We start from the raw sequence: 55,035 nt of genomic DNA, 5'->3' as shown, positions 1-55,035 counted from the left end.
ACAAGGAGGAACTCTCATGTTTGAACCCGGCCATCTGCATATCAGTCGTCTTCAGTTACTGCCAGAGGACACAGGCTACAGTCTGGACATTCACTACAGCATCGACAGCCAGCGCAGTGCGGTCGAATTCGTCGTTGAGGGTGAGATCAATCAGCAGGTGGTGCGCGAGACCTTCAGCCTGCCGCGCGATACCGCGTTCAACTTTGCCAGCAACATTGATCACATACTGCGGCGTCACGGCGTGCTGACCAGGGAGTTCATGTCGTTGTCAGCGCACCACGAGTACGACGCGATGTTTGAGGATATTCGTGAACGGCTCAATGCCTGGAACGGCGAGGCGATCGACCCGGCGCATCTTGGTTGAAACACAGCTGACAAAAGCAAAAAAGCCCTGATTCTTGCGAATCAGGGCTTTTGCAAAATGGCGCAGCGGACGGGACTCGAACCCGCGACCCCCGGCGTGACAGGCCGGTATTCTAACCAACTGAACTACCGCTGCGCATAGATCAGAGAACACCCTGTCGAAGGGGTTGGGCTGGCGCCCTGTCCGTCTGAACTGGCGCGCATTTTATCGATTCCGCCAACGGAGTCAAGCACTTGCGTTCGATTATTTAAAAATATCTGCAGGCACCTGTGTCACCTTCCCTGTGGCCTGCTGCCGCGGTCGCAGCGCCAGACGACAGACCGCCGGCACCACCAGCAACGTCAGCACAGTTGAAGCCAGCAAACCGGAGATGATTGCCCAGGCCATCGGCGGCCAGAGGGTTGAACTGGACAGCGCCAGGGGCAGCAATCCGGCAATAGTGGTCGCCGTGGTCAGCAGAATCGGCCGGGTACGCCGCAACACCGCCTCGGAGACCGCTGCATCAATATCCAGTCCGCTGGCCAGACGCTGATCCACCACGTCAATCAGCACAATGGCGTTGTTGACCACAATACCCACCAGGGCAATCACCCCAAGCAAGGATTGAAAGCCGAATGGGGCCCCCGACAGTACCAGCCCCGGCAGTACGCCTGCGCTGGCCAGCGGCACCGTCAGCAGGACAATCCCCAGCCGACTGAAGGAGTTGAACTGCAGCAGCAGAAAGAACAGCAACAACAGGATGCCGATGGGCGCCGTAGTAAACAGCGCTCGGTTGGCGTCGCCGGAGCCTTCACTGTCACCGCCAACCTCCAAACGCGTACCCGGCGGCAGCGGCCTCTGCACCAGCCGTACCTGCAGTTCACGCAGCACCTGGCTGAAGCTGTAACCCTCCTCCAGTCCTGCGCTGACGGTAAGCACGCGCACCCCATCTCGCTGGGTGATACTGGCGGGCTGCCAGTCCGGCACAATACGCGCGACAGCGCTCAGCGGAATCGCCTGTCCAGACGCATTGAACACGCTGGCCGAGAGCAGCCGATTCAGCGACTGGCGGCTGCCCTCGTGGGTGCGCAGCAGCATCGGGATCGGGTCCAGCTCCTGGCGATACTGTTCAAAGGTACTACCCAGGCTCTGACGGTAGAGTGCCTGGGCGACATCGGCCCGGGTCAGGCCAAAGCGCTGCGCCTGCGCATCGTCTACCTCTACCCGGACCGTGGGTACGCCCAGGTCAATGTCATGCCGCACGTCTACCGCTCCAGAGACCTGTTTCAGCAAAGCAAACAGCTGCTCGGCACTGGCAATGCGCTGGCGATCGTCCAGGTGATACAACCGCAACTCGATCGGCGCCTCGCGCGGCGGCCCCTGCCCCAGCGTACTGGCCACCACGTCCAGCTCCGGCCACTGCGCTGCCACATGCTCGCGTACCCAGTGAATCAGCGGGCCGGTGCTGGCCAGCGTATCGGTGTTGACGACCAGCCGGGCACGATTGGGGGCCTGCGGGGAGCGATTCAGGTTGTAGTAGAAACTCGGGCCGGTAGCCCCAACAAAGCGGTGTACCTGCTGCACACCCGAGTGTGCGCTCAGCTCACCCTCCAACGCCGCCGCCACCTCAGTGGTGCGCAGCTGATCAGTGCCTTCGGGCATGAACAGGTCGATCACTACCTGCGCCCGGTCGGCGTTGGGGAAGAACTGCAGCTTGACCAGGGGCGCCAATGCCAGGCTCAGCGCCACCACCCCCATGCCCAGCAGCAACATGCGCTTGGGCGCCGCCTCGCTGAGGCGCGCCAGCGAGGCGGCAAAGCCCTCCAGACGGGGCGCTGTACGCTCAGGCGCCGGGCGCAAAAAACGCCCGGCCAGCAGCGGCGCAACACTGATCGCCAGCAGGTAACTGACACTCAGAGTAAGCATGATCATGATGGGAATGCCGCGAGTGAAGTCGGCGGTGCCGCCCTTGGACAGCAGCATTGGCGTGAAGGCCGCCAGCGTCGTCGCGGTCGAAGCGCCCAACGGCGCCGCCAGCTCGCGTATTGCTCCCAACACGGCCTGCTGGCGCCCCGCACCACTGTTGAGCCGATCCTGGATGTTCTCCACCATGACAATCGCGTTATCGATCAGAATGCCCAGGGAAATGACCATACCGATCACCGCAATCTGGTGCAGGATGCCGCCGCCCAGGTCGTAGAGCCCCAGACTGATCAGCGCCACCAGCGGCAACATGAGCGCAACCAGCACACCCATGCGCCAGCCCATACCCACCAATACAACGGCAATGATGATCAACACACTGCTGATCAGGTTTGCCTCCAGCCCATCCAGACGCTCTTTGACCTGGTCGGGCTGAAAGAACATTTCGTCAATCTGCAACGGAGCAAAGTCCGGCGCCAATGTAGCGAGCCGCGCCCGCAGTTGCTCGCCAAAGCGAATGGCATCCACCTGACCTCGCTCCAGTACCAGCCCGATCAGCACGCTCGGGTCGCCGTCGTACCAGGCGCGCTCGCCCATCGGCTCAACCGGTCCGCGCCAGATATCCGCGATCGACGCCAGCGGCACGCTACCGCCTTGAGGCAGCGTAACCTGGGTGGTACGCAGGGCATCCAGACTAGTGAATTCGCTGTTGGGCAGTACGCCAAGGCGCTGACTGCCCACCACCACAAACCCACCGGGAATGACCTGGTTGCGCTGCGCCAGCAGCCCGGCCAGCTGCTGGGGAGCCAAGCCCAGGCGGCTCATCTGGGCATCGCGTAGCGCGATGGTAATCTGCTCGTCCGTATCGCCATAAAGCTCGACGCGCGAGAGTCCCGGCAAGTCCATCAGCTGACGCTTCAGGCGCTCGGCCTCGTCGCTCAGGCGAACCAGGGAGGGGTCGCCCCGCACCGCCAGCACCACCGCTGGAATATCGATCAGACGATCATCCAGCTCCATACTCTGCACGCCGTCAGGAAACGACAGCTCGGCGCGCGTCATCGCCTGCCTGACTCGGTCCCAGGCGGCATCAGTATCGTAGATGGAGTCGTGCAAGCGTACCGGCACCAGTGCCACGCCGGTACGGGCGGTGGCACTGATGAAGTCGACCTCCTCGACCTGCGACAGCTCATCAGACAGGGGCTCCAGAATCAGGCGTTCGACCGACTCTGCCACCGCGCCCGGATAGATGACGGTGATCATGCCCGCGCGATAGGGAAAGCTCGGATCCTCCTGACGCGCCATGGTCAGGTAGGCGGCAACGCCCAGTAAGGACAACATGACCACGACCAGCCCGAGCAGACGTGGGCGCAGCAACTGCGCGACGTTCATCGCAGCAGCTCCACAGCATCGCCATCCGCCAATCGGCTGAGGCCCGCGTACACCACTTGGTCTCCCACCGCCAACGCGTCACCTGAGAGCTGCGCCTGCTCGCCGGCAAAGCCGGCAACAGTCACCGCCACCCGCTCGGCCCGTGTATCCACCACCCGAAAGACCGACAACCCCTGAGCCGAGCGCATCACGGCCGCAAGCGGCACACTCAAGCGTTGCGCGCCCGCTGGCTGCAACCCGACTTCGACCGCATCCCCAGCGCGCCCCCCGGGCAAGCTGACGACCAACGGATAGAGGCTCGATCCAAAGCCTGAGCCACGCCCCACCTCAGCGACGCGACCTTGCCACTGCTGACCATCCAGGCTGGACCAGACCGGCAGCGTCGCGTCCACTTCCAAGCCCTGCAACAGACTCGCCGGCACCAGCACTTCCACTTCGAGGCCGCTACCGGCGGCTAACTGCAGTACCGGCTGACCTGCGGCGACAAACTCCCCCGGCTCGACCAGCAGCGCATCGATGCTGCCGTCAAAGGGGGCGCGCAAGCGTGTTTCACTGTTCATCTGCTCACGTTGCTGCAGCGCTGCCCGGGCATTGCGTACGCCGGCCTCCAGCGCCTGCAGCCGCGCGCGCTGCTGCTCCTGATCCGCCTGCGACAGCACCCCGCGCTCAAACAGTTGCTCGGTGCGCTGCACATCCCGCCGCGCCTGCGCGCTCTGTGCCTGCAACTCTGCCAGGCGCGCGCGGGCGGCATCCCGGGCGGGCTCCAGCTGCGGGTTATAGAGCGTCGCAAGCACCTGGCCAGCGACGACCTGCTGACCAATTTCCAGCGGCCGCGTGGCCAGCGTACCGCCGACCTGAAAGGTCAGGCTGGCACGCTGACGCGCACGGGCGACCCCGGCAAAACGCAGCGCCTGTGCTCGCACATCGCTGGTCACCGCGGCAACCCGCACCGGCACCGCCTGCGTCGCGGCGCCGCTCTCAGACGCGCTGGAACGACACCCCACCAGCCCCAACACCGCAACCGCCAGCGCCCCTGCCCTGCACCACGCCGGTAAACCTTGCCAAATCGCTGCGCTGACCATCATCCTGCTCCTGAAGTGAATCGCCTTATTAACACTTTGTCAGACATTGACACTTTGTCAATAAATGGCAGAATGTTTTTCATGCGCCATTAACGGGAGACCCGATGAGTTCCGCAGAACGCCGAGAGAAAGAAAAGCAGGAGCGCCGCGAGAGCATCCTGAACAGTGCCGAGCAAAGCTTCTTCGGCAAGGGCTATGACCGCACCTCCATGGACGACATTGCCAAGGGCGCTCAGCTGAGCCGCGCCTTGCTGTACGTCTATTTCAAAGACAAGGCCGCCATCATGCGCGGTGTCATGCTGCGCGCCGGGTACGCGCTGCTGAATGAATTTCGCGCCGCCAGAGAGGCCGGCGGCAGCGGCCTGCAGCAGCTGGAACGGATGGGGCAGAGCTACTACCGCTTCAGTCTGGAGCAGCCCGATTACTTCGACGTACTGACCAACGCCAGCACCTTTGCGCACCTGATGGAATCGGATGAGCTGACAGAGGACATGGATATCTGCAGCGCCCTGACCATGGGTTGCATGGTCGACTCATTGGCAGCCGGTGTGGCCGACGGCAGCCTCAGCCGCGAGCGCATCACCGACCCCATGGTCACGGCCTACTACCTGCGCGGCGCGCTGCACGGCATCATTCTGCAAACACGTGAGCAAGGCGTCTGCGTCGCCGGTCAGCCCGATCCAGCGGCATTATTCGAGTACACCATCATGATGTTCAACCAATCACTGCGTGCCTGAGCACGAGCCACCAGCCATCTGTGCGCGCTTGCCATCGCTGCGGGGGGCACGCATGATGAGGTCTCATGCTCAACAAGGAGTGACACCATGCCCTGGTACGGCTGGCTGTTCATGGCCCTGGCGCTCGGCAGCATCGTTGGCAGCCTGTTACTGCTGCGCGACAACGCCGGCAGCAACCGGGTCAGCCCGGAGACCATTGCCAAGGTCAAAGCCCGCGAGGCACAGCTGAAACGCGAAGAGTCCGAGAACGACGCACGTTAGACAGCGCTGAGAGCCTCGGCCTGCTAGACTAGGCGCCTTTGAACGCCAGCCCGCTGGCATGCTGTCAACCTGGCGCGTTACCGCGCGCCTCATCAAGATGATTGTGGCAACTCATGGTCAACTCACTGCAAGCCCAACTGCTCAAGGCCGGACTGGTCGACGAGAAGAAACTCAAGCAGGCGCAGCGCGCCAAGAAAAAGCAGGCCAAGGCTCAGCCGGCCGGCGAGAACGCGCCCAATACCGCACAACAGGCCCGCGAGCAGAAAGCCGCCCGCGACCGTGAGCTGAATCAGCAGCGCGAGGCCGAATCGGCACGCAAGGCCGCCGAAGCTCAGGCCAAACAGATGATCGAACAGGCGGTGGTCGAACGGACCGGTGGTGAAACGCCGTACCAGTTCGTCGCCAAGAACAAGATCAAGAAGATCCACGTGACCGAAGAGCAGTTCGGCCTGCTCAGCCGTGGCCGTCTGGCCATCACCCGTCTGTCGGGCGGCTTTGTGCTGATTCCGGTAGAGGTGGCGGAGAAGGTCCGCGAACGCGCGCCGCACTGGCCGGTACATGTGGCCGAGGTCAGCAAGCAGGCAGTGGATGAGGATGATCCCTACGCCGCCTATCAGATTCCCGATGACCTGATGTGGTAAGCGAGCGAAGTCAGATGAAAAGAGGGGCTGCCTGACTGGGCAGCCCCTCTTTGCTATCAGGCTTGGGAATCCGTCTCGCCGCTCGGGTCTGTCTCGTTGTCAGCACCCTCTTGCTCGCGCTGCTGCTGACGGCGACGCTCTTCATCCATCTGCTCCTGCGAGCAGTTGGGCTTGTGCATGAAGGTCTCGGAGACATCGATCAGCCCGATATGCGCGATGGTGCGTCGGCCAATCAGTACCGGGTAATTCATCTCACCGCGATCACGCAGAGAAAACTGCTCCTCGTACACCTGGTCGCCCAGGCAAATGGACATTTTTACCACCGGACGACGCTCGGAGCCACCCGCCCCACGCACCAGAATGCGACGAAATACCGGGCGCTCAAAGTGCAGGGTCACCTGTTCCCCGGTATCCACGTCCTCAACAGGCACGTCGTAACGCACCCAGTCATTGCCGCGGTGGCTGTACTCTTCCATGTTGACTGCATGCATGGAGGACGTCAGCGCGCCGGAGTCGACCTTGATCTTCACTGCCGTGTACTCCGGCAGGATCAAACCCTTTTCAATCCAGCCAACCACCCGCGGTTCATCGGCCTGCGCCATTGAGCCTGCCGTAAGCGTGCACAGCAGACCTGCGCACAGACCAACCACCTTGAACATTGACCGCATGAGAAACCCTTATCAACAAAATCAGCGAATAGGCCATCGCCTGATGGCCCGGCGCGTTTATACCAGCGCTGCTGGCAATACGCGCTGTGTTTTATAAGAAAAGATCACAGAAATGCATTGTGGGTTGCAACCCCTGCCCGCTTGGAGTCAAATCGCCATCACAGGTGACGGAAAATTACCGCTCAGGTTTTGACGTATTCAGCCGACACCCTGATAACACTGTAACGCGCTCGAAGGACCTTGCCAGCGCGGCTGCAGGCATAACAAGAAATATTTCACTCAGCGGGTGGAGGTTGTAAATGAAGCTGTTGCGCAACATTCGTATCAGCCAGCGGATCTGGCTGATCCTGATTATTGCACTGGTCAGTACCCTCACTGCCGAAGGGCTCTCTCTCTCCCACCTGCACAAGGAAATCCGCCAAGCGGAAATCACCAAGGCGACCCATCTGGTCGAGGTGGCCCACGACCTCATGGCCTTCTATCACCAGAAAGAACTGAACGGTGAGCTGACCGGCGAGCAGGCTCGACAGCAGGCGCTCGCCGCCCTGGCCGCAGTTCGCTACAGCGGCAACGAGTACTACTGGGTCAATGACATGAACAACATCATGATCATGCACCCGCTGGCCCCGCAAACCGTTGGCACTGACCTGACCACCATGCGCAACACCGAAGGCGTCAACGTCATCTCGGAAATGGTCCAGCTCGCACGCAGCAAAGGCACCGCCAGCTTCGAATACTCCTGGCCCAAGCCGGGCGAAGAAGACGGCTCTGCCAAAATCGCCGCCTTCAAGCACTTCAAACCCTGGGATTACATGATCGGCACGGGCATCTATGTTGACGCCATGCAGGCCAAGTTCCGCGCCGCCCTGATCAGCTCGGTCATACTTAGCGCGGTGGTTATTCTGGCCATGTTCCTGCTGCTGTTCATTATCGGTCGCAGCATTTCGCAACCGCTGGACAAGATCGTCAACGCCATGCGCGATGTCGCCAGTGGCGAGGCGGACCTGACCCGCCGCCTGGATGACGATGCCAAGGACGAGCTGTCGCAGATTGCGTATTACTTCAATCGCTTCAACCGCAACCTGAGGGATATCATTCAGCAGCTCGGCGACAGCGCACGTCAACTGATCAGCTCCAGCCATCAGCTCGATGAGATCAGCAATAACAGCCTGCGTGACATGAGTCGCCAGTCCGAGCGGATGGAACTGATGGCCACCGCCATCAATGAAATCACCTACGGCGTGCAGGACGTTGCGCAGAACGCCAACGCTGCCGCCGAAGAGGTTGAAAAGGCCAATCAGGGTGCAGACAACGGCCGCGCTCAGGTTGATCGCACTATCGTCGAAATCAACCAGCTCTCGAGCAGCGTCAGCACCGCTGTCGAACACATGGAAACCCTGTCCAGCGATGCGCAGGAGATCACCTCGGTACTGGATGTGATCCGCAACATCGCCGAGCAGACCAACCTGCTGGCGCTGAACGCCGCCATTGAGGCAGCGCGTGCCGGTGAGATGGGACGTGGTTTTGCAGTGGTTGCCGACGAGGTACGCAATCTGGCCCAGCGCACCCAGCAGTCGACCGAAGAAATCCACAACATGATCAGCAAGCTGCAGACCAACACCCAGACGGTGGTCAGCGTCATCAATGAGAGCAGCCGCCACTCGCAGGCCAGCGTCGAGCAGGTGAACGAAGCAGGCGCAGCGCTGGAGCAGATCGCCCAGTCCATGCAGCAACTGGTGGCTCTCAACGCGTCAATCGCCAGCGCCACCACGCAGCAGTCCACCGTGGTCGAAGACGTCAACCGCAACGTTACCGAGGCGGCTGAACTGGCCCGCGAAACCACCGACGGCGCCCGTGAAACCGCCCAGGCAGGTCAACACCTGGCCAGCCTGGGCCGGCAGATCGATGAACTGGTCAAGCGCTTCCGGGTGTAAGCAGCACAGAGAAAAGCCCCTGAACAGATTGCTCTGTTCAGGGGCTTTTTATGGCTAGCTGATAGCCGTGTTGGCTGCGTCGGGTTTAAAGCACCAGCACCGCCAACCAGCCAAAGGCAATCAGCGGCAGGTTGTAATGCAGGAACGTCGGCACCACGGTATCCCAAATGTGATTATGCTGCCCATCCACATTCAGACCAGCCGTTGGACCCAGGGTCGAGTCAGAGGCGGGTGAGCCAGCATCACCCAGTGCTGCGGCAGTGCCTACCAGGGCAACGATGGCAGCCGGACTAAAGCCCAGCTGCATGGCCAGCGGCACGTAAATCGCGGCAATAATCGGAATGGTCGAGAACGATGAGCCAATGCCCATGGTGATCAGCAGGCCGACCAGCAACATCAACAGCGCCGCCAGCGCGCGATTGTCACCAATCATCGCGGCCGAGCTGTCGACCAGCGTTTTGATGGCCCCGGTCTCACGCATGACCTCGGCAAAGCCGGCGGCGGCAATCATGATAAAGCCGATCATGGCCATCATCTTCATGCCTTCGGTGAAGACATCATCTGCTTCTCGCCAGCGTACGACGCCGGACAGCGAGAAGATAACGAACCCCGCCAGTGCGCCCATGATCATCGAGTCCAGCCACAGCTGAATGATGAAGGCGGCTGCCACTGCAACCAGCGCCACCAGTAGTGACAGACTGTTATAGCGGGTTCCGGTGCGCTCCACCTCGCTGATCAGGCTTTGATCGTAATCGCGCGGCTTGCGATAGCTGACCAACACGGCCACCAGCAGGCCCGCCAGCATGCCCAGCGCGGGCAGCGCCATGGCGTGCATGACGTTCACCCCTTCAATCGGAGCACCACTTTCAGCCACATTAGCGAGCAGGATGTCATTCAGGAAGATGCCGCCAAAGCCGACCGGCAGAAACATGTAGGGCGTAATCAGACCGAACGTCAGCACACAGGCAACCGCTCGGCGATCCAGTCGCAGGCGCGCCATGACAAACAGCAGCGGCGGTACCAGCAACGGAATAAACGCAATGTGAATCGGCAGGATGTTCTGCGAAGAAATAGCCACCGCCAGCAACACCAGCAGCATCATCAGCTTGAGCAAGCCTCCACCGCTGTCGCGTCGGCTGTCGACCAGGGACAAGCCCTTGTCAGCCAGCGCATGGGCCAGCCCGGACTTGGCAATCGCCACTGCAAAGGCACCCAGCAGCGCATAGCTCAAGGCGATATTAGCACCCTTGCCCAAACCCGCCTGAAAGGTACTCAGGGTGGTTTCCAGCCCCAGTCCGCCCAGCAAACCGCCGGTCAGCGCGCCGATGATCAGCGCGACGACAACGTGCACCCGGCACAGACTCAGAACCAGCATCACGGCTACCGCCGCCACCACAGCATTCATCGCGGACTCTCCCAGCAAACAGGCGTTGGCACCGATTCGGCGCCCCGAAGGCCGCGTACTCTGCCCCACTCGCCCGCCCCTGTCAAAAGCCGCTGACCAAAGGCCGCCAACACGTTGTACAGTATGACTCCAGCCAACCAACAGGACTCCCCATGCAGAATGTCGCCATTGTCGCCGGCAGTAGCCGCAGTGATAGCCAAACCAGCAAGGTCGCCCATTTCATCAAGCAGACACTGACCAGCCAGCATGGCCTGGATGCAAACGCCGTGTCAGTCATTGACCTTGGCAAGCAACCACTCCCCTTGTGGCCCGGTGAGAACACAGATGCCTGGCCCGCGCATGAACAGCTGCTCAGCGCAGCCGACGCGGTCATCATCCTTGCACCGGAGTGGCACGGCATGGCCTGCCCGGCCATCAAGAATTTCTTCCTCTATGCCAGCAAAGCGCAACTGGCCCACAAGCCGGCAATGCTGGGCAGCGTCTCCGCCGGTGTTGGCGGCGCCTTTCCGATCAGCGAGCTGCGGGCGTCGAGCTACAAGAACTGCCGCTTATGCTATATCCCTGAACATCTGATCGTGCGTGACGTAAACCATGTACTCAACGGTGCAGAAGCCGAATCCGAGAGTGATCAACGCCTGCGTGACCGGCTGGCCTACAACCTGGATATTCTGCTGCACTACAGCCGCGCACTGGGCGGTATCCGCGGGCAGATCGACATGAGCATTCCGGCATTTACCAACGGCATGTCCTAGGGTCTGTTGCCGTTTCGTTCTCCCGTCTGTTGCTGCCTGTAAAGCCGGCAATCAAGGAGAGAGGAGCGTAGTTTGGTCATTCCAAATAAACGACGAGCGACGCGGAGTGGCGGCTTTACAGGCGCACCCCGCAGGGCCGGGGCCATTTTTCGGCAGGCGGGTGAACGAAACGGCAACAGACCCTAGAGCAGCGCTGATCAACTCCACGCGCCCTCTGCCAGAGCTCAAGCGTGCAGCTGCAAAGCGCGGCGCGCAGCCAATAGTCTTTCTATTGGCAGAGACGCAACGCCGCAGACGCATTCTTGAGCGCCTCCCCAGCCTATTAGACTAAAGTCAGGCGCCGCCGCCACGAGGCGGCGCCACAGCTCAAGATCAAGGCTTTGCAGCCCCCTCCCCGGCAACCGCGACAAGACAGTTTGATGACAGTTCGACCATGGTCGTAAGGCCAAGGAACGAGCCGCATGTTTTATTTTATCCGCGCCACCCAAATCACATCAGGAGAATAACAATGAAGCATGTGACGCCTCTCGCGCTCGCCGTCGCGGCAGCGCTTGCCTGCGGACACACCCAGGCCGCCGGTTTTGCCGATGATGCCAGTGCCTCACTGCAGCTGCGCAACTTCTACTTCAACCGCGATTTCCGCGACCCCGGCGCCCAATCCAAAGCCGAAGAATGGGCCCAGGGCTTCATCTTCAAGGCCGAATCCGGTTACACCGAGGGCTTTATCGGCTTTGGTGTCGACGTCTACGCAGGCCTAGGCCTGAAGCTTGATTCGGACGATCAGCGCGCTGGTTCGGGCCTGCTGCCCAACAGTTTCGGCGACGAAGGCAAAGACAGCTACAGCGAGGCAACCGCTGCGGTCAAGGCGCGGATGTCCAACACCGTGCTCAAGGTGGGCGGCTTGATGCCCAAGCTGCCCGTAGTGTCTTCCGGTGACTCGCGACTACTGCCCCAGAGCTTTACCGGTGCCAGCCTCTCGGTCAGCGAGATCGAGAATCTGGACATTCAGGCCGGGCAACTGCGCGAGGTCAACTACCGCAACAGCAGCAACCGCGAAGATATCCGCTCCACCGTCGGCGGTGCCTCCGATCGCTTCAACTTCCTGGGCGGCACCTACGCCTTCAACAGCAAGAATACGACCGTCGGTCTATGGCGCGCTGAACTGCAGGACGTCTACGGCCAGAATCTGATCAACTTGATTCACAACCAACCGGTAGGCGATTGGAAGCTGGGCGCCAACCTGGCGTGGTTCGACACCAGCGACGATGGCAACCAGCCACTGGATATCGACAACGAGCTGACCTCGGTCACCCTGTCTGCGGCCACAGGCGCGCACACTTTCCGCCTTGGTTATCAGTACAGCGACGGCGATACCGCCTTCCCCTACCTGGCCGAGACCGACCCCTACGTCGTCAACTATGTGCAGATCCTCGACTTTACTCGGGCCAACGAGAAGTCCTGGCAAGCACGCTACGACATCAACTTCGCCTCGCTGGGCATCCCCGGCCTGAGCGCCTTCACCCGTTATGTCAGTGGTGACAACTTTGATGTTGGCGGCAGCGAAGGCAGCGAATGGGAACGCGATATCGACGTCAGCTACACGGTGCAAAGCGGCACCTTCAAGAACCTCGCCGTGCGTTGGCGTAACGCCATGGTGCGCTCGGACGCAACCCGCGACATCGACGAAAACCGGCTGATCCTCAGCTACAGCTTTGCCCTGAAATAGCTCCGCTCCATCCAGGCAAGCCCCCCCCAGAGACAGCCTGGATTTGAGTCGACACCGCTCCCCGATGCGGTGTCGGCTTTTTTTATGGCGCGTCACCCAGCCTGCAAACACGCCCCGACCTCCATGTCGCGCCAAACAACACCGCATGGCCCCACCGAGCACGCCAACCTGTAGAGCGGACTGAGTCAGAGGCGTGTCCGCGTTGCGCCTATTGAGCGCCCTCACAGCAAGCCTTGCTCGAACCAACAGAACGCGCGCTGACGCATTCATGTCGTCTCCCAGCTGTTTGGCCAGGCCAGCTCACCGACGAAGTGTCAGGTACACTGCGGCTTGCTCACGCATGCAAACCAGCATGCGTCAGACACAAAAAAAGGCGCCGAAGCGCCTTTTTCCGTGAACGCACTCAACGTCAGTGACGTTCAATGTCTGCCTCAGTGCGCAGTTGCTGCCGGGCAGCAGCGAAGTCCTGCTCGCCAGACTGACCGGCAACGAACAGTGCATACTGATCCGGCGAGCCAGCGGCTGATTGCACGTCCTCAGCCGTGGCGACACCACGCAGCGACACCAGCCAGTAGCCGCCGGCCGGCTTCTTGAGACTGGCATAAACCGGTTGTTCGGCGCTGGGCTTGGGCAGTGCGAACACCTGTCGCAGCAACGCCGGCTCGATATCACTTTCAGCGCGGCTTGCCGCCTCGTGTACCTGCCACTGCGCGGCCAGACGCTCTGCTACCGCATTGGCGTCAGACGCCTGCTCACGCAGCTCCTCAGCCAAGGCCTCGGCACGCTCTGCGGCAGCCTGCTCCGCCTTGTTGTAGGCCAATTGCTCGCGAATCTCGGCGCTGACATCCGCCAGCGGACGCTGGGCGGGTTCCAGATGCTCCTTGACGCGCACAACGGCAACGGTATCGGCATCCAGCTCAATCAGCTCGCTGTTGAAGCCATTTTTCAGGACATCGTCACTGAAGGCAGCGTTCATTACCTTGGGGTTGGCGGCCAGGCCGTCACCACCAAGACGCTCGACCGGCCCCAGGGTTTCCACAGTCAAGCCCAGCGCCGCAGCAGGCTCGGCCAGATCAGGCGCCTCATGGGCCAGATTGGCCAGCTCCTGGGACGCCTCAACAAAACTGCGTTCAACCTGCTCAACCTTCAGCTCCTGCACCAGCTCTTCACGCATGGACTCCAGCGTCGGCACCTCAGGCGCCTTCAGATCGGTCAGCTTGATCAGGTGGTAACCGTAGCTGCTGCGTACCGGAGCGGACACTTCACCCGGCTGCAGCGCGAACAGCGCTTCATCGAAGGCATCATCAAAGCTGCCCTTGACGATGTACCCCAAATCACCGCCATCGCGCGAGCTGCCAGTATCGTCGGAGACGTCAGCCGCAACAGTGGCAAAGTCCTCACCAGCCGCAATGCGGGCAGCAGCAGATTCGATTTTTTCCCTGGCTGCAGCATCGTCATCAGCCACTTCGACCAGAATGTGCGAGGCACGGCGTTGTTCGGCCAGGTTGCCGATTTCACGCTGATACATCTCTTCAACGGCCTGCTCGTCAACCTGGGCCTGATCAAAGAAGCTGGCCCGCTTGAGCGTCAGCGTCTCCAGAACCACCTGCTCCGGGGTCATGAACTGGCTGGCGTTCTCGTTGTAGAACGCTTCGATTTCTTCATCGGACACCTCGGCATTCACATCACCGACCGGGATATCGATCACCGCAAAATCACGGGTCTGATTTTCCAGCGCGACCAGTTGCTGACGCTCCTGCGGAGTGGCGAACGCGGTCGCTTCATAGCCGTTGCGATACTGGGTAATCATCAGCTGCTGACGCACCAGGTCGCGGAACGCCATGCGCGAAGGCATGCCCATGTTGCGGATAACCACATCAAAGCGGTTGGCATCGAACTTGCCGTCGACCTGAAAGTCCGGCGTGGACAGAATCAGCTGATCGATCATTTGATCGGAAATCTGGAAACCGGCCTCTTCGGCGCCCTGCAGCAGAACCGCGCGCTCGATCAGGCCATCCAGCACGGAGGTGCGCAGGAATGCGTCATCGATCATGCTGGGATCAAACTGGTTGCCCATCTGTTGCAGCTGCTGGATCAGCTGACGCTTCTGCAGCGCCACGGCCTGTTCCAGCTCAAGCTTGGAGATGGCCTGCCCGTTGACCTCGGCCGCCGTCTCGGCATCGCTGGTAAAACGGCTGATGGACTCCCATCCGGTCAACGCGAAAATCAGCACAATGACGCCTACGATCACCTTGGCGACCCAGCTTTGCGCATTGTCCCTCATTGTTTGCAGCATCATTCCCCCGAAATCTTGTCTGCTAGCTGCGACTTTAAGGCCCAGGATTGCCACCGACATCGGCGTCGTCTTTTTTGTTTTGCCCAACAAAAAAGGCGCATCGAGGTGATGCGCCTTTCTGCTAACTGTCGGAACCGGATTGTGATGCCGTCTCAGGCCGCCAGGTCACCGGTCCCGCATGCATGTCAACGCAAGCGCGGACATGCCATCAGATCAGGGACGCTATTAGTTAACGGCGTCCTTGAGAGCCTTGCCAGCCTTGAAGCTGGGAATCTTGGCTGCGCTGATTTCGATCGGCTGACCAGTCTGCGGGTTACGACCAGTGCGAGCAGCGCGCTCTTTCACGGCGAAAGTACCGAAACCTACCAATACCACGGAATCACCATCCTTCAGTGCACCGGTAACGGAATCGATGACGGCGTCCAGAGCACGACCGGCAGCAGCTTTAGGAATATCAGCGGATGCAGCGATGGCATCAATCAGTTCAGACTTGTTCACTCTAAGTCCCCTTATCTAGTTCAACGAGTAGTTAGTCATTATGTAAGCTTTTGGTCTTAGCAAAGCTGTGGCCAGTCAGCATACCTGCTTTAGGTCGAAGCCGCTTTATAGCAAGCGGTCAAAAACCATGTCAAGGAGTGTGCCTGCGGCGACTCAGGGCCGATTGGCGAAGCGTCCCGTGGGAAGCGAACAACCACTCGACCCGGATCAGATCAATGAGTACTGACGCGTCCCTGTTCATCAGTCTCGCGATTGTCATCCTTTGCAACCATCTCTTCAACCCCTTCTTTCAAGGGCTCCGGCTGGTATTGCAGCGCAATCTGCAACACCTCGTCAATCCATTTTACCGGCTTGATATCAATGTTTTGGCGAATCTTCTCAGGAATCTCTTTCAGATCACGCACATTGTCGTGAGGAATCACCACCGTACGGATGCCACCACGGTGCGCAGCCAGCAGTTTTTCCTTCAAACCACCGATGGGCAACACCTGCCCACGCAGGGTAATTTCACCGGTCATGGCCACATCGGCGCGCACCGGAATCCCGGTTAGGGCCGACACCAGTGCGGTGCACATGCCAATACCGGCACTGGGTCCATCCTTGGGCGTAGCACCCTCGGGCACGTGAATATGGATATCCTGCTTCTCGTGAAAATCAGCGGCGATACCCAGACTGGCAGCGCGGCTGCGTACCACGGTAAGCGCTGCGCTGATCGACTCCTGCATGACATCGCCCAGCGAGCCGGTCTTGATCTGCCGCCCCTTGCCAGGCACCACCACGGCCTCCAGGCTGAGCAGCTCGCCACCCACCTGAGTCCAGGCCAGACCGGTTACCTGGCCCACCTGATCGGCTTCCTCGGCCAGGCCGTACTTGAACTTGCGCACGCCCAGATAATGCTCCAGCAGCGCCTCGTCGAGCACCACAGGCTTGGGCTTGCGCTCCGCCGCCTGCTCTTTCACCACCTTGCGGCAGACCTTGGCAATCTGACGTTCCAGGCCACGCACACCGGCTTCGCGAGTGTAGTAACGGATCAGGTCGCGCAGCGACTCCTGCGTGAAGGTCAGCTCGTCCTTTTTCAGGCCGTTGTTCTTGATCTGCTTGGGTACCAGGTAGCGCTGGGCGATGTTGATCTTTTCATCCTCGGTGTAGCCCGGGATGCGAATGATCTCCATCCGGTCCATCAGCGGCGCCGGGATGTTCATCGAGTTCGAGGTGCAGATGAACATCACATCCGACAGGTCATAATCGACCTCCAGATAGTGATCGTTGAACGCATGGTTCTGCTCCGGGTCCAGCACCTCCAGCAGTGCCGAGGCCGGATCGCCGCGCATGTCCTGCCCCATCTTGTCGATTTCATCGAGCAGGAACAGCGGATTCTTCACTCCGGCCTTGGTCATCTTTTGAATCAGTTTGCCCGGCAAAGAGCCAATGTAGGTCCGGCGGTGACCACGGATCTCGGCCTCGTCGCGCACGCCGCCCAGCGCCATGCGGACAAATTCACGATTGGTAGCACGCGCCAGCGATTCGCCCAGCGAGGTCTTCCCCACGCCCGGAGGCCCCACCAGACAGAGCACAGGGCCTTTGAGCTTGCGTACACGCTTCTGCACTGCCAGATACTCGAGGATGCGCTCCTTGACCTCTTCCAGGCCGTAATGATCGTTCTCGAGCACCTTCTCGGCACGGGCGATGTCATGCCGTACCTTGCTGGCCTTTTTCCACGGCACCGCTGTCAGCCAATCGATATAGGACCGCACGACGGTGGCCTCTGCCGACATCGGCGACATCATCTTCAGCTTGTTCAGCTCGGCATTGGCCTTGTTCAGCGCCTCTTCCGGCATGCCGGCGTTGTCGATCTTGCGGCGCAGCTCGTCAAACTCACCCTCGCCTTCGTCCAGATTGCCCATCTCCTTCTGGATGGCCTTCATCTGCTCGTTCAGGTAGTACTCGCGCTGACTGCGTTCCATCTGCTTCTTGACGCGGCCGCGGATGCGCTTCTCGACCTGCAGCAGATCAATCTCGCCATCCAGCACGCCGAGCACATGTTCAACACGATCACGCAGGGGCAGGATTTCCAGAATTTTCTGTTTCTCGTCCAGCTTGAGCGACAGGTGCGCCACCATAGTATCGACCAGGCGGCCCGGCTCATCGATGCTGGACAGCGAGGACACTACCTCTGCGGGCACCTTCTTGCCCAGTTGCACAAACTGCTCAAACTGGCTCATCAGGCTGCGCACCAAGACTTCGGACTCACGCTCGTCCAGGGCGCCTTCTTCCAGCAGTTCGATCTCCGCGCTCTGGTAGCCTTCAACCTCTTCCAGCTCGACCAAGCGAGCGCGTCGCTCGCCCTCCACCAGCACCTTGACGGTACCGTCGGGCAGCTTCAGCAACTGCAGGATGGTCGCCAGGGTACCGACGTCGTAAAGTGCATCACGACCCGGATCATCATCACTGGCATCGCGCTGAGCCACCAGCAGGACTTGCTTGTTGCCGGCCATGGCGGCTTCAAGCGCTTGAATGGACTTGTCACGCCCGACAAACAACGGGATGACCATGTGCGGATAGACCACTACGTCGCGCAGCGGAAGAAGCGGAAATTCAGCGGGAGTCGTCATGGCAGAGGCTCGCTTGAAGAGGGGTGGCCGTAACGGCAGCACCGGAACAGGACGGGTTCATGCAATCAAGATGGGGGCAGCCCCAGGAAATTACAAGCGCGGGGCAATCGATTAGCGCAATACAATTGCCACAAAAAGCAAAACGCCGCCTGGCGGCGGCGTTCCGTTAACGCAGATCAGTCTTCCGGAACCACCTTGGGCGGTTGTTCCGGTGTCTGATAAATCAGCAGCGGTTGCGCATCGCCATTGATGACGTTCTCATCAATGACCACCTTGGTGACGTTCTCGGCAGACGGGATCTCGTACATGGTTTCCAGCAGCACGCTTTCCAGGATGGAACGCAGGCCACGGGCACCGGTCTTGCGCTCCAGTGCACGGCCAGCGATGGCCTTGAGCGCGTCGGTGCGAAACTCCAGCTCCACCTCTTCCATATCGAACAGACGAGCGTACTGCTTGGTGAGCGCGTTCTTCGGTTCGGTCAGGATCTGGATCAACGCGTCCTCATCCAGCTCGTTGAGCGTGGCGATGACCGGCAGACGACCGACAAACTCGGGAATCAGGCCAAAGCGCACCAGATCATCCGGCTCGACGTCTTTCAGGGTGTCGCCGACCTTCTTGCCGGCGTCCTTGCTGCGCACGCTGGCGTTGAAGCCGATACCGCTCTTCTCGGAGCGATCACGGATAACCTTCTCCAGACCGGCAAAGGCGCCGCCACAGATGAACAGGATGTTGCGGGTATCAACCTGCAAGAACTCCTGCTGCGGGTGCTTGCGTCCGCCCTGCGGCGGTACCGAAGCAACCGTACCCTCGATCAGCTTGAGCAGCGCCTGCTGAACGCCTTCACCGGATACATCGCGAGTAATCGACGGGTTGTCGGACTTACGCGAAATCTTGTCGATCTCGTCGATGTAGACGATACCCATCTGCGCCTTTTCGACGTCGTAGTCGCACTTCTGCAGCAGCTTCTGAATGATGTTCTCAACATCTTCACCCACGTAACCGGCTTCGGTCAGCGTGGTGGCGTCAGCAATGGTAAAGGGCACGTTCAGCAGACGAGCCAGGGTTTCGGCGAGCAGCGTCTTACCCGAACCGGTGGGGCCGATCAGCAGGATGTTGCTCTTGCCCAGCTCGACTTCTTCTTTGCCCTGGCGCTGATTGAGACGCTTGTAGTGGTTGTAAACCGCTACCGACAGCACCTTCTTGGCGCGTTGCTGACCAATCACGTACTGATCAAGGATCGAGCAGATTTCAACCGGCGTCGGCAGCTTTTGCTGGCTGCTTTCAGCCTGGCTTTCCTGTACTTCTTCGCGAATGATGTCGTTGCACAGGTCAACGCACTCATCGCAGATAAACACGGAGGGGCCGGCAATCAGCTTGCGCACTTCATGCTGGCTCTTGCCGCAGAAGGAGCAATACAGCAGCTTGCCGTTGTCGTCGCCCTTCCCAGTCATATCGGTCATCGAAAACCCCTACTCTTGAATCGCTCTTGTAACAAAGATGGGGGCAACATGCCCACATTGCAAGTGCGACCCGATCAAACTTGTACCGGCGGCATCTGGCCACGACGAGTAGCACGTCGGTGGCCAGAAAGACGCCTGCTCCGGTCTCTGCGGCCTTACTCGGCGCTGGTGCGCGATTCCAGCACCTTGTCGATCAGACCATATTCCACTGCCTCAGCGCCGCTCATGAAGCGATCACGATCGGTATCACGCGCAATCACATCCAGCGGCTGGCCGGTATGGTCAGCCAGCACCTTGTTCAGGCGCTCACGGATAAAGAGGATTTCACGGGCGTGAATCTCGATGTCCGAAGCCTGACCCTGGAAGCCACCCAGCGGCTGGTGGATCATCATCCGTGCATGCGGCAGACAGAAACGCTTGCCCTCGGCACCACCAGCCAGCAGCAAGGCACCCATGCTGCAAGCCTGCCCGATGCACAGGGTGCTGACGTTCGGCTTGATGAACTGCATGGTGTCGTAAATCGCCATACCGGCGGTCACCGAGCCACCCGGCGAGTTGATATACAGGTGGATGTCCTTGTCGGGGTTTTCCGACTCAAGGAACAAAAGCTGCGCCACGACCAGATTGGCCATGTAGTCTTCCACCTGACCCACGAGGAAGATCACGCGCTCTTTCAGCAGTCGGGAGTAGATATCGTAGGAGCGCTCCCCACGGGCAGACTGCTCGATCACCATCGGGACCAGGCCACCGGCGGCCTGCACTTCTGGGGGCAACTGCATAAAGCTGTTTTGGGTCATGGATTCCTGTTACTCCAAGTATGCGTATCGCAAAAACGCGCAAGCCAGCCCGAAGGCTGGCTTGCGTTGACGGAAAGCTGCAGCTGATTACTCGGCTGCAGTGGCTTCCTCGGCCTCGTCAGCAGCAACCTGTGCAGGTTGTGCCGGCTTCACAGCCTCTTCATAAGCAACTTTCTTATCAGTCACTTGCGCCTTCTGCAGCACAGTATCCACGACTTGTTCTTCCAGCACAACCGACTGGATCTCGCCCAGTTGCTGCTCGTTCTGGTAGTACCAGTTAACGACCTGCTCCGGCTCCTGGTAGGCAGAGGCCAGCTCTTCAACCATCGCGCGCACGCGATCGTTGTCCGGCTTGATGTCGTTCTGCTTGACCACTTCGGCAACAATCAGACCCAGGCTGACGCGGCGTTTGGCCTGCTCTTCGAACAGCTCGGCCGGCAGCTGGCTGGCATTGAAGTTGCCACCGCCAAACTGCTGTACAGCCTGCTCGCGCAGACGATCGATTTCGCTGCTGATCAGTGCTTTGGGCACTTCAACGGTATTGCTTTCCAGCAGACCGTCCATGACTTGAGCCTTGACCTTGGTCTTGATTGCCTGACGCAGCTCACGCTCCATGTTCTTGCGAACTTCGGCGCGGAAACCGTCCAGACCACCTTCGGTCACACCAAACTGAGCGAAGAACTCGTCGTCCAGTTCCGGCAGCGCGGGGGCTGCAACTTCCTGAACGGTAGTTTCGAACTCGGCAGCCTTACCAGCCAGATCCAGGTTCTGATAATCCTCAGGGAAGGTCACGTTCAACGTCAGGTTGTCGCCCGCCTTGGCGCCGACCAGACCCTCTTCAAAGCCCGGAATCATGCGACCAGAACCCAGTACCAGGTTGGTGCCGTTGGCAGTGCCGCCCTGGAAGGCTTCACCGTCGATCTTGCCAACGAAGTCGATGGTGACCTGGTCGCCGTTCTCCGCAGCGCGCTCAACCGCTTCAAAGCGGGTGTTTTGCTTACGCAGGGTTTCCAGCATGGTGTCGACGTCAGCGTCGGTCACTTCGGACTCGGGACGCTCAACGCTAATGCCTTCAAAACCGGCCAGAGTCACTTCCGGATAGACTTCAAAGGTCGCGATGTATTCGAAATCCTTGCCCTCTTCCATGGACTTGGGCTCAACGCTCGGCGCACCGGCCGGGTTCAGCTTTTCCTGCATGACAGCTTCGTAAAAGGAGGACTGGATCACTTCGCCGATAACTTCCTGATGAGCGGAAGCACCAAAGCGCTTGCGGATAACGCTCATCGGCACCTTGCCAGGACGGAAACCATCAACACGGGCGCGCTTGGCGGTCTGCTGCAGACGCTTGTTGACCTCGTTTTCAATACGATCGGCAGGAATGCCTACGGTCATGCGGCGCTCGAGGCCGGAAGTGGTTTCAACCGAAACTTGCATGGATAGTCCTCGTTCAACAGACAAAGAAAATGATATTTGGCGAATTCCAAAGGGTCGACATTCTAGTCGCTTGAATGACAGAAGTCATCACCGCCGCGATAAACAGAAAAAAACCACTGACGACAGGCGCAAGCAATCGACACGGACGCCATACGCTTTAAAAGGAAGGACTTGCAGATAGCCCGAAGGCTTGAAAGATGGTGCGGACGGAGAGACTCGAACCCACCAACTCACAGCGGCCGCCGCTGGAGGCAGCATTCTACCGTTGATTAGCGCCGACCGGAGGTGTTCGTTTGTTCCCAGAGTGTTCCCAGCGGGAACGTGTCGGCTTCCTGAGAGGCCCAGCCGGGGCGGCCTAGCTTCGATTTAGGTTGAGGCTTCAATAAAAGGTAATTTTTGTAATTCACAGATTGACCATACGTAATATCTATCAATATCAAACAGTTAAGCAACAAACCTAAAGGTGATTAAATCGCAATTTCACGTAACCAAGTTACCTTTTCAGGATGCAACCTTTTGGAAAACACAAACCCTTTAAAATCAGTAGCTTGCAAAAAAATTACATTTCACATTACGTAAAGTGACACTCATTTGTAATCCGCGCAGCCCAGCAAATACGGGAGCTACAGGCCATTTTCGACCACCGATTACAGAAATTACCTTTTTTGAAAATCCAACCCTGTCCCAACCCCTGCTCCGCTACCTCATGAATACCCCCAAAATCCCCCAGCAGTGCGGAATTCCGAAGAATCCAAGCCCCGCCACCCCCCTGCGCGCCGGCGCTGCGCTTGGGCCGATTGAGCGCGCTGCAGGGGTGCAGAAAATGCCATACGTTTAGCCCGCAGGTGAGGTGGGGAGAAGACCGCGCGCCAGCGGTGGTGGGCGTGGTGGTGGCGCTGGGCCCTGGCGCGTGCTGTGGTTCTGGGTGAGGGCATGAAAAAGCCGCCTCGGGGGCGGCTTTGGGTGATGCTTGGGTGGGTCAGCTCAGGCGGGCCGTGGGTGGGGCCTGGTCGTTGTCGAAGGTGATGACCTCTTCGCCCAGCCATTCGTTGAGTGCGGTGAAGCGGGCCTGCAGGGGCAGCAGCTCGTTGGCGGTCCAGATGTCTGACGCGTCCTTGGGTGAACCAAAGCCGCCGGCGTTCACCGGGACGATCCCCAGCAGCTGCGGCGGTACCCGCAGTGCCGCCAGCTGGTCGTCTCGGCTGACGTTTTTGATTGAGCCGAAATCATCCTTCGCTGCCACCTCGCTGATGGGGATCACTTGCAGGCCATCCTTCTTGCCACCTGGTGCGTACACCAGCAGGTTGCGGAAGTTGCCGGGGCCTTTGCTTTGCTTCATGGCGTCACTGATGGCTGCAATGTCCTGCTCATCGTGCACCGTGTCGTTGATATACAGCACAAAGCCAGCGTGCGATCCGTTCTGGTAATACTTGCGCCGGAACAGCGTGGCGGACTCATTCAGCAGCGCGCTATGCAGCGCCGCGTACCACTCGGGCACGCCGTAGATCTCCTGGTTAATGTCAGCATCACGAAGCTGAAAAACCGCGCCCTTCTTGAAAGCATGCTCATCCTGCCAGCCCCGGACGTAGTAGTAGGTGTCGAGGTCCTCCCCGCGGCGGGTGTACTTGGAGAGTGCCGGCAGCAGTTGCATGGGGTCCCGCAGCCGATTCTCTTTGCGCTCCAGGTACCCGTTACCGCTCCAGAGGAAATCAAGCGCGAACTGTTCAAAGTGTTGGCGGCTCAGCAGCGGGTGCGGCACAAACGAACGGCTCAGCATGTTGCGCTTGAACATCAGCCCGGATTGCAGGAATACCGACGCCCTGGTCGCCTTGGCCAGCCCGGCCAGGGACAGCGGCGGCTCGTACCAGCGCCCATTCATCCAACATTCAAGGTGGTCGAGCAGCTCACGGCTATCGAGCACCGGCATAGGGTCGCCAAAGGTGAACGCCTGGATGCCATCCTTCGGGCCGGTTTCGGGTGTCTCGTTGCTCATCCAATAATCTCCATGCGCGCTGTATTGGCGCCGGTGCGCCCTTCCAGCGGTTCGTTGTGTAGTGCGTGAAAAAGCGCCCACGCTAGATCCGCGTGGCCGGTCTCATCTGTGCGGCCGGCGACAAAGGTCATCTGTCGCCCGCTGGGGGTCATGGTCTTGCGGATCGCCATGAGGCTGGCGGCCAGATCGGTCCAGCCGGCATCAAACTGCAGACGGGCGTTGCGGATCACGTCCATGGCTTTCATCACCAGGCGCACCTTGACCTCGGGCGAGTAGCTGAACGTGGTCAGCCCCGGGAAGAACTGGCGCACCAGCTGGGCAATGCCGGTGCCCATGCCCGTGGTATCGAGCCCGATATAGGTCACCCGGTACCGCTGGGTAACCTTGCGGATGAACTCGGCCTGGGCCTGAAAATCCATACCTTTGAACTGGTGGCGCTCCAGCACCCGGAAGTGCCCACCGGGTACCAGCGGCGGCATAACCACAATCAACCCCGCGCTGTCGCCGCTCTCCGATGGGTCATAGCCAACCCAGACGGGCCGCTCACCTACTGGCCGTGGCGCAAACGGCTTGTAGTCGTCCCACACTTCCCAGGTATCGACCATGCAGGGCTGCAGCAGCTTGAGCGGGAATATCGAGTCGCCGTCATCGATGAACAGGCACATCAGCAGGTTGGCAAAAGCGTCGGCGTCGTATTCCTCGCGCAGCTCTTCCAGGTCGAACAGGTCACACCCGCGCGCCTCAGCATCCAGAATCGTGACGATCTGCCGCCACACCCGGTCTTCACACAGCCGCCCCTGCGCCAGGGCGTCGTGGCTCACATCGATGCGCACCCGCTTGTCAGCCGGCAGGCGCTTGTTGCGCTGCTCACCGGTCCAGATCGGGTAGGCCTCATGGGCCATGGTGGATGGGGTGCTGAAATAGGTCTTGCGCCACTTTTTGTGCAGCGCCATACCCGAAGCCACCTTGTTGATCTGCTGGAAGCCATGCACCCAGAAGAACTCATCAAAGTAGAAGTTGCCGCTGCGGCCCTGAGCCGTCCGGTAGTTGGTACCCAGAAAGTGCAGTTCTGCCCCGTTCCAGAGCACGATGGGGTCACCGGTCAGCTTGACGCCCACAACGTCGTTGAGAAACGCCTGCATGTAGGTTTTGAACTGGTGCGCCTGGGCCTTGCTGGCTGACAGGAAAATCTGGTTGCGACCGGTCGTGATAGCGTCAATCAGCGCTTCCCGCGCGAAATAGTACGTAGCACCGATCTGCCGAGACTTGAGAATCATGCGGGTGCGCATATTGCCCGCGCGGTACCAGTCCAGCTGGTAATCGAAGCACCCTTCGCGGAAGGCATCGACCAGTTGATCGATCTGCTCTTCGCTCAGCTCGTTGCGCGTTGGCGCCTTCTTCGGCCCTGCGTTGCGTGCCGCAATGTTCGGGTTTAGATCGGTCTCGGTACCGCCGCCCTGATAACGCTGGATCCGCGCCTGGCGTTCAAGCTGTCGGTGCAGCAGGTCTATCTCTTTGAAGTCGCCGCCGGTCTTCGGGTCTTTCAGAATCAGCTGGACTAAACGGGCTTCCAATGCACCGCCCACCCGCTCTACAGTATCGGCGCGGTCCCAGCTGTCCCTGTCCTTCCAGCTGTGGATGGTCTTCGCGTTCTCGCCCAGATAGTCCGCAATGTCGCAGACGCGCCACCCGGTCCAATACAGGAAGCGAGCGTGCCGGCGGTTGTCGATCTGGGGCTGTGCGATAGCGTTCATGCAGCAGATGCTGACGCCCGCGCGCGTACTGCGCTCACCCGCCACGGTGTAGCGTCCCCCGCCCCACCTGTGCTGCGTTGCTGGCAGCGCGCCCACTGCCGACCATGCCCTCAACGCAACGGCCAAGCGCCGCCACCGCATCGAGGACAAGCAGCATGAGCACCGCCGCCAAGAAATTCCGCTCCAACTGGTTCCGCGTCGCCGTAGAAGGCGCCACCAGTGACAAACGCAAAATCGAGCGCACCTGGCTGGAGCAGGCAGCCAAGAACTTCAACCGGGCCACCTATGGCGCCCGTATCTGGCTGGAGCACTTCCGCAGCCTGCTGCCCGACAGCCCCTTCAAGGCCTATGGCGACATCGTCGCGGTCAAAACCGAAGAGGTCGAAATCAACGGCCAGAAGAAGCTGGCCCTCTTCGCCCAGATCGAACCCACCGACGACCTGGTGGCCATGAACAAGGCCAAGCAGAAGATCTACACCTCCATCGAAATCGACGAGAGCTTCGCCGACACCGGCGAGGCCTACATCGTCGGCCTGGCGGTCACCGACTCGCCGGCCAGCCTCGGCACCGACGTGCTCGCCTTCTCCGCGCAAAAGCCCGACGCCAGCCCATTCAAGGATCGCCACTACTCGGCGACCTCCATGTTCACTGAGGCCCTGGAGGCCGAACTCGACTTCGAAGAAGTCGCCCCCGCCGAACCGAGCAAAGCCGACGGCATCTTCACCCGCGTGCGTGAGCTGCTCGGCAAGCAAAAGGACAAAGAGGGCAAGGACGCCACCCTTTTCAACGAACTGGGGCAAAGCGTCGAAGAGATCGCCCAGCACTTGGCGAACCAGGACAAACAGTTCACCCAGCTCAAGGCCGAGCTGGAGACGTTGCGCACCGACTTCAAGAGTGCATCCGAGCAACTCAAGAAGCTCGAAAACGAACCCGATCAGGACTACACCCAGCGCCCACCGGCGACTGGTGGAGAGGGCCAGATCCTGGCCTCTTACTGACCCTGACCTAACGCTGACATTGCCAGACCAACCCTGACGCACGGACGGAGCACCTCATGCGCAACCAAACCCGAATTGCCTTCAACGCCTACTGCGGCCAGATTGCCAAGCTCAACCGCGTGGCAGAGGCAGTGCAGAAGTTCAACGTAGAACCCACTATCCAGCAATCGCTGGAAACCGGGATTCAGGAATCCACCGACATGCTCGGCCGGATCAACATCCTCGGCGTTACCGAGCAGTCGGGCGAAGCGTTGCTGCTGGGTGTGAACGGCCCCATTGCCAGCCGCACCAACACCGCTGGCGGTACCCGCCGCAATCCCAAGGATCGCAGCGCGCTGACCAAAGACACCTACAACTGTAAGAAGACCGACTATGACTCGGCCTTCCCCTACCAGTTGCTGGATCAATGGGCCAAGTTCAAAGACTTCCAGGCACGACTGAGCAGCGCTATCGCCAAGCGCCAAGGGCTGGACCGCATCATGGTCGGCTTCAACGGCACCAGCGCCGCGGTCACCACTGACATCGATGCCAACCCGCTGGGGCAGGACATCAACATCGGCTGGCTGGAGAAAATCCGCCTTGGCGCGCCGGACCGCGTGATGGATGAAGTGGTCGACGCATCCGGCGAAGTCACTATTGGTGCCACTGGCGACTACAAGTCGCTGGATGCCCTGGTGTACGACGCCGTGCAGATGCTTGACCCCTGGCACCGCAACCACCCGGATCTGATCGTCATGGTTTCGCGCAACCTGCTGCACGGCAAGCTGCTGAAAGCCGTAGAGCGCGGAGCCGAGTCCAACGAAGAAGAGCTGGCCGCCGACGAGATCATCAGCAAGGCCCGCCTGGGTGGCCTGCGCCCGTATGACGCGCCCTACTTCCCGGACAACACCGTGCTGGTCACAACCCTGAGCAACCTGTCGATCTACTGGCAGGAAGGCGGCCGCCGTCGCCACATCAAGGACGAACCGGAATACGACCGCGTTGCGGACTACCAGTCCTCCAACGACGCCTACGTCATCGAAGACTTCGGCCTGGTCGCCCTGGTCGAGAACATCGCCGAGGTATAACCATGCCGCTGTCACCCGCCCAACGGGCACAGCAACGCAAGCGCGCCGCACTCGCGGCCGCTGCGACTGGCCCGAGCCAAACAATGGAAGGCGCCACCGCCTACGAGCTCCAGCTCGCCCAGCTGCACCAGCACCGTCTGCAGCTCAAGCAAGTCCAAAGCCAGGAGCAAAAGGCCGAGCTCAAGCGCCGCATTCTGCCCGACTACGCCCCCTACATTGAGGGCGTACTCAGCGCCGGCAAAGGCGCCCAGGATGAAGTGCTCACCACCGTCATGCTCTGGCACTTTGACGCCGGTGATTACGCCGCCGGCATGCGCATCGGTGAATACGTGCTCGAGCACAACCTCACCATGCCCGACCGCTTCAACCGCAGCGCCGCCTGCCTGATCGCCGAAGAGCCAGCCGAGCTGGCCCTGCGCGCTATCAAGGCCGGCCACAGCTTCCCGGTTGCGCCGCTGCTCGACGCCCTGCGCATTACCCAAGGGCACGACATGCCCGACCAGGCGCGCGCCAAACTGCACCTGGCCATCGGCAGCGCACAGGCCCACGGCATCGAAGGCGACAAGCTCACCGAAGACCAGGCCGAGCTGCTGGAAAGCGCAAGCGAACACCTCACCCGCGCCATCGAACTGCACGACAAATGCGGCGGCAAAAAAACACTGGAAGGCGTCACCCGCCTCCTGAAAAAACACGCCGGCAACAACGGCTAACAGAGCGTCTCCCCACGCACCGGCGGCTCGGGGCTGATCAGCGGTTTGTTCCTTTCCTGCTGTGACGCCCCGACCACCGCCGACTATAAGGGCAGCCCCATGAGCGGATTCATCGGCCAAGCGGCCACCCAACCTTTCGTACTCAGCAACGACCCTTTCTTCCCTGAGATCGACGCCAATGCGCTGCGCGCCTCCGTGCGTCTGTCTGGCGACGTATCCGACGAACGCCTCGAAACCGCCATCGTCGACGCCATGCTCACCACCAACCGCGAACTCAAAGACAAAAAGGCCGAGTGGCTCGCCGCTGGCCACACCGCCCTGGCCCAAGTTGACCCTGCAACCATCGCCAACCGCAACGCCCTTGAGCAGCTGTACACCCGCGCCGTGCGCGCCCTGGTTGCCGCCGAGTTTGCAGAGCGGTACCGCGGCTACGACGCCACCGCCAGCGGTGTGCGAGAAGACGCCGAGCAACTGCCCACTGCCGACGACTACCGCCGCGACTATCGCCACGCCCTGCGCGACCTGCTCGGCACCCGCCACGCCACTATTGAGCTCATCTGATGGCCACCGCCCGCGCCCAGCAAGGCGACACCCTAGACGCCATCGCATGGCGGCAGTTTGGCCGCACCGCCGGCGTGGTCGAGCAGCTGCTGCAACTCAACCCGGGCCTGGCCGACCAAGGCCCGATCATCGCCACCGGCACGCTCATTCAGCTGCCAGACCAACCCGCTACCAACCAAACCCAAGCGCTCAACCTCTGGGACTGAAAGGACGCATCATGGCCGAGCCCACAACCAGCACCGTCGTTGCCACCGCCGTAGCCGGCGTTGGCCTGTCTGCCTTCATCCCCCAGCTGGACGGCAACGCCCTGTTTGGCGCCATCATTGGCGCCGCACTCATCGCCGTGAACCAGCGAGACCTCAAGGCCTGGCAGCGCATGCTGGGCTTGCTCATTTCCATTGGCGCCGGGTACGTCAGCGCCGCCGAAATCGTCACCCAAACCCCCATCACCCGTACCGCGCCCGCTGCGTTCCTCGGCGCCGTGCTGGTGGTGCCTGTGGCACTCAAGGCACTTGAGGTGATCGAGAAAACCGACTTTGCCAGCTTGGTGCCCGGCTGGCTCAAAAGGGGCAAGGGAGAATGACCATGCTCAGCACCCTGTTCGCCACCCTGGTAGCCGCCACCCACATCATCACCGCCCTGCGCCTGGTGTGTTACCGCCGGCGCGGCGCGCGGATCCGCCGGGGTATCTCACTGCTGGCCGCGCTGCTGATCGGCACCCTGCTGTGCAACGCGGTGGACATCATCATCTACCGCCAGCCGGTCACCCTTTGGCAGGGCTCGCTGGCCATCCTGTTGCTCATCCTGGTGTATCGCTCACGCGGCAACCTGGCCGCCCTGCTGAGGCCCACCCCATGACCGTACTCAAACACGGCAGCACCGGTAGCACCGTCATGCAGCTGCAGCACAAGCTCAATGCTGCCGGTGCAAAACTGTTTCCTGATGGGCATTACGGCCCCCTGACCGAACGGGCCGTGCGGGCATACCAAGTGCGCGCCGGCCTGGTCGCCGATGGCATCGCCGGCCCCAGCACATTGCGCGCCCTGGGCGGGGGTGACTGCTGCCGGCTGCTGCAAAACAACGCCGTACTGGCGGCCGCCACGCGGCTGGGTGCCGATGTTGCAGCTATCTACGCCGTAACCGAGGTAGAAAGCCGGGGTGAGGGCTTTCTCAGCAACGGCAAGCCCAAGATTTTGTTTGAGCGGCACGTCATGCACCAGCGGCTTAGCCTGCAGCGCCACGAAAGCGACGACGCAGCCGCCCTCAAGGCCCACGCCGATGAGCTGGCCACCCTCTACCCCAACCTGGTCAACCCGCGTGCAGGCGGCTACGCCGGCGGTACCGCAGAACATCAGCGCCTGGCCCGGGCCTGCATGATCGATGCGCTGTGCGCGCCAGAGTCCGCCAGCTGGGGCGCCTTCCAGATCATGGGCTACCACGCCGAGCGCCTGGGCTACGCCAGCATTGACGACTTCACCCAGCGCATGGCCAAGGATGAAAACGAGCACTTTGAAGCCTTCATCCGCTTCATTGAGGCAGACCCGGCCCTGCACAAAGCGCTCAAAGCCAAACGCTGGACCGAGTTCGCCCGCCGCTACAACGGCCCCGCCTACGCCCGCAACCTGTATGACATAAAGCTGGCCCGCGCCTATCAGCGTTACCAGGAACAAACCGCAGAGGTGCCCGCATGACCGAAACTCAGTTGGACGCAATCCGCAAACTGAAGATCGAAGATGGCGACGTCCTGGTGCTCCCCCAAGACGTAAGCCCGTCCGACATCAACCAATTCATGGACACCCTGCGAGAACTGGTCTCGCCGCCACAGCGTGTATTGGTGATCGGTGGGCCGATCGACAAACTGTCCGAGGCGGACATGAACGCCGCCGGCTGGTACCGCAAATGACGCACATCGTCTACCTGGACATCAGCCCACGCCAAACCGGCAAATCAACCCGGCTGATCAAGCTGGCAAATGAGTGCGCAGCAACGGGCCGCCCCGTCGCGTTCGTTACCTTTGATGGGCTTGTAGATCAGTTTCAACAGCAAATGCCTGACGTGTTCGTACTGCGGCAAGAACAGCCGCTCCCCGCTATCGTCGAGCCTGATGAGGTGGTCTGGTTCTATGATGAGTTCGACTGGCTTGAAGGCGTCGAAGTAAAGGCAGGCGGCTACTACGCTACCACCCCGCGCTTTCTCCGAAGGCTCGGAGACACCGCAAACGAGGATGATCTGCTGCTGCAGCTGGTCAAAGCAGCGCAGGGGCATTTCGAAAGGTTCTATTGGCCCTTTGATATTCAAAGCGCCATTGATGAGGCTCGGCAAACTCACACCCCTGAGCAGTTTCGGCATCTCTATCTGGGGGAGTTTTTACAGTGACCACCCTACGCCAAAGCCTCTACGGCCTCGCCCTGCTAGCGGCGCTGGCCGGCATGCTGTACATGCAGCACCAGCGCGTGCAGATCGCCCAGAGCGCCACCAAGCTGGCAACCGAGCGCGCCCAGACAGCAGAGCAGCAGAGTGCAAGCCGCCAGCAAACCATCAACTCACTGACCGCCGCGCTGGATTCCGAGCGCAGCGCACAGCAGCAGCTACAAGCACAGCAAGCAGGCATCCGCCAAGCGCTGCGCACCAGTCAACAACAGATCGAGGTGCTGAAACGTGAAAACCAAGAGCTACGCCAGTGGGCTGATGTTGATCTGCCTGTCGCTGCTCGCCGCCTGCGGCACCGTCCAGCCATCACCGGCGCCGCAGACTATCGAGATTGGCTGTCCCGCCGTAACGCCCTGCACCCTGTCACCAACGCAGCCACAGGCCAACGGCCACCTGCTGAATGACGCAGACGTAATCGAGGCCGATTGGGCCGAGTGCGCCGCCAAAGTCGATATGGTTTACCAGCACCAGGAGCAACGCCGTGTACAAACCCAGCAGCCTCAAGCAGTACCTGATCAGCAGCGTTAAGGAGCTGCAGCGCAGCCCCGATCGGGTGCTGGTGTTCATGGATGAGGGTAACGTCGTGTGCTCCAGCGCCCCCGGCCTGTCATTTGAATACCGCTACACCCTCACCCTGATCATCACAGACTACGCCGGCCATCCGGACGCCGTGTTCATCCCCCTGCTGGCGTGGGTCGGTGAGCACCAGCGCGAGCTACTGGACAACCACGAGCAACGGCAGCAGGCCATCAGCTTTAACGCCGAGGTGCTCGCCAATGACCTTGTAGACATCGAGATCAGCCTGCCGCTGACCGAGCGGGTGATCGTCAAATCCCAAGCCGGTGGCGAGCTCAACGTCAGCCACCCGCCAGAGCCACAGCTCGAACCGTTCCTGCCTGCGGGCACCTACAGGCTGCAGACAGAAAGCGGTTATCTGCTGGCCGAGTGGGAGAGCCGCCCGCCATTCGACGCCTACGGCACCACCACCGATGACTGACAACCTCCGCGCCCTCGAAGACTGGGCCGGCGCCCTGCTCAACCGCCTTGAGCCCAAGGCGCGCCGCCAGCTCTGCCAGAGCATCGCCCGCGATCTGCGCCGCAGCCAGCAGCAGCGCATCAGGGCGCAGCGCAACCCGGATGGCACGCCCTACGCCCCGCGCAAAAAGCAGTTGCGCGCCAAGTCCGGCCGCATTCGCCAGCGCAAGATGTTCACCAAACTGAGCCAGGCCAAGTACCTCAAGACCCAGGCCACCGCCGACGGGCTCAGCGTCGAGTTCGTCGGCCGCACCGCCCGCATTGCCCGCGTACACCAACGCGGCCTGCGCGACACCGCAGCCAAGGGCGGCCCAGAGATCGACTACCCCCAGCGCGAGCTGCTCGGCCTCACCGCCGATGACCTGGACATGATTCGCACCAGCCTGCTCAACCACCTGACCTAACCCCGTCACGCGCCCCCCGCTCAGACACCAGACCCGTGCGCCGCGCGCGCGGGTGGGCAATTCTGGCCCGCATGAACCCCATCGCCGAACTGCACCGCCGTCTCGACAACCTGCTGCGCCCTGGCACCATCTACGCCGTGGACGCATCGCAGGCCCGCTGCCGCGTCAAATCCGGCGAGCTGCTGACCGACTGGCTGCCGTACTTTGTGCACCGCGCCGGATCCCGCCGCGATGTCGAACACCCAACCACCGGCGAACAATGCCTGGTACTCAGCCCCAGCGGTGAAATGGCCGCAGGCCTGGTACTTGTCGGCATCAACGCTGATCAGTACCCCGCGCCACACAGCAACCCGGCCCTACACAGCAGCCACTTTGCTGACGGCGCCTGGTTTGGCTACGACGAAGCCACCCACCGCTTGCGCTTTGTGAATGGCCCTACCGAGATCAGCGCAGACCGCACCGCCATCAGCATGGTCAGCAACGGCAGCTCCATCGTGATCAATGAAGCCGGCATTTTCTTCAACGGCCTGCTGGTCGCCCATGGCGGCGTCAATATCGGCAACACACATAAACACCCCATCACCGGCGGCAGCTCAGCGCCTGGCCCAACAGGCGGCCCGCAATGAACGGCATGAGCACCACCGGCAAACCCATCAGTGGTCTGGAGCACCTACGCCAGTCCATCGCCGACATCATCACCACCCCCATCGGCGCCCGCGTCATGCGCCGCGACTACGGCAGCCTGGTGCCCTCGCTGATCGACGCGCCCCAGAACAATGCCACCACCGTGCGCCTGTACAGCGCCATCACCAGCGCGCTGATGCGCTGGGAGCCGCGTGTGCGCCTCAGCCGGGTGGCTATCACCCACACCGACGCCGGCGCCGCCGTGCTGGACCTGGAAGGCGAGAACACCGAAACCGGCAACGCAGTCAGCCTGCAGGTGCCGCTGCAACTGGGGGCCGCATGAGCGCGTTTACAGGGGTTGATCTATCGCAGCTGCCGCCGCCCGATGTCATCGAGCAGCTGGACTTTGAGGTCATTTTTGCCCGCAAGCTCGCCCGCCTGGTCGAGCTGGATCCAACCTTCAACGCCCTGGTTGAATCAGACCCCGCCTACAAGGTGCTGCAGGTCTCCGCCTACGATGAGCTTATGCTGCGCCAGCGCATCAACTCAGCAGCCAAGGCCGTCATGCTGGCCTATGCAACCGACGCTGACCTGGACCAGCTGGCCGGCAACTTCCAGCTGGAGCGGCTGGTGGTCACCCCAGCAGACCCGACGGCCATTCCACCTGTACCCGCCGTTTACGAGTCAGACACATCGCTACGCCGCCGCGTACAACTCAGCTTTGAAGGGTTCACCACGGCTGGCTCACAGGGCAGCTACATTTTTGCGGCGCTCAACTCCAGCGGGCTGGTGCTTGATGCGAATGCATTCAGCCCTGAACCGGGGCTGGTCTCGGTCTACGTGCTCAGCCGGGAGGCCAACGGCACCGCCAGCGAGCAGCTGCTCGACGTTGTTAACGCAGCAGTCAACGCCGAAGAAGTGCGCCCCATGACGGACCAGGTCAGCGTGCTGTCTGCTGCCGTCACCGACTACCAGATCGAGGCCGTGCTAACAGTGTTCCCCGGCCCCGATGCTGAGCTGATTCGCCAGGCCGCCGTGCAAGCCGCCCAGGCTTACGCCACCTCAGTGCACCGCCTGGCCTACGATGTCACCTACTCCGGCCTGATGGCCGCGCTGCACCAGAATGGCGTGCAATCTGTCGAGCTCATCAGCCCCGCCGCGTCCATCATCAACGGTGAGGGGGAGGCATCTTACTGCACCGCCATCAACGTCACCGTGGCGAGCCTGCCCGATGTCTAACCTGTCGTTGTTACCGCCCAACAGCACCCTGCAGGAACGCAGCCTGGAAGAAGTCAGCGCCCGCCTGGACCACTTGCCGCTGATCATTCGCGACCTCTGGAGCGCAGACACCTGCCCAGATGACTTGCTGCCCTGGCTGGCCAAGGCCGTATCGGTAGACGTATGGAGCCCCGCGTGGACGCCAGACCAGAAGCGCGGCGCAATCCGTAACTCACTGGCCGTGCATCGCAAGAAAGGCACCATCGGTGCTGTGCGCGACGCTCTCCGTGCGCTGGGTTTCGAATCGCGCATCCAGGAGTGGTTCAACCAGATCCCGCCCGGGCCGGAATATACCTATCAGTTGATCCTAGAAGCGGACCAAATAGGCTTTTCGCTTGCTGATGCCTTCCAGTTACTCGAAGTGGTCGAGAACGCCAAGAACCTGCGATCTCACCTCACAAAAATCAAACCGATTGTTAGGACCCTCGCTGGACCTGTGATCGCTACAGCATCCGCTGTAGGCACTGAGCTGACCCTCGGCAGCAGCATGGATCAAGAAGTGGCGATTCTGAAGGGCTTTGCGGAAGCCGAAGAGCTACTGAACACCATAACCAATGTAAATCTGCCACAGACCATGGGAGCCTGATATGTCTAAATTGCCATTAGCTGAGGCGGTTGAGCGGTTTCGTAGCAATGATGAGCGCCTGGCTCAGTTCGTCAACGATCCTGATGGAACTGGCACATTCGAAACAAGCGCAGGCGAGCAAGTTAAGACTTTGCCGGCGCTGGCCCAAGAGGCGCAATCTCTGGAATTGCGCCTAGCTGATTCATCCTCCGCAGCCCCGGCAAGGGGATCGAGTATGGTGGGCCACGACGGCGGTACAGTTGCTATTGCACTAGATGAGCTGTTTGATCGCGCCGACCACGCCGCCCGCGCCCGTTTCGGCGAAGCACTTCTTAACAAAATCAATGAAAATCGGAGTTGGATTTATCCCTGGGGAGGACGTGGCATCACCGTTCTGGGCGACTCAATATCCCACATGGCTTTTAGCCGCGATGCATTCAAGAACAACTGGACGAATATTTTAAAGCGCTGTGTCAATGCCGAATTCGATAAATCCAGCTATGGTTTCGTCTCGCTGCTACCGACACTCGGCAGTGGCGCCACCCTTTCAAAAGAGATACATACAGTAACCCGAACAGGTGCCTGGACCGAGCTAACCACAAGCGACTGTGAATGGAGCCTGAGTGGCTTTGCTCTGGAGTCATCCACAACTGGCGATACGCTCGACGTTGTGGTCCCGTCGTTTCAGCGCCACTTCGGGGTCTGGTATCACTCGTTCGCTGGCGGTGGCACCTTCGAGATTTATGTTAACGACGTACTCCAAGCTACTGTAAGCACTGATGGCACCGCCGGATCAACGCGCACCAGCGGCCTGAACCTCGGCCGTTTGGACTTGCTCGACAACGGAAAGGGCGCCTGCAAGATCACTCTCAAAGTAGCCTCTGGATTAGTCCGCCTGATGGGCATTAGCTACGAAAACGCCGAGTACGACTTTCAGCTCAGTAATTTTTCGCAAAGCGGCAGGCGGCTGCGCTGGGTGTCCCAGGAGGTCATCCAAAAGTGCGTTCGTGGTAGCACGACATTTATTCTCGCTCTGGGATACAACGACAACGCGTCCGCTGAAGCTGACCCGGACTACTTTGCAGCGGTCCAGCAAAGAATCGATTGGATAATTGCTGAAGCGACCACCTACGGAGTAAAACTGTTGGTGCTTGATTTTGTCTGGACAAGGGCACAAACACGAGCCTTGCCAACAGAGCTAAAGCGGTGCGCTGATGCGGTCCCGGGGTCAACTTACCTGAGGTTCGGAGATTACTTAAAAACGGACGGGGCACTCGCAGACGGCTCGTGGCTGACCAACGAAATTCGGCTCTACGACGACGCTGCACATCCGAATGTACTCGGCCACAAGGTGATAGGAGAAACTGTCGCGAAAGTCATGGGGTTATCGGTCAACAGCAAGCGAGCGGCGCTGGATATGCACGACTTCTGGATGCCTATTCAGTTGACCGGATACCTGAAAAACACCTTCGCTGATCCGCTACAAGTTACCGCATTTAAGCGGCAGGGTTCCGTGCTGCTGTTCCGTCTCTACCTTTATAACGAAACAGTAAACAATTCCTCTGTCGCTGTGCCCGCAGGGAATTATGACCTCATTTCCTCAGCCGAGCTGCCCGATGATGTGTATGTGCCCAGTTCAACGTTCTACCCGCTGGTCTGGAGCACAGCGGAAGATGAGTCGACGACACCGTACATCAGCGCGTTCCTCGAAGCCCGATTCGGAAAAAACGGTTTTCGACTGCTGGTCAAGAACACTACGAAGCGCAACATCGAAGGAGCTGTCGTCGTCCCTGTTTTTAGATCACCGGAGCGGATGTAAATGCCAGACTTCCAATCAATCCACACCGACTACGGCCTGCAGCGCATGGCCGCTGCCGAGGCCGCTGGCGAGCCGATCAACATCACTGAAATTGCGGTGGGTGATGGCAACGGCAACCCGGTAGAAATTACCCAGGACCAGACCACCCTGGTGCGTGAGCGCTTTCGCGCGGCGGTCAACCGGGTGTACCGGGATCCGGAGCGCGACAACAAGTACACGGCAGAGCTGGTAATTCCCGCCACTGAGGGCGGCTTTACCCTGCGCGAGATCGGGCTGTTTGATGACCAGGGCGGGCTGTTCGTGGTCGGCAACCTGCCGGAGACATACAAGCCCGTCGCCGCTGAGGGCGCCTTTGCCGATACCATCGTGCGGTTCGAGTTTCTGGTCACCAACGCCACGGTAGTCACGCTGCAGATTGACCCGAACGTCGCCGTAGCGTCGCAAAGCTGGATCATCAACAACATCACCATGGCCACCCTGCTGCCCGGCGGCACCACCGGCCAGGTAGCGAAGAAGGCCAGCAACGCCGACGGCGACATAATCTGGAGCGATCCGGGCGAGTTCAACATCACCGTGGATACGCTCGAAGAGACCCAAACACTGGCCGCAGGCCAAACCCAGATTGACCTGGCCGTATGCACCACACGCGGGCTGGCCGTGTACATCGAGGGCGTGCGCATCAACATGGGTGCAGGCCTGGCAGAGTGGGCCGTCAACCCTGCTGATGAAGACACCTCCCTGATCCTCGGTAAGTCCTGGCCGGCTGGCAGCAAAGTGCTGTTGGTGCAGAACAACCCCGCAGGCTCTGCCGCTCCCCCGCTAGAGCGTGACAAGAACCTGGCCGACGTGCCAGACAAGGCCGCAGGCCGTAATCACCTGGGTGTGTACAGCAAAGCGGAATCAGACCTGCTGTGCCCGCCCGGCACGCTCGCCTACTGGCCCGGCACCACCGCGCCCAGCGGCTGGCTCAAGCGCAACGGCGCCGCCGTGAGCCGTGTGGCCTATGCGCGTTTGTTTGCTGTACTGGGCACGCGGTTTGGCGCCGGTGATGGTTTTAACACCTTCAATCTGCCGGATGATCGGGGCGAGTTTATCCGGGGGCTGGATGACGGCCGTGGCGTAGACACCGGCCGCGTGCTGGGCAGCTGGCAGGCCGACGAGTTCAAGAGCCACGCCCACCCATTCAGTGCCGCCCAGGCCATTGGCGGCTACACCGACAACGGCGGTGCACCCGATCAGCGCGTGATGGTATCGGAAACCAATACCGGCAACGCCGGCGGTGCAGAGACCAGGCCCCGCAACCGCGCCTATCTCGCCATCATCAAGTTCTGAGGCCCGCCCATGACCAAAACCGTCTACCAAACCAACCGCGCTGGCCTGCTGCTGGGGCCTGTCGAGGCCGATGAATCCCCGCTGGAACCCGGCGTGTACCTGCTGCCCGCCGGCGCAGTGGAAAGCCCACCGCCGGACGACTGGCCAGAAGACAAGTGGCCCCGCTGGACGGGTGCCAGCTGGGCGCTGGTCAACCGCCCGCGCCAACCGGAGCAACCCAGCCCCGCCGCCAAACTGGCCGCCTTTCTGGCGGACAACCCGGACGTGCAAGCCCTGATCGAGGAGCAACAGCAATGAGCAAGGTTCTGGAAATGTGGGAGCACATGCCGGGTGTTGAAGTGGTCTATGCCGTCAACGCCACACCGCCGGCTGGCTGGCTGCTGTGCGACGGCTCAGCACTGCCCGCCGGCACCGCCGACAACCTGCGCGATATGCTGATCGCCCAAGGCAACCCCTTTGGCGTATCCGGTGCAGATCCGCTGCTGCCCGACCGCACCGCCGAGACACTGCCCTACATCATCAAAGCCTGATAGCATCAACCGGGCTTAGGTCGAAGTAAGCACCCCCGTTTCGGCGGGGTTCTTCGCCCGCCGTGTAACGCCCCCCGCACCACCGCTGCCAACTGGCTCACCCCTCGCCCGCGCGTCACCCTCAAGGCTCACAGGTCAACGTACTGCAGGAGCCACCCATGCCAGCCGCTTATCACCACGGCGTGCGCGTCGTCGAGATTAACGAGGGCGTTCGCCCCATTCGCACCGTCAGCACCGCTGTGCTCGGCCTGGTGTGCACTGCCGACGACGCCGACGCCACACTCTTTCCGCTCAACAAACCGGTGCTGCTCACCGACGTGCTCAGCGCGATCGGCAGCGCCGGTACCGAGGGCACGCTGGCCATTGCCCTCAAGGCCATTGCCGCCAACGCCAGCCCCGTCACCGTAGTGGTGCGCGTGGCTGAAGGTGCAGACGAGGCAGAAACCAACAGCAACGTCATCGGCACGGTCACCGCCGGCGGCGAGTTCACCGGCCTCAAGGCGCTGCTGGCTGCCAAAACCCAGCTGGGCGTTACCCCGCGCATTATCGGCGCACCGGGGCTGGATACCCTGCCGGTAGCAACCGAGCTGGTCAGCGTTGCCCAGCAGCTGCGCGCCATGGCCTACGCCAGCTGCTCTGGCTGCGAAACCAAAGAGGAAGCGGTCACCTACCGCGAGAATTTCAGCGCGCGCGAGCTGATGCTCATCTGGCCCGACTTCACCGGCTGGGATACCGACGCCAACGCCGAGGTCACCATTCCTGCTGTGGCGCTCGCCCTTGGCCTGCGCGCCAAAATCGACCAACAAACCGGCTGGCACAAGACCCTGTCCAACGTCGGTGTTAACGGCGTTACCGGCATCAGCAAACCGGTCTACTGGGATCTGCAAAACCCCGCCACCGACGCCGGCTACCTCAACGAAAACGACATCACCACCCTGGTGCGCGCTGACGGCTTCCGCTTCTGGGGCTCGCGTACCTGCAGTGATGACCCGTTGTTCGCATTTGAGTCCAGTACCCGCACCGCCCAGGTACTGGCCGACACAATCGCCGAGGCGCACCTCTGGGCCGTAGATAAGCCCATGCACCCCAGTCTGGTGCGCGACATTCTGGAGGGTATCAACGCCAAGATCCGCGAGCTCAAGGCCGGTGGCTACATCATTGACGCCAGCGCCTGGTACGACGAAGCCGCCAACAGCGCCGCCACCCTCAAGGATGGCCAGCTGCTGATCGACTACGACTACACGCCGGTACCGCCGCTGGAAAACCTCACCCTGCGCCAGCGCATCACCGACCGCTACCTGGCCGACTTTGCCAGCCGCATCAACGCCTGATCACCCAGCCCCGGCCGCACCGGGGCTAACTACTGGAGAGCGCCCCCATGGCCATGCCGCGCAAGCTCAAAAACTTCAACATCTTCAACGATGCCAACAGCTACCAGGGCATCGCCAAAAACATCACCCTGCCCACCTTGGCCCGCAAAATGGAGGCCTACCGGGGCGGCGGCATGAACGGCCCAGTCAAAGCCGACATGGGCCTGTCCGACGATGGCATTCAGGTGGAATGGACCCTCGGCGGCTGGGACTTGCTCGCCATTCGCCAATGGGGCGCCACCAGCGCCAGTGCCGTGGCCCTGCGCTTTACCGGCGCAGTGCAGCAAGACGACACCGGCGCCACCCAGGCGGTTGAGGTAGTCATGCGCGGCCGGCATGAAGAGATCGACTTTGGCAGCGCAGAGCCCGGCGGCGATACAGAGCACAGCATCACCACCACCTGCACCTACTACAAGCTGAGTGTGGACGGTGAGGTCCTGGTCGAGATCGACATTCCCAACATGGTCGAGATCGTCAACGGCGAGGACATTCTGGCCGACCAGCGCGCCGCCCTCGGCATCTAACCCTTGAGCCACAACAACACACCCCCGGCGCGCATGCCGGGGCCGCTCTCAACAAAGGAACGCACCATGGAAACCCCAGAACAACCCAAGGCCGAGGCGCAAGCCCAGCCCGCCGCCGCTGACGACAACAACCAGGTCATCGAGCTGGACGAGCCCATCAAGCGCGGCAACAGCGATATCACCAGCATCACCCTGCGCAAGCCCGTATCCGGCGAGCTGCGCGGCGTCAGCCTCATGGAGCTGGCCCAGATGGACGTGCAAGCCCTGCGCAAAGTGCTGCCACGCATCAGCACCCCAAGCCTGACCGACGTTGAGGTCGGCCGCATGGACCCGGCAGACCTGATGCAATGCGGGGTCGCCGTGGCCAGTTTTTTGCTGACGAAGAAAGCGCGGCAGGCCTCCCTCGAAGCGTAGAAGAAGCCATGGGCGATATCGCCCTGGTGTATCACTGGGGGCCGAGCGAGATGGACCGCCTCGGCCTGCCAGAGCTGATGGACTGGCGCAACCGCGCAATCAAGCAATGGAACCAGGTGCATGGCGCAAAAGCTGAAACTTGAGGTCGTTCTGCAGGCGCTCGACCGCGCAACCAAGCCGATCCGCGCCATCACCCAGGGCAGTGTGGGGCTGGGGCGTGAGCTCAAGACCACCCGCGATCAGCTCAAGCAGCTGCAGCGCCAACAGGGCGACATCAGCAGCTGGCGCACCCTGAACAACGCCACCAAGCAAACCACGCAAGCCATCAGCGCCAACCGCGACCGCGTGCGCGAGCTGTCGCGCCAAATGGCGCAAACCAGCACGCCCACCCGTGCACTGAGCAACGATTTTCGCCGCGCCGTGCGCGAAGCCCACGCCCTCAAGCAAAAGCACCAGGAGCAGCAACGGCAGCTGCAGGGGCTGCGCGGCAAGCTGAATGAAGCCGGCATCAGCACCCGCAACCTGGGTGAGCATGAGCGCACCCTGCGCCAACGCATCGACAGCACCAACAACCAGCTGCAAGAGCAAGAGCGCAGGCTCAAGGCCGTCACGGCCCAGCAGCAGCGCCTGGCACGCGCCAAACAGCAGTACCAGCGCACCCAGGCAATGACTGGTGCCATGGCCGGTACCGGTGCCGCAGGCCTGGCCACCGGCAGCGCCATGCTGTACAGCGGGGCACGGCTGTTGGCGCCGGGCATTGAGTTTGATTCAGACGTCAGTCGGGTGCAGGCATTGGCCCGGCTGGAGCGCGACAGCGCCGAGCTGGCAGCGCTGCGAGCCCAAGCACGTGCGCTGGGGGCTGCTACCCAGTTCAGTGCCAACGAGGCTGCACAGGGCCAAGGCTTTCTGGCCATGGCTGGTTTCTCCCCCCAGGCCATCATGGATGCGATGCCGGCGATGCTCGATGCCGCCAAAGCCGGCAACGTGGAGCTGGCCACCACGGCGGATATCGCGTCTAACATCCTCACCGGTTTCAACCTGCAAGCCCGCGACATGACGCGCGTAAGCGACGTGCTGACCGCCGCGTTCACCCGCTCCAACACCTCGCTGGAAATGCTCGGCGAAACCATGAAGTACGCCGCCCCCAACGCTGCGGCCTACGGGCAAGACATCGAGATCATGGCAGCAGCAGCCGGCAAGCTGGGCGACGCCGGCATTCAGGGCGGCATGGCCGGTACCGCGCTGCGCGCCATTCTCAGCCGCTTGGCCGCGCCCCCCAGGATGGCGGCAGACGCCATTGCCGAACTAGGACTGCAGGTAGCAGACGCCGAGGGCAACATGCGCCCCCTGCCCGACCTGCTCAAAGAGATCCACGACCGCACCGCCGCACTGGGCTCTACAGAGCGCGGCGCTATTCTCAAGGCCATTGCCGGCGAAGAGGCAGGCAGCGCGCTCACCGTGCTCACACAGCAGGCCGGCAACGGTGGCCTGCAGACGCTGATCGGTCAGCTGCGCACCGCCCAGGGCGAAGCCGCACGCACCGCCCAGGTAATGGGCGACAACCTCGGCGGCGATATCGCCGCGCTGAAAAGCGTCTGGGCAGACCTGGGCATCCAGATGCAGGACACCGCCAACAGCGACCTGCGCGGCATGATTCAAGCACTGGCTGAGATGGTACGTGGCATTCGCCAGTGGATGGTCGAGAACCCGCTATTGGCCCGCGCGCTGATCAAAATCGCCATTGGCCTGGCAGCGCTCATTACGCTGTTTGGCGCGCTGACCATTGCCCTGGCTTCCATCCTCGGCCCCTTCGCCATGATCCGCCTGGGCCTGAGCCTGTTTGGCGTCAAAGCCATGGGCCTACTGCCCATTCTCAAGGCAGTGGGCACGGCGTTTATGTGGCTCGGCCGCGCGTTGCTGCTCAACCCCATTGGCCTGGCCATCACCCTGCTCGTTACCGCTGGCTGGCTGCTGTACAAAAACTGGGACGGCGTCATCGGCGGGCTGAAAGCCCTATGGGCAGATCTGGGCAGGGGCGCCAAAGCCATCTGGGGCGAGATCACCACCGCCTTTGGCGGCGGTATTCTTGGCGTGAACAAGTTGATCGCCAACTGGTCACCGCTGGGCATGTTCTACAAGGCCTTTGCCGCCGTCATGAGCTGGTTTGGCGTAGAGCTGCCCGGCAACCTGATTGACGGGCTGGTAGCCGGCCTCAAGCGCCTGGCGCCCGGGCTTGTCTCTGCGCTCAGCAAAATCGCATCCATGCTGCCTGCCAGCGTAAAGCGGGTGCTGGGCATCCACAGCCCAAGCCGTGTATTTGCCGAGCTGGGCGGCTTCACCATGCAGGGCCTGGCCCAGGGCATTCAACGCCAGCAGGGTGAGCCGCTGGCCGCCGTGGCGGGCGTGTCGCAACGCATGGCCAGCGCCGCTGGTGGCATTCGCTTTGACAGCCGCCGCCCGCTGTCGGCCCGCCCGGCCTACGCCGGTAGCACCGGCAGCCGCTACGAGATCCACATTCACGCCGCTGACGGCATGAGCCCGCAAGCCATCGCCCACGCCGTCGCCGCCGAGCTGGACCGCCGCGAGCGCGCCGCCGGCGCCCGCGCGCGCAGCAGCCTGTATGACCAGGAGTAACGCCCCATGATGATGGCCCTCGGACTCTACGTGTTCAGCCTCACCACCACCGCCTACCAACAACTGCAGCGGCAAACCGGCTGGCGCCACCCCAGCAACCCGCGCGTGGGCGCGCTGCCGGCCCGTCAGTTCGTTGGCAAAGGCGACGACACCATCACCCTCAGCGGGCTCATACTGCCCGAGATCAGCGGCCAACGGCTGTCGCTGGATGCCCTACGCCTCATGGCAGACAGCGGCAAAGCGTGGCCCCTTGTCGAGGGCACCGGTCGCATCTACGGCCTGTGGATCATCGAAAACCTGCAAGAAACCAACACCCTGTTTTTCCGCGATGGCGCGCCCCGGCGCATTGAGTTCACGCTCACCCTGCAGCGCGTGGATGACAGCCAGATCGAGCTGCTCGGCAGCCTGCTCAGCACCCTCGGCAACATCCTGCGATGATCAACCTCAGCAGCCACCCCGCCCCCGCGTATCGCGTCGTCGTCAACGGGCAAGACATCACCAGCAAGATCAGCCCGCGGCTGATCAGCCTCACCCTGACCGATAACAGGGGCCTGGAGGCAGACCAGCTGGACATCACCCTGTCAGACCACGACGGCCAGCTGGCCATACCGCCCCGCCGGGCGCAGGTCGATCTGTGGCTGGGCTGGTCAGATACCGGGCTGGTGTACAAAGGCAGCTACGTAGTAGACGAAACCGAGCATAGCGGCGCACCAGACACACTCAGCATCCGCGCCCGCAGCGCAGACCTACGCGCCGAGCTCAGCCGCAAGCGCGAGCGCAGCTGGCACAGCGTCACCCTGGGCGACGTGCTGCACACCATCGCCGAGGCCTACAGCCTAAAACCGGTAATAGACGTAGTGCTGGCCGCCCTACCCCTCGCCCACCAGGACCAGGCCAACGAGTCAGACGCCAACCTACTCACCCGCCTGGCGCAAGAGCACGACGCCAATGCCACCATCAAGGCCGGGCACCTGCTGGTCACCCCCGTGGGCGCAGCCAGAACCGCCAGCGGCCTGCCCCTGCCCCACGTGCAGCACACTCGCAGCAGCGGCGACAACCACCGCTTTTTGCAGGCAGACCGCGACGCCTACACCGGCGTGCGCGCCCACTACTACCAGCCCAACAGCGCAGAGCGGCTGGAAGCGCTGATCGGCACAGATGACAACGTCAAAACCCTGCGCCACGTCTACGCAGACCAGGCCAGCGCCCTGCAGGCCGTGCGCAGCGAGTGGCGCCGGTTGCAACGCGGCGCAGCCACCCTCAGCTACACCCTGGCCCGCGGCCGGGCCGACCTGATAACGGAAATGACCTTTGGCCTCAGCGGCATCAAACCGGAGATCAGCGCGGTGGTGTGGCTGTGCCGGCGGGTAATGCACCAGGTGAATGAAAGCGGCTACACCGTTGCCCTGGAGTTGGAAAACCAACTGGCAGAAGATGAAGACCTGGCCGCCCTGGTAGAGACGCAATACACCGGGGTGATTGCCTGGTACCGCGACAAAGACGGCAACCAGCAGCCAGTAACAGAAGGGGATCAGACCAGCCCGCTGCGCCTTACTCACCTATATGCGAGCAAGGGCAGTGCAGAGCGGGCGGTGAAGCGGGAGTTTGAGCGGCTGGGGTAGTGAAAACGACTACTCAGTTTCGTGCTCGCTGGTGTGGAGCTTGTGGCCAAGGTAGTACAACCCCCAAAAAGTAACGACCGACAGCTGACAAACCAACGTGAGGTAAACAAAAGCATTAACGTAGATAATTAAATTGTTTACCCCAAAGAAAATCGTATATCTGCTGGCAATAAAATCATTCAGAGCGATATAAATTATCGAGTACGCAATAACCAATAAGCATTGCGCAGTTAGAAACGAAAACAGCATCGCAAGGAAGCGACGACGCGAAAGCTTTACTGGCGTTTCCTCACCTCTAACCCGCACTATGATTTTGGGGGGTTCTCCGTCAAAAGACTTTTCAAGGCGCGGATTTCTGATACTGCATATAATTGCCAGGGCAGCAATATAGAACCCCGGCAGGGTTTGAAGAAAGCTAAGCACTAGCGCAGCTATGCCGCCAGATGCAGATATGCTTGTTACGGCGATAGTTTTATCAATAAGCCACAAAACCAGCAAAGCTAGAATAGCAGGAACTGCCCAATCTATACGCCACTTATGGCGAAGCTTGATCTTAAAATAACCAAACGGCTTAAATAGCTGCGTCAGAAACATTTTACTTGCCTATATAAGACATTATTTCCTTTAAAATCACACTGCTAATTTTAGCATAACTCGTCTGATTCGTAACAATAGACTTTAACTCATGCCTCTTTGTGTATCTGTCAGCGTCAACTAGCTGGCCAGTTTCGATTGACAGCTTAGCTGTTTTATTTTCACCATCCGTCCTGAATGCAATCCTCAGTTCTGAGTACTCTTTATACTCACTCATCAGCTTGCTTCTTACAGCCCTCAGCGAAGCAACCGTATCGCCAATGAGGCTACTATCCACCTTCAGTTTAATGGTTTTGTAGTCTTCTGTTATGGCTCCATTAGAGTCAAGGTGTTTCCCAACGCCAGTGTAATTTATCGCCTGCGCACCTGAGAGGTAGCCGTTCTCCAAGTCCCTCATAAAGCTTTCAGATGGATGCCCTTGGAATGCAATATCATGCACATGCCTAACCTTGACTTTTGGCTCACTAATATCTGGAATCGTATACCTTGCTTTAAACTCACGCCGGCACTTATTAAGAACACTCTTCAAATATGACTTTATGACCGTAGAACTAAGGCCGGAACCCACCAAACTCTCAATTACGCACAGGTAATAATTATCACCCCTGACCGGATTTTTCATAATAACGACGTGAGATGAAAAGTCACCACCGTGCCCAGCGGGTTTTGCGTGAACTATCTGTTCCTTCTCTGCGGGATTAGATGTCACCATATCAGGGGCTTTCGGATCACAACGATTAACCAAAAGAACGATCTTTTCGTCATCTACCTGACAGTCTTGCAAATAATGCGACGGGCTGTCAGTGTTACGACCTGATTGCAAAAGATTGTCACCGCCGGTAAAGATTTGTTTTATATCTTCCGCGATCGTGGATATATCCTTAGGTTTCACATTGAAATCAATAGGATCATCTCGGCGATTAAACTTCCCTCTTGCCGTTACCTTCATGTCGAAAAAATAGATATTTCTCGTTGTCATGTTACTTCCCTGATCGAAATTACTGTCGACCGGTCTCTCTGGTCTTCAACCGGTAAGCGTCGGTTCACTATCGAGTAGAAGCGCTAGCCACCCGTCTGCACCCACCCCATCAACGCCAGCACCATGACGCTCGTTGATGAGACGGTTTGGTTAGCGAACAGGCGCTCATTCTCGGCGGGGTCTGGATCAGGTGCGAAAGCTTCATCCAGCTGCGTTACCAGCTCTGCAGCCAGCGGCTTGTAATCGTCAATGTTATTGACTCGGGCGGCGATCTGCGGACTTAGGCGTCCAACATTGTTGATCCTGGCCAAGATGTCGCCGGCTGTAGCTAACTTGTCGGCTTGAGTGCCGGCTTGCCACTCAAGCCCGTTGGCCTCATGCAGCGTGCCGCCCTCATACCATTGTTTGGCGTGGGCTGGCTGGGTGGTGTTCTGTTGGGGGGTGGTGGATGCGACCGGCTCATCACTGCCGCCGCAAGACACGACGGCAACGGCAACAACGCCCATCAACACCATGGCGCCAAGCCTGCTGGCCAGTGTTCCACCTGGTGCGGCGTCGCTACTACCTGCCACGTCCTGTCTGCACTCTGAACGCTTGTGCAATGCCATCATTGGCTCCTTGTCCGGAGCACCACCAGGCGGCGGTGCTCTTACAGGCGCGCTAAGCCGGCAAGCCTAGCAACGCTCTTACCACCCGCAACACATCCTGCTGCGCCTGCTCATCTAGCTGACGAAATCCCTGTAGCAGCGCAGCTTCCTGTGCGCTCAACGGCAGAGATACGGACGTTTGCGGGTTTTCCTGGTACTCCATATTTCGCTCCTTGTCAGGGTGTCCGGCGCCACCTTGGCACCGACCACACACCCTGCAGGGAGTGTCAAAGCAATGCGCTCCGGGCGCGATGGCTAATTGGCATCATATCCCGCTGATGTCTCCGCCAACGCGCTCACCATGCGCTGTGCAGACCCTTGGTCAGCGCTGCGCATCTTGCGAAAGTCTTCAACCAACCGTGCTTCCGGCTCGCTCAGTGAGCTTTCAGGGGTGGGCGCGCGGATCCCGCTGACCACATACAGCACGTCAACACCCACCAGGCGGGCAGCATCCAGCGCTGTGGCGCCAATCTCGCCCGTACCGGCTTCATAACCAGCCAATGTGCGCTTGGCGACGCCGATTTTTTCGGCAAATTCACCCTGCGTCAGGCCTACCCGCTGCCGCTCTTCTTGCAGGCGGGCGCCTATCTGCGCTCTCGAATGATGCAAATATTTTCATCCCTACTATTGACTGATGCAGATTCGTGCATCATCCTTGCGCTGTCATCACATGAAATTGCACGAATTTACACTATGCCCAACGCCTACCCTACAGAGCAAGCCCGCAAAGCCGCCCGAGCAAGGCTCATCGCCCAAGGTCTTTCATCGAAAGAGTGGGCAGAGCTGCACGGCTTTAAACCATCCACCGTGTACGCGGTGCTCAACGGCCAGCAGAAGTGCCTGCGCGGTGACGCGCATCGTGCCGCCGTGCTGTTGGGTATCAAACGGGGCACGGTAAAACCCTACCCCGCCGCCCTGGCAGAGGGGTAACAGAAGATGAACCGCGAGATTCTTGAAACCCGCCGTCAGGTTGTCAGCGCTGTCATCCGGGCCTACCCCGGTGGCCGTGAGGGCGCTGCAGGCTTGCTGGGGCTGACGCTCAAACAGTTCGACAACCACGCCTACGAGAACAACGGCCATCGGCCGCTGGACGACAGCCAGATCATCCAGCTTGAGGCAGTGACCAAAACCACCTACCTCGCTGAATACATCTGCCAGCAGTACGCAGGCTTTTACGTGCCCATGCCCGCCGCCGAGCTGCTGGACAACATCGAGCTGCACCAACGCGGCTTGCGCACCTCCAGCAAGCGGGGGCTGGTTGACCAGTACATTGCTAAAGCGCTGGACGACGGCGAGATCAGCAGCGCAGAAAAGCGCGAGATCCTCGCGTTGCACGCCAAGCACCTGTCAGAGCGGCACGGCCAAGTGCTGGCCACCATCACGCTGCACAGCCGGGTGAAACCATGACAGCCCCCAACCACGGCGGGTATCGCTGCCTGTGCCCGGCCTGCGGCGAGCCAATGTTTATCCGCAAGTCGGAGAAGCAAACGCCCACCTTCCAGACCATGTATGGGCGCTGCAACAACCTGGTGTGTGGGGCCAGCTATGTGGGCTCGCTGACGTGGGATTACACCCTGTCGCCCTCTGGCCTGCCCAACCCACAGGCAACGCTGCCGCTGTCTCCCGCCAAAGAGCGGCTGCAGGCCATGCGCGATCTGGCGCCCAGCGCCAACAAAGACCAACTCACCTTTCTCGAAGAGCTCGACCAGGAGGCAACCGCATGAACGCCACCCCGCAGGATTATCAGGACGATATGCAAGCCGCGGCACTGGGCTACATGCAGCGCCACCAGGCCGAGCATCTTGGCGCAAGCCAGGCGCTGATCAACCGCGCGGCCGATCACCTGGAATGCGCTCTGAGCGTTGCCCGGCCGCTGGCAGAAAAGCTGGTGCTGCGCGCCTACGGGGAGCTGCATAGCGCAGAGCAGCCCTACCGGGTAGACCTTGAGGCAACTAGCGCCCACACCCTTGCCCTGGTGGACACCCGCACCGGCCTGACCCACGCCATACCGGCCGAGCTGATCGCGCGCTATTTGATTGCCACGCCCAAGCGAAAACGGCTAACCGCCGTCAACTGACCCCCAAACACCCCAGCCCTTGCCCGCCTTGCGTGGGTAGGGGGGAGCTGCACCCAGAGCACGGTGAACTACATGCAAAACCTGACGCACCAGCCCCCACATCCGCCACAGGCGCCCCGCTGTGCCGCCACCCTGCGCGAGCATCTGAGCAGCCTGCCGGCGTTGCAACACACCGCCAGCAACCACCCCATGCTGCAGGACTGGCTACAGCACATGCTGACTGAGGCAGCAGCCCGCAACCAGGTCATGTTGAGCTGGTACGCCTCCCGGGCAGACGGTTATCTGCTGGGCATGAGCTTTAACAGCAAACGCGGCGTCACCGGCGAGCTGCTGGAGCTGGGCCAGCTGTGCCGCCGCCTGTCAGCGGAGGCCGGCCAGTGAGTGCAGTACGTGAAATGCCCCCGCAGCTGCACCAAACGGTGCTGCACCGCCTGAAAGAGCAATACAACCTGGTGCCGGCCGGCAGCACAGGCTGGCTGCGCAAGGGCGTGTGCCCGGAGTGCCACGGCGGCAAAAGCAAAGAGCCCTCGCTCTACGCCCACCACGCAGCGCCCTGGGTGCTTATGTGCGGCCGTGGCTCATGCCGGCACCAGATCCACATCAAAGACATCTACTCTGATCTGTTCGAGGACGTCAGCCGCAACCACCCGGCCACCCCGGAAAACCCCGCCGCCAGCGCAGATGCGTACCTGAGCTTTAACCGCGGCTTTGACCTGCAGCAGATCCGCGGCTGGTACACCCAGGAGAACTACTGGGACCAAACCCTGGACATCGGCAGCGCCACCGTGCGGTTCACCATGCCCGATGGCGGCTACTGGGAGCGGCTGATCGACCGGCCCAGCCGGTTTGGCAGCAAGAAAGCCCGCTTCAAACCCGGGTGGAGCTACCGGGGTAAGTGCTGGGTACCGCCGTGCGTGGATCTGCTGGAGGTCAAAGAGCTATGGATCGTCGAGGGCATATTCGACGCCATCGCCCTGCTGCACCACGGTATTGCCGCCGTTTCCATGATGAGCAGCGCGCCCTACCCCGAGGCCTTTCTGCAGGAGCTGGCCACCCAGCGCCTGGCGCAGGAAGGCAAAGACGGAAAAGCCCCCAAGCTGCCCGCCCTGGTGTGGGCGCTGGACAACGAGCCATCGGCCCGCGCCGGCATCCGCAAGTACGGCCCCCGCGCCGCTGAGCTGGGCTATCGCAGCAGCGCGGCGCAGATCCCGCAGCGCGGCCGCAAAGTAGATTGGAATGACCTGCACCAACTGCGCTGGGCCAACATCGATGACGAGGCCAAGCGTAAAGAGCGCATCGACAAAGACCTGCGAGAGGCACGCCACTACGGCGATCTGCTGCTGGCTGAAAGCGCCAGTGATTACGCCATGCTCATGTACACCTGGCATGAGCGCCAGGAGTTCCCCTTTGTCTACGAGAACTGCCTCTACTGGTTCAAGCTGGACCTGAACAAGTACAACGCCGCCCGCGAAGCACTGGACGGCAGCGAGCGGCAAGAAGACCGCCTCATGACCGAGAAGCAAAAGCGCGACAAAGCCCTGCGCCTGGCCGGCGGAGTGGTCGAGCTGGCCAACTGCGCCTTTGAGGCCCTGTACTACCAACGCAACCTCATTACCGATGAGGCCTGGTACTACCTGCGCATTGACTTTCCGCATGACGGCGGCACCGTCAAAGCCACCTTCACCAGCGGCCAGCTGGCCGCTGCGGCCGAGTTCAAAAAGCGCCTGCTTCACGTGGCCACCGGCGCCATGTATACCGGCAGCGGTGGCCAGCTCGATCACCTCATGCGTAAGCAGCTGTACGGCCTCAAGGTGGTCGAAACCATCGACTACATGGGCTACAGCAAAGAACACCAGGCCTATGTGTTTGCCGACGTTGCGGTCAAGGGCGGGCAGGTTTACCACGCCAACGACGAAGACTACTTCGACATGGGCAAAACCCGCCTCAAGACGCTGCAGCGCTCTATCCAGCTGCACATTGAAACGCGCCCCAGCCACTACAACCCAGACTGGCTGCCCAAGCTGTGGCTGTGCTTTGGCGCAAAAGGGGCCATCGTGCTGGCGTTCTGGCTGGGCTCGACACTGGCCGAGCAGATCCGGGGCGTGCACAAGAGCTTCCCGTTTCTGGAGTTCACCGGCGAGCCCGGCGCGGGCAAGTCCACCCTGATCAACTTCATCTGGAAAATGTTCGGCCGGGCCGACGACGAAGGCAAAGACCCATCCAAGGGCACCCAGTCAGGCCGCCGGCGGTGGATGGGGCAAGTGTCCAACCAACCCGTTGTGCTGCTGGAGGCTGACCGCAACGACCCCAGCGCCGCCGCCGGCGGACGCCCCAAAAAAGCCTACGACTGGGACGAGCTCAAACCGCTGTACAACGGCGGCAGCCTGGGCGTGACCGGTGTAAAGACCGCCGGCAACGAAACCTACGAGCCACCCTTTCGCGGCAGCATCGTCATCAGCCAGAACGCGGCTGTAAGCGCGCATGAAGCGATTTTGACCCGCCTGGTCAAAGTGATACTGATGCGTGCGGAAACAACGCCAGAGAGCCGCGTTGCCATCGCAGAGCTGGAACAAATGCAGGTAGAGCAGCTGAGCCACTTCATGGTCAAGGTAATGACCCAAGAGGCCGGGCTGATGGAATGCTTTCTCAAAGCGTTCAAGGGCCACGAAACCACCCTGCGCGGCGTTAAAGAGATCCGCGTGGAGCGCATCATCAAAAACCACGCGCAGATGATGGCCCTGATCGACTGCCTGGCCATGGTCTGCCCCCTCACTCAGCAGCAGGTCAACGAGTGCCGCGCGGAGCTGGTGAGCATGGCCATCGAGCGCCAGTTTGCCATCAGCGCAGATCACCCGGGCGTGGCGCAGTTCTGGGAGGTGTACGACTACCTGGAGGCCGAGCGCGACGACGGCGTAGTCAACCACAGCCGCGACCCCAACCTCATTGCCATCCACATCAACGACTTTGTGCGCCTGGCGGCCGAGCACCGCCAGGAGCTACCCAGCGCGAGCGACCTACGCACCTGGCTGCCCGACAGCAGCAGCCGCAAGTACCTGGGCCAACGCGCAGTAAACAGCCGGATCCGCGAGCGGCAAAACCAGCAACGCGGCTTCGACAACCTCAAGCCCATCACCGTCCGGTGCTGGGTGTTTGAGAACCCCAACCGGCGCGGCAACGCCGAAACCAACTGAAAGGAAAGCACCATGCAAGGCAAACCGTACATCGGATTTTTTCACGACTTCACCATCACAGACCTGCGCAAGCCCTATTGGGCGTCAGGCCCAGCCAACGGCAAGTACGTGCTGGGTGCCGTACTGCCCACCCGCGACGGCCGGCGCACCGGCAATGCCAAGATCATGGCCATCAGCGGCGTGGACTACGCCGACGGCACGCCCAGCCAAACCAGCTACCTGGTGAAAACCGATGGGGGAAATTCGCGCTGGCTCACTGGCGCCGAGCTGGATGACCTGTTCTACCCGCCAGAGTGGGTGGCCTACATCACCAAACGCCCAACCCATGACGATGACGTGCGGGCAGCACTGTTCAGCGGCCTGTTCGGGAAGCCACTGCAATGAGCCACCGCACCCAAGACATCGCCACCCTGACCGGCAGCGCCCTACTGATCTGCCTGGGCCTGGCTGTGGCCCACTTCTTCCCTGACGCGCTCATGGCCCTGGCACACAAATAACACACCGCCGGCGCGGCAACGCCGGCACCCTCAAGGAGAGCACCATGCAAGCAACTGCAACCTACACCAACCAGCTCGACCAGCAGCGCGCAGCAGAACACCTGTACAAAAAACTGCAGGCCATGCAGCGCCAACGCCAGGCCGTGCAGGCATCCGGCCTGCCAGCCCTGCGCCGGCTGGTCACCATCGCCCAGCGCAGCAGCGGCCAAAGCGCCGTGGTCGCCCGCTTTCTGCTGGGCCTGTACAACGGCCCGGAACACCCCTTCCCCCTCACCGACCTGCGCGCCCTGGACGAAGAGATCCACAGCGACTGCATGGCCGTGCTGATGATGGACTGGGCACCGGAGCAAGAGGTGCATGAACTGATCGAGGGCGGGCACCACATCTTCCAGAGCCTGGTGGCGCGCTGGGGGACACAACCATGACCGAGCAAACAACACAGCACTACAACGCTGAGCGAGCCAGCCTGGCTTGCGGCTGCGAACTGCGCGTGGAGGCCATCGTTGACCTGGCGTGCGCGACCGCAACGGGTGAGCTTTCTAGCTTCGACGACTTTGAGACGCTGGATTGCTTCATGGATTCGATCCGGGAGCTGGACAGCGACACCGTGCCTGCTCACATCCACCCATCATTGCTGCCCGTTGCAACGGTCCTGAATCAGCCGTTGGCAGGCGCACCAGAAGATCGAGAGGCGGAACGCGCGCGCATGGATAACAACGCCAACGCGCTGGAGACTGCCGGCCTACTCGGCTTGGCCGTCCAGTTTGCCACCCCCGTGCGCAAATACTACTCGGCTACCAGCTACTCAAGCGGCTGGGGGTACTACAGCACCGCATGGATCTACGCCGACACCTACCAGCAGGCGTGGGAACTCGGCGCAGCCTGGGCAAGCGCCAAACACGACCAGGCAAGGGCGGAAGCCATAGCAAAGGTCAACCCGTTCTTCTCTGGCACCTACAACGGCCACGTTTGCTTCACGCAAGACGCCGCCGAGCGTGTTCAGAAGGTCCGGGAATTCACCGCCCAGCAGTGCCAAGCGGCCCTGGAACTGCCCGGCCTACAGAAAAGCGTCACCACCGCCATTCATCGCCGGCTCGCGCAGCTGGAACGCGCCGATCAGGCCTAAAGGAGCACACCATGCAGCAGCTATACGCAGAGATTAAAAAGTCCAGCAAGTACGCCCACCAGACGCAAATGAACATCGACATGGGCTATGGCCAGCCCTTCAAGGTTTCCATCAGAGACGACCCCAGCGGTTACCGAGTAAAAGGCGGCATCGGTGGCCAGTACCGGCTGGAGGACGTGAACCTGTACGTGATCGACAACGACAAGAAAATTCGCATCCGCTGAAACCAGCAGGCGAAAAAAAGCCCCGCAGAGCGGCAACTCAGCGGGGCCAACCACAGAAAGGAGAGCACCATGCAAGCA

Annotated in this window: 61 protein-coding genes, 1 tRNA gene and 2 pseudogenes; 46 read left to right on the top strand and 18 right to left on the bottom strand. The window is 61.0% G+C overall.

The genetic code is table 11. The features are described 5' to 3' along the window. The first annotated feature begins 16 nt into the window (after nucleotides 1-16). The gene (locus tag CNQ84_RS11830) at nucleotides 17-364 is read left to right on the top strand and encodes a DUF5064 family protein (protein WP_165771282.1); all 348 of its coding nucleotides are present in this window, start codon (nucleotides 17-19) and stop codon (nucleotides 362-364) included. A gap of 58 nt (nucleotides 365-422) precedes the next feature. Here the strand turns inward: CNQ84_RS11830 and CNQ84_RS11825 are convergent. The 3 genes from CNQ84_RS11825 to CNQ84_RS11815 form a co-directional block, all read right to left on the bottom strand. After that, a tRNA-Asp gene (locus CNQ84_RS11825) sits at nucleotides 423-499 on the bottom strand. 108 nt (nucleotides 500-607) lie between these two features. Continuing rightward, nucleotides 608-3,655: an efflux RND transporter permease subunit gene (locus CNQ84_RS11820; protein ID WP_096005071.1), complete on the bottom strand. Its 3,048-nt coding sequence runs from the start codon at nucleotides 3,653-3,655 to the stop codon at nucleotides 608-610. Beyond that, on the bottom strand, nucleotides 3,652-4,740 hold the full coding sequence (locus tag CNQ84_RS11815) for an efflux RND transporter periplasmic adaptor subunit (RefSeq protein ID WP_217350093.1): 1,089 nt from the start codon (nucleotides 4,738-4,740) through the stop codon (nucleotides 3,652-3,654). The genes CNQ84_RS11820 and CNQ84_RS11815 overlap by 4 nt, the downstream gene beginning before the upstream one ends. A gap of 101 nt (nucleotides 4,741-4,841) precedes the next feature. Between CNQ84_RS11815 and CNQ84_RS11810 the strand changes: the two genes are divergently transcribed. From CNQ84_RS11810 to CNQ84_RS11800, 3 genes and pseudogenes are all read left to right on the top strand, one after another. Continuing rightward, nucleotides 4,842-5,474 (top strand): TetR/AcrR family transcriptional regulator, encoded by a 633-nt coding sequence (locus CNQ84_RS11810; RefSeq protein ID WP_096005070.1) that lies wholly within the window; start codon nucleotides 4,842-4,844, stop codon nucleotides 5,472-5,474. Nucleotides 5,475-5,561: 87 nt separating this feature from the next. Further along, nucleotides 5,562-5,643 (top strand): annotated as a pseudogene (locus tag CNQ84_RS21105) (DUF2897 family protein); the annotation flags it as partial. A gap of 205 nt (nucleotides 5,644-5,848) precedes the next feature. Beyond that, a complete protein-coding gene (locus CNQ84_RS11800) occupies nucleotides 5,849-6,376 on the top strand; it encodes a DUF2058 domain-containing protein (protein ID WP_096005068.1) in 528 nt (175 codons plus the stop codon). Nucleotides 6,377-6,432: 56 nt separating this feature from the next. On the opposite strand, the gene rloA3 is transcribed toward CNQ84_RS11800, so the two are convergent. Beyond that, nucleotides 6,433-7,044, bottom strand: coding sequence for a retropepsin-like aspartic peptidase RloA3 (rloA3, locus tag CNQ84_RS11795; protein ID WP_202974591.1), 612 nt, complete (start codon nucleotides 7,042-7,044; stop codon nucleotides 6,433-6,435). A gap of 299 nt (nucleotides 7,045-7,343) precedes the next feature. Here rloA3 and CNQ84_RS11790 point away from each other — a divergent pair, with 299 nt between their 5' ends. Beyond that, nucleotides 7,344-8,978, top strand: coding sequence for a methyl-accepting chemotaxis protein (locus tag CNQ84_RS11790; RefSeq protein ID WP_096005067.1), 1,635 nt, complete (start codon nucleotides 7,344-7,346; stop codon nucleotides 8,976-8,978). 85 nt (nucleotides 8,979-9,063) lie between these two features. On the opposite strand, the gene CNQ84_RS11785 is transcribed toward CNQ84_RS11790, so the two are convergent. After that, entirely contained in the window at nucleotides 9,064-10,383 is a 1,320-nt protein-coding gene (locus tag CNQ84_RS11785; protein WP_096005066.1) for a Na+/H+ antiporter family protein, read from the bottom strand. 152 nt (nucleotides 10,384-10,535) lie between these two features. Here CNQ84_RS11785 and CNQ84_RS11780 point away from each other — a divergent pair, with 152 nt between their 5' ends. Both CNQ84_RS11780 and CNQ84_RS11775 read left to right on the top strand, forming a co-directional pair. Beyond that, nucleotides 10,536-11,135 (top strand): NADPH-dependent FMN reductase, encoded by a 600-nt coding sequence (locus tag CNQ84_RS11780; protein WP_096005065.1) that lies wholly within the window; start codon nucleotides 10,536-10,538, stop codon nucleotides 11,133-11,135. A gap of 508 nt (nucleotides 11,136-11,643) precedes the next feature. Then, nucleotides 11,644-12,861 (top strand): OprD family porin, encoded by a 1,218-nt coding sequence (locus tag CNQ84_RS11775; protein WP_096005064.1) that lies wholly within the window; start codon nucleotides 11,644-11,646, stop codon nucleotides 12,859-12,861. A 409-nt stretch (nucleotides 12,862-13,270) separates the two neighbouring features. Here the strand turns inward: CNQ84_RS11775 and CNQ84_RS11770 are convergent, their stop codons facing one another. The 8 genes from CNQ84_RS11770 to CNQ84_RS11735 form a co-directional block, all read right to left on the bottom strand. After that, the gene (locus CNQ84_RS11770) at nucleotides 13,271-15,160 is read right to left on the bottom strand and encodes a SurA N-terminal domain-containing protein (RefSeq protein ID WP_245841353.1); all 1,890 of its coding nucleotides are present in this window, start codon (nucleotides 15,158-15,160) and stop codon (nucleotides 13,271-13,273) included. Nucleotides 15,161-15,382: 222 nt separating this feature from the next. After that, a complete protein-coding gene (gene hupB, locus CNQ84_RS11765; protein ID WP_065336085.1) occupies nucleotides 15,383-15,655 on the bottom strand; it encodes a nucleoid-associated protein HU-beta in 273 nt (90 codons plus the stop codon). Between the two features lie 212 nt (nucleotides 15,656-15,867). Then, nucleotides 15,868-18,267 carry an endopeptidase La gene (gene lon, locus CNQ84_RS11760; protein WP_096005063.1) on the bottom strand — a complete coding sequence of 800 codons (2,400 nt, stop codon included), beginning with the start codon at nucleotides 18,265-18,267 and terminating at the stop codon, nucleotides 15,868-15,870. A gap of 176 nt (nucleotides 18,268-18,443) precedes the next feature. Next, nucleotides 18,444-19,727, bottom strand: a complete 1,284-nt coding sequence (gene clpX / locus CNQ84_RS11755) for an ATP-dependent Clp protease ATP-binding subunit ClpX (protein ID WP_096005062.1) — start codon at nucleotides 19,725-19,727, stop codon at nucleotides 18,444-18,446. A gap of 155 nt (nucleotides 19,728-19,882) precedes the next feature. Further along, on the bottom strand, nucleotides 19,883-20,524 hold the full coding sequence (clpP, locus tag CNQ84_RS11750) for an ATP-dependent Clp endopeptidase proteolytic subunit ClpP (protein WP_096005061.1): 642 nt from the start codon (nucleotides 20,522-20,524) through the stop codon (nucleotides 19,883-19,885). 87 nt (nucleotides 20,525-20,611) lie between these two features. Then, a complete protein-coding gene (tig, locus tag CNQ84_RS11745; RefSeq protein WP_096005060.1) occupies nucleotides 20,612-21,958 on the bottom strand; it encodes a trigger factor in 1,347 nt (448 codons plus the stop codon). A 979-nt stretch (nucleotides 21,959-22,937) separates the two neighbouring features. Continuing rightward, entirely contained in the window at nucleotides 22,938-23,951 is a 1,014-nt protein-coding gene (locus CNQ84_RS11740) for a phage portal protein (RefSeq protein ID WP_096005059.1), read from the bottom strand. Then, complete coding sequence (locus CNQ84_RS11735) at nucleotides 23,948-25,705, bottom strand: terminase ATPase subunit family protein (RefSeq protein ID WP_096005058.1); 1,758 nt, start codon at nucleotides 25,703-25,705, stop codon at nucleotides 23,948-23,950. Before CNQ84_RS11735 ends, CNQ84_RS11740 begins: the two co-directional genes overlap by 4 nt. A 155-nt stretch (nucleotides 25,706-25,860) precedes the next feature. On the opposite strand from CNQ84_RS11735, the gene CNQ84_RS11730 reads away from it, so the two are divergent. From CNQ84_RS11730 to CNQ84_RS11595, 29 genes and pseudogenes are all read left to right on the top strand, one after another. Next, on the top strand, nucleotides 25,861-26,703 hold the full coding sequence (locus tag CNQ84_RS11730; protein WP_096005057.1) for a GPO family capsid scaffolding protein: 843 nt from the start codon (nucleotides 25,861-25,863) through the stop codon (nucleotides 26,701-26,703). A 56-nt stretch (nucleotides 26,704-26,759) separates the two neighbouring features. Then, a complete protein-coding gene (locus CNQ84_RS11725) occupies nucleotides 26,760-27,770 on the top strand; it encodes a phage major capsid protein, P2 family (RefSeq protein WP_096005056.1) in 1,011 nt (336 codons plus the stop codon). 2 nt (nucleotides 27,771-27,772) lie between these two features. Continuing rightward, complete coding sequence (gpM, locus tag CNQ84_RS11720) at nucleotides 27,773-28,480, top strand: phage terminase small subunit (protein WP_096005055.1); 708 nt, start codon at nucleotides 27,773-27,775, stop codon at nucleotides 28,478-28,480. Between the two features lie 99 nt (nucleotides 28,481-28,579). Next, a complete protein-coding gene (locus CNQ84_RS11715; RefSeq protein ID WP_096005054.1) occupies nucleotides 28,580-29,041 on the top strand; it encodes a head completion/stabilization protein in 462 nt (153 codons plus the stop codon). Beyond that, entirely contained in the window at nucleotides 29,041-29,247 is a 207-nt protein-coding gene (locus CNQ84_RS11710) for a tail protein X (RefSeq protein WP_065335915.1), read from the top strand. Before CNQ84_RS11715 ends, CNQ84_RS11710 begins: the two co-directional genes overlap by 1 nt. An 11-nt stretch (nucleotides 29,248-29,258) precedes the next feature. Beyond that, on the top strand, nucleotides 29,259-29,624 hold the full coding sequence (locus tag CNQ84_RS11705; protein WP_096005053.1) for a putative holin: 366 nt from the start codon (nucleotides 29,259-29,261) through the stop codon (nucleotides 29,622-29,624). 2 nt (nucleotides 29,625-29,626) lie between these two features. Continuing rightward, the gene (locus CNQ84_RS11700) at nucleotides 29,627-29,899 is read left to right on the top strand and encodes a phage holin family protein (RefSeq protein WP_096005052.1); all 273 of its coding nucleotides are present in this window, start codon (nucleotides 29,627-29,629) and stop codon (nucleotides 29,897-29,899) included. Next, the gene (locus CNQ84_RS11695) at nucleotides 29,896-30,732 is read left to right on the top strand and encodes an N-acetylmuramidase domain-containing protein (RefSeq protein ID WP_096005051.1); all 837 of its coding nucleotides are present in this window, start codon (nucleotides 29,896-29,898) and stop codon (nucleotides 30,730-30,732) included. The genes CNQ84_RS11700 and CNQ84_RS11695 overlap by 4 nt, the downstream gene beginning before the upstream one ends. Beyond that, nucleotides 30,729-30,944, top strand: coding sequence for a P-loop NTPase family protein (locus CNQ84_RS11690; RefSeq protein ID WP_096005050.1), 216 nt, complete (start codon nucleotides 30,729-30,731; stop codon nucleotides 30,942-30,944). Before CNQ84_RS11695 ends, CNQ84_RS11690 begins: the two co-directional genes overlap by 4 nt. Further along, nucleotides 30,941-31,417, top strand: a complete 477-nt coding sequence (locus CNQ84_RS11685; protein ID WP_096005049.1) for a hypothetical protein — start codon at nucleotides 30,941-30,943, stop codon at nucleotides 31,415-31,417. The genes CNQ84_RS11690 and CNQ84_RS11685 overlap by 4 nt, the downstream gene beginning before the upstream one ends. Continuing rightward, entirely contained in the window at nucleotides 31,414-31,875 is a 462-nt protein-coding gene (lysB, locus tag CNQ84_RS20765; RefSeq protein ID WP_096005048.1) for an Rz-like lysis system protein LysB, read from the top strand. Before CNQ84_RS11685 ends, lysB begins: the two co-directional genes overlap by 4 nt. Further along, nucleotides 31,769-31,999: pseudogene (gene lysC, locus CNQ84_RS20670) on the top strand (Rz1-like lysis system protein LysC); the annotation flags it as partial. The gene lysB and the pseudogene lysC, both read left to right, overlap by 107 nt. Next, a complete protein-coding gene (locus tag CNQ84_RS11675) occupies nucleotides 31,953-32,468 on the top strand; it encodes a phage tail protein (protein WP_096005047.1) in 516 nt (171 codons plus the stop codon). The pseudogene lysC and the gene CNQ84_RS11675, both read left to right, overlap by 47 nt. Further along, entirely contained in the window at nucleotides 32,461-32,910 is a 450-nt protein-coding gene (locus CNQ84_RS11670) for a phage virion morphogenesis protein (RefSeq protein ID WP_096005046.1), read from the top strand. Before CNQ84_RS11675 ends, CNQ84_RS11670 begins: the two co-directional genes overlap by 8 nt. 71 nt (nucleotides 32,911-32,981) lie before the next feature. Further along, entirely contained in the window at nucleotides 32,982-33,536 is a 555-nt protein-coding gene (locus tag CNQ84_RS11665) for a phage baseplate assembly protein V (RefSeq protein WP_096005045.1), read from the top strand. Then, nucleotides 33,533-33,877, top strand: coding sequence for a GPW/gp25 family protein (locus CNQ84_RS11660; RefSeq protein ID WP_096005044.1), 345 nt, complete (start codon nucleotides 33,533-33,535; stop codon nucleotides 33,875-33,877). The genes CNQ84_RS11665 and CNQ84_RS11660 overlap by 4 nt, the downstream gene beginning before the upstream one ends. Next, a complete protein-coding gene (locus CNQ84_RS11655) occupies nucleotides 33,874-34,773 on the top strand; it encodes a baseplate assembly protein (RefSeq protein ID WP_096005043.1) in 900 nt (299 codons plus the stop codon). Before CNQ84_RS11660 ends, CNQ84_RS11655 begins: the two co-directional genes overlap by 4 nt. Next, complete coding sequence (locus tag CNQ84_RS11650) at nucleotides 34,766-35,398, top strand: phage tail protein I (RefSeq protein WP_165771281.1); 633 nt, start codon at nucleotides 34,766-34,768, stop codon at nucleotides 35,396-35,398. The genes CNQ84_RS11655 and CNQ84_RS11650 overlap by 8 nt, the downstream gene beginning before the upstream one ends. A gap of 1 nt (nucleotide 35,399) precedes the next feature. Then, nucleotides 35,400-37,196 carry an SGNH/GDSL hydrolase family protein gene (locus CNQ84_RS11645; protein WP_096005041.1) on the top strand — a complete coding sequence of 599 codons (1,797 nt, stop codon included), beginning with the start codon at nucleotides 35,400-35,402 and terminating at the stop codon, nucleotides 37,194-37,196. Continuing rightward, the gene (locus CNQ84_RS11640; RefSeq protein ID WP_096005040.1) at nucleotides 37,197-38,528 is read left to right on the top strand and encodes a phage tail-collar fiber domain-containing protein; all 1,332 of its coding nucleotides are present in this window, start codon (nucleotides 37,197-37,199) and stop codon (nucleotides 38,526-38,528) included. Between the two features lie 9 nt (nucleotides 38,529-38,537). Then, nucleotides 38,538-38,825: a phage tail protein gene (locus CNQ84_RS11635; RefSeq protein ID WP_096005039.1), complete on the top strand. Its 288-nt coding sequence runs from the start codon at nucleotides 38,538-38,540 to the stop codon at nucleotides 38,823-38,825. Beyond that, on the top strand, nucleotides 38,822-39,058 hold the full coding sequence (locus tag CNQ84_RS11630) for a tail fiber protein (protein ID WP_096005038.1): 237 nt from the start codon (nucleotides 38,822-38,824) through the stop codon (nucleotides 39,056-39,058). Before CNQ84_RS11635 ends, CNQ84_RS11630 begins: the two co-directional genes overlap by 4 nt. 158 nt (nucleotides 39,059-39,216) lie before the next feature. Further along, nucleotides 39,217-40,389: a phage tail sheath protein gene (locus tag CNQ84_RS11625; protein WP_096005037.1), complete on the top strand. Its 1,173-nt coding sequence runs from the start codon at nucleotides 39,217-39,219 to the stop codon at nucleotides 40,387-40,389. Nucleotides 40,390-40,436: 47 nt separating this feature from the next. Next, complete coding sequence (locus CNQ84_RS11620; RefSeq protein WP_096005036.1) at nucleotides 40,437-40,952, top strand: phage major tail tube protein; 516 nt, start codon at nucleotides 40,437-40,439, stop codon at nucleotides 40,950-40,952. A 66-nt stretch (nucleotides 40,953-41,018) separates the two neighbouring features. Continuing rightward, complete coding sequence (locus CNQ84_RS11615) at nucleotides 41,019-41,366, top strand: phage tail assembly protein (protein ID WP_096005035.1); 348 nt, start codon at nucleotides 41,019-41,021, stop codon at nucleotides 41,364-41,366. A gap of 8 nt (nucleotides 41,367-41,374) precedes the next feature. After that, entirely contained in the window at nucleotides 41,375-41,509 is a 135-nt protein-coding gene (locus CNQ84_RS11610) for a GpE family phage tail protein (protein ID WP_065335926.1), read from the top strand. Then, complete coding sequence (locus CNQ84_RS11605; RefSeq protein WP_096005034.1) at nucleotides 41,487-44,000, top strand: phage tail tape measure protein; 2,514 nt, start codon at nucleotides 41,487-41,489, stop codon at nucleotides 43,998-44,000. The genes CNQ84_RS11610 and CNQ84_RS11605 overlap by 23 nt, the downstream gene beginning before the upstream one ends. A gap of 6 nt (nucleotides 44,001-44,006) precedes the next feature. Further along, complete coding sequence (locus CNQ84_RS11600) at nucleotides 44,007-44,438, top strand: phage tail protein (protein ID WP_096005033.1); 432 nt, start codon at nucleotides 44,007-44,009, stop codon at nucleotides 44,436-44,438. Then, the gene (locus CNQ84_RS11595; RefSeq protein ID WP_096005032.1) at nucleotides 44,435-45,622 is read left to right on the top strand and encodes a phage late control D family protein; all 1,188 of its coding nucleotides are present in this window, start codon (nucleotides 44,435-44,437) and stop codon (nucleotides 45,620-45,622) included. Before CNQ84_RS11600 ends, CNQ84_RS11595 begins: the two co-directional genes overlap by 4 nt. A gap of 9 nt (nucleotides 45,623-45,631) precedes the next feature. Here the strand turns inward: CNQ84_RS11595 and CNQ84_RS11590 are convergent, their stop codons facing one another. From CNQ84_RS11590 to CNQ84_RS11575, 5 genes are all read right to left on the bottom strand, one after another. After that, nucleotides 45,632-46,216, bottom strand: coding sequence for a hypothetical protein (locus CNQ84_RS11590; protein ID WP_096005031.1), 585 nt, complete (start codon nucleotides 46,214-46,216; stop codon nucleotides 45,632-45,634). Nucleotide 46,217: 1 nt separating this feature from the next. Next, a complete protein-coding gene (locus CNQ84_RS11585; RefSeq protein ID WP_096005030.1) occupies nucleotides 46,218-47,195 on the bottom strand; it encodes a hypothetical protein in 978 nt (325 codons plus the stop codon). An 83-nt stretch (nucleotides 47,196-47,278) separates the two neighbouring features. Next, the gene (locus tag CNQ84_RS20590) at nucleotides 47,279-47,803 is read right to left on the bottom strand and encodes a hypothetical protein (RefSeq protein WP_174704259.1); all 525 of its coding nucleotides are present in this window, start codon (nucleotides 47,801-47,803) and stop codon (nucleotides 47,279-47,281) included. Nucleotides 47,804-47,855: 52 nt separating this feature from the next. Then, the gene (locus CNQ84_RS20495) at nucleotides 47,856-48,005 is read right to left on the bottom strand and encodes a hypothetical protein (protein WP_165771280.1); all 150 of its coding nucleotides are present in this window, start codon (nucleotides 48,003-48,005) and stop codon (nucleotides 47,856-47,858) included. A gap of 92 nt (nucleotides 48,006-48,097) precedes the next feature. After that, entirely contained in the window at nucleotides 48,098-48,451 is a 354-nt protein-coding gene (locus tag CNQ84_RS11575) for a helix-turn-helix domain-containing protein (RefSeq protein ID WP_245841351.1), read from the bottom strand. A gap of 84 nt (nucleotides 48,452-48,535) precedes the next feature. Between CNQ84_RS11575 and CNQ84_RS11570 the strand changes: the two genes are divergently transcribed. The 10 genes from CNQ84_RS11570 (at nucleotide 48,536) to CNQ84_RS11525 (ending at nucleotide 54,957) form a co-directional block, all read left to right on the top strand. Further along, a complete protein-coding gene (locus tag CNQ84_RS11570; protein ID WP_096005029.1) occupies nucleotides 48,536-48,772 on the top strand; it encodes a DNA-binding protein in 237 nt (78 codons plus the stop codon). 6 nt (nucleotides 48,773-48,778) lie between these two features. Next, nucleotides 48,779-49,249, top strand: coding sequence for a YmfL family putative regulatory protein (locus CNQ84_RS11565; protein ID WP_096005028.1), 471 nt, complete (start codon nucleotides 48,779-48,781; stop codon nucleotides 49,247-49,249). After that, a complete protein-coding gene (locus CNQ84_RS11560) occupies nucleotides 49,246-49,566 on the top strand; it encodes an ogr/Delta-like zinc finger family protein (protein WP_096005027.1) in 321 nt (106 codons plus the stop codon). The genes CNQ84_RS11565 and CNQ84_RS11560 overlap by 4 nt, the downstream gene beginning before the upstream one ends. Next, nucleotides 49,563-49,919 (top strand): hypothetical protein, encoded by a 357-nt coding sequence (locus CNQ84_RS11555; RefSeq protein ID WP_096005026.1) that lies wholly within the window; start codon nucleotides 49,563-49,565, stop codon nucleotides 49,917-49,919. The genes CNQ84_RS11560 and CNQ84_RS11555 overlap by 4 nt, the downstream gene beginning before the upstream one ends. A 72-nt stretch (nucleotides 49,920-49,991) precedes the next feature. Continuing rightward, a complete protein-coding gene (locus CNQ84_RS11550; RefSeq protein WP_096005025.1) occupies nucleotides 49,992-50,300 on the top strand; it encodes a hypothetical protein in 309 nt (102 codons plus the stop codon). A gap of 14 nt (nucleotides 50,301-50,314) precedes the next feature. Continuing rightward, nucleotides 50,315-53,110, top strand: a complete 2,796-nt coding sequence (locus tag CNQ84_RS11545; RefSeq protein WP_174704260.1) for a toprim domain-containing protein — start codon at nucleotides 50,315-50,317, stop codon at nucleotides 53,108-53,110. 12 nt (nucleotides 53,111-53,122) lie between these two features. After that, complete coding sequence (locus CNQ84_RS11540; protein ID WP_096005024.1) at nucleotides 53,123-53,494, top strand: hypothetical protein; 372 nt, start codon at nucleotides 53,123-53,125, stop codon at nucleotides 53,492-53,494. A gap of 157 nt (nucleotides 53,495-53,651) precedes the next feature. Beyond that, nucleotides 53,652-54,032 carry a DUF7673 family protein gene (locus CNQ84_RS11535; protein WP_245841347.1) on the top strand — a complete coding sequence of 127 codons (381 nt, stop codon included), beginning with the start codon at nucleotides 53,652-53,654 and terminating at the stop codon, nucleotides 54,030-54,032. Beyond that, the gene (locus CNQ84_RS11530) at nucleotides 54,029-54,733 is read left to right on the top strand and encodes a hypothetical protein (RefSeq protein ID WP_096005023.1); all 705 of its coding nucleotides are present in this window, start codon (nucleotides 54,029-54,031) and stop codon (nucleotides 54,731-54,733) included. Before CNQ84_RS11535 ends, CNQ84_RS11530 begins: the two co-directional genes overlap by 4 nt. An 11-nt stretch (nucleotides 54,734-54,744) precedes the next feature. After that, complete coding sequence (locus tag CNQ84_RS11525; protein WP_096005022.1) at nucleotides 54,745-54,957, top strand: hypothetical protein; 213 nt, start codon at nucleotides 54,745-54,747, stop codon at nucleotides 54,955-54,957. The last annotated feature ends 78 nt before the right edge of the window (nucleotides 54,958-55,035 follow it).

This window comes from Pseudomonas abyssi (genome assembly GCF_002307495.1).
GTDB classification, from domain to species: Bacteria; Pseudomonadota; Gammaproteobacteria; order Pseudomonadales; family Pseudomonadaceae; genus Halopseudomonas; species Halopseudomonas abyssi.
This window is presented reverse-complemented; position numbering and strand designations above follow the sequence as displayed.

Bases quoted from the DNA above. Each gene is read 5' to 3' on its own strand.
- CNQ84_RS11830 (WP_165771282.1), top strand. From the start codon at position 17: ATGTTTGAACCCGGCCATCTGCATATCAGTCGTCTTCAGTTACTGCCA.
- CNQ84_RS11820 (WP_096005071.1), bottom strand. From the start codon at position 3,655: ATGAACGTCGCGCAGTTGCTGCGCCCACGTCTGCTCGGGCTGGTCGTG.
- CNQ84_RS11815 (WP_217350093.1), bottom strand. From the start codon at position 4,740: ATGATGGTCAGCGCAGCGATTTGGCAAGGTTTACCGGCGTGGTGCAGG.
- CNQ84_RS11810 (WP_096005070.1), top strand. From the start codon at position 4,842: ATGAGTTCCGCAGAACGCCGAGAGAAAGAAAAGCAGGAGCGCCGCGAG.
- CNQ84_RS11800 (WP_096005068.1), top strand. From the start codon at position 5,849: ATGGTCAACTCACTGCAAGCCCAACTGCTCAAGGCCGGACTGGTCGAC.
- rloA3 (WP_202974591.1), bottom strand. From the start codon at position 7,044: ATGCGGTCAATGTTCAAGGTGGTTGGTCTGTGCGCAGGTCTGCTGTGC.
- CNQ84_RS11790 (WP_096005067.1), top strand. From the start codon at position 7,344: ATGAAGCTGTTGCGCAACATTCGTATCAGCCAGCGGATCTGGCTGATC.
- CNQ84_RS11785 (WP_096005066.1), bottom strand. From the start codon at position 10,383: ATGAATGCTGTGGTGGCGGCGGTAGCCGTGATGCTGGTTCTGAGTCTG.
- CNQ84_RS11780 (WP_096005065.1), top strand. From the start codon at position 10,536: ATGCAGAATGTCGCCATTGTCGCCGGCAGTAGCCGCAGTGATAGCCAA.
- CNQ84_RS11775 (WP_096005064.1), top strand. From the start codon at position 11,644: ATGAAGCATGTGACGCCTCTCGCGCTCGCCGTCGCGGCAGCGCTTGCC.
- CNQ84_RS11770 (WP_245841353.1), bottom strand. From the start codon at position 15,160: ATGATGCTGCAAACAATGAGGGACAATGCGCAAAGCTGGGTCGCCAAG.
- lon (WP_096005063.1), bottom strand. From the start codon at position 18,267: ATGACGACTCCCGCTGAATTTCCGCTTCTTCCGCTGCGCGACGTAGTG.
- clpX (WP_096005062.1), bottom strand. From the start codon at position 19,727: ATGACCGATATGACTGGGAAGGGCGACGACAACGGCAAGCTGCTGTAT.
- clpP (WP_096005061.1), bottom strand. From the start codon at position 20,524: ATGACCCAAAACAGCTTTATGCAGTTGCCCCCAGAAGTGCAGGCCGCC.
- tig (WP_096005060.1), bottom strand. From the start codon at position 21,958: ATGCAAGTTTCGGTTGAAACCACTTCCGGCCTCGAGCGCCGCATGACC.
- CNQ84_RS11740 (WP_096005059.1), bottom strand. From the start codon at position 23,951: ATGAGCAACGAGACACCCGAAACCGGCCCGAAGGATGGCATCCAGGCG.
- CNQ84_RS11735 (WP_096005058.1), bottom strand. From the start codon at position 25,705: ATGAACGCTATCGCACAGCCCCAGATCGACAACCGCCGGCACGCTCGC.
- CNQ84_RS11730 (WP_096005057.1), top strand. From the start codon at position 25,861: ATGAGCACCGCCGCCAAGAAATTCCGCTCCAACTGGTTCCGCGTCGCC.
- CNQ84_RS11725 (WP_096005056.1), top strand. From the start codon at position 26,760: ATGCGCAACCAAACCCGAATTGCCTTCAACGCCTACTGCGGCCAGATT.
- gpM (WP_096005055.1), top strand. From the start codon at position 27,773: ATGCCGCTGTCACCCGCCCAACGGGCACAGCAACGCAAGCGCGCCGCA.
- CNQ84_RS11715 (WP_096005054.1), top strand. From the start codon at position 28,580: ATGAGCGGATTCATCGGCCAAGCGGCCACCCAACCTTTCGTACTCAGC.
- CNQ84_RS11710 (WP_065335915.1), top strand. From the start codon at position 29,041: ATGGCCACCGCCCGCGCCCAGCAAGGCGACACCCTAGACGCCATCGCA.
- CNQ84_RS11705 (WP_096005053.1), top strand. From the start codon at position 29,259: ATGGCCGAGCCCACAACCAGCACCGTCGTTGCCACCGCCGTAGCCGGC.
- CNQ84_RS11700 (WP_096005052.1), top strand. From the start codon at position 29,627: ATGCTCAGCACCCTGTTCGCCACCCTGGTAGCCGCCACCCACATCATC.
- CNQ84_RS11695 (WP_096005051.1), top strand. From the start codon at position 29,896: ATGACCGTACTCAAACACGGCAGCACCGGTAGCACCGTCATGCAGCTG.
- CNQ84_RS11690 (WP_096005050.1), top strand. From the start codon at position 30,729: ATGACCGAAACTCAGTTGGACGCAATCCGCAAACTGAAGATCGAAGAT.
- CNQ84_RS11685 (WP_096005049.1), top strand. From the start codon at position 30,941: ATGACGCACATCGTCTACCTGGACATCAGCCCACGCCAAACCGGCAAA.
- CNQ84_RS11670 (WP_096005046.1), top strand. From the start codon at position 32,461: ATGACTGACAACCTCCGCGCCCTCGAAGACTGGGCCGGCGCCCTGCTC.
- CNQ84_RS11665 (WP_096005045.1), top strand. From the start codon at position 32,982: ATGAACCCCATCGCCGAACTGCACCGCCGTCTCGACAACCTGCTGCGC.
- CNQ84_RS11660 (WP_096005044.1), top strand. From the start codon at position 33,533: ATGAACGGCATGAGCACCACCGGCAAACCCATCAGTGGTCTGGAGCAC.
- CNQ84_RS11655 (WP_096005043.1), top strand. From the start codon at position 33,874: ATGAGCGCGTTTACAGGGGTTGATCTATCGCAGCTGCCGCCGCCCGAT.
- CNQ84_RS11650 (WP_165771281.1), top strand. From the start codon at position 34,766: ATGTCTAACCTGTCGTTGTTACCGCCCAACAGCACCCTGCAGGAACGC.
- CNQ84_RS11645 (WP_096005041.1), top strand. From the start codon at position 35,400: ATGTCTAAATTGCCATTAGCTGAGGCGGTTGAGCGGTTTCGTAGCAAT.
- CNQ84_RS11640 (WP_096005040.1), top strand. From the start codon at position 37,197: ATGCCAGACTTCCAATCAATCCACACCGACTACGGCCTGCAGCGCATG.
- CNQ84_RS11635 (WP_096005039.1), top strand. From the start codon at position 38,538: ATGACCAAAACCGTCTACCAAACCAACCGCGCTGGCCTGCTGCTGGGG.
- CNQ84_RS11630 (WP_096005038.1), top strand. From the start codon at position 38,822: ATGAGCAAGGTTCTGGAAATGTGGGAGCACATGCCGGGTGTTGAAGTG.
- CNQ84_RS11625 (WP_096005037.1), top strand. From the start codon at position 39,217: ATGCCAGCCGCTTATCACCACGGCGTGCGCGTCGTCGAGATTAACGAG.
- CNQ84_RS11620 (WP_096005036.1), top strand. From the start codon at position 40,437: ATGGCCATGCCGCGCAAGCTCAAAAACTTCAACATCTTCAACGATGCC.
- CNQ84_RS11615 (WP_096005035.1), top strand. From the start codon at position 41,019: ATGGAAACCCCAGAACAACCCAAGGCCGAGGCGCAAGCCCAGCCCGCC.
- CNQ84_RS11610 (WP_065335926.1), top strand. From the start codon at position 41,375: ATGGGCGATATCGCCCTGGTGTATCACTGGGGGCCGAGCGAGATGGAC.
- CNQ84_RS11605 (WP_096005034.1), top strand. From the start codon at position 41,487: ATGGCGCAAAAGCTGAAACTTGAGGTCGTTCTGCAGGCGCTCGACCGC.
- CNQ84_RS11600 (WP_096005033.1), top strand. From the start codon at position 44,007: ATGATGATGGCCCTCGGACTCTACGTGTTCAGCCTCACCACCACCGCC.
- CNQ84_RS11595 (WP_096005032.1), top strand. From the start codon at position 44,435: ATGATCAACCTCAGCAGCCACCCCGCCCCCGCGTATCGCGTCGTCGTC.
- CNQ84_RS11590 (WP_096005031.1), bottom strand. From the start codon at position 46,216: ATGTTTCTGACGCAGCTATTTAAGCCGTTTGGTTATTTTAAGATCAAG.
- CNQ84_RS11585 (WP_096005030.1), bottom strand. From the start codon at position 47,195: ATGACAACGAGAAATATCTATTTTTTCGACATGAAGGTAACGGCAAGA.
- CNQ84_RS20590 (WP_174704259.1), bottom strand. From the start codon at position 47,803: ATGGCATTGCACAAGCGTTCAGAGTGCAGACAGGACGTGGCAGGTAGT.
- CNQ84_RS20495 (WP_165771280.1), bottom strand. From the start codon at position 48,005: ATGGAGTACCAGGAAAACCCGCAAACGTCCGTATCTCTGCCGTTGAGC.
- CNQ84_RS11570 (WP_096005029.1), top strand. From the start codon at position 48,536: ATGCCCAACGCCTACCCTACAGAGCAAGCCCGCAAAGCCGCCCGAGCA.
- CNQ84_RS11565 (WP_096005028.1), top strand. From the start codon at position 48,779: ATGAACCGCGAGATTCTTGAAACCCGCCGTCAGGTTGTCAGCGCTGTC.
- CNQ84_RS11560 (WP_096005027.1), top strand. From the start codon at position 49,246: ATGACAGCCCCCAACCACGGCGGGTATCGCTGCCTGTGCCCGGCCTGC.
- CNQ84_RS11555 (WP_096005026.1), top strand. From the start codon at position 49,563: ATGAACGCCACCCCGCAGGATTATCAGGACGATATGCAAGCCGCGGCA.
- CNQ84_RS11550 (WP_096005025.1), top strand. From the start codon at position 49,992: ATGCAAAACCTGACGCACCAGCCCCCACATCCGCCACAGGCGCCCCGC.
- CNQ84_RS11545 (WP_174704260.1), top strand. From the start codon at position 50,315: ATGCCCCCGCAGCTGCACCAAACGGTGCTGCACCGCCTGAAAGAGCAA.
- CNQ84_RS11540 (WP_096005024.1), top strand. From the start codon at position 53,123: ATGCAAGGCAAACCGTACATCGGATTTTTTCACGACTTCACCATCACA.
- CNQ84_RS11535 (WP_245841347.1), top strand. From the start codon at position 53,652: ATGCAAGCAACTGCAACCTACACCAACCAGCTCGACCAGCAGCGCGCA.
- CNQ84_RS11530 (WP_096005023.1), top strand. From the start codon at position 54,029: ATGACCGAGCAAACAACACAGCACTACAACGCTGAGCGAGCCAGCCTG.
- CNQ84_RS11525 (WP_096005022.1), top strand. From the start codon at position 54,745: ATGCAGCAGCTATACGCAGAGATTAAAAAGTCCAGCAAGTACGCCCAC.